The sequence below is a fragment of the Rhodococcus wratislaviensis genome (assembly GCF_900455735.1).
Lineage (GTDB): Bacteria > Actinomycetota > Actinomycetes > Mycobacteriales > Mycobacteriaceae > Rhodococcus_F > Rhodococcus_F wratislaviensis.
Genome location: NZ_UAUI01000013.1, coordinates 1 through 57671, shown reverse-complemented (window position 1 = coordinate 57671; position 57671 = coordinate 1). Strand labels below are relative to the sequence as shown.

The window sequence follows — 57671 nt, the reverse complement described above, 5'->3', positions numbered from 1 at the left end:
GATCGCGGACCGCACCAGCGTCTTCAGGGGCCCGAGGTTGCGCTGGAACTCGGCGAACACGTCCACGGCGCGCACACCGTCCCCCGACTCGATCCCCGCGTCGAGATCGGTGACCAAAGCGATGGTGGCGTAGCACATCTCGAGTTCCCGGGCGAGGACCGCCTCGGGGTGGCCCGTCATGTTGACGAGGGTCCAGCCCTGCCGGGCGAACCACACGCTCTCCGCCCTGGTCGAGAACCGTGGCCCCTCGACCACCACCAGCACACCGCCCTCCACGGTGCCCGGCCGGGCGGCGGCCTTGCGTAGGTCGGAGCAGTACGGGTCGGCGAACTGGACGTGCACGCCGCCCCCGTCGAAGTACGTCTGCGTGCGGCCGCTGGTGCGATCGACCAGTTGGTCGGGCACGACCATCGAGCCCGGTCCCAGGTCGGGGGTGAGGCTGCCGGCGGCGCAGGGTGCGAACACCTGCCGCACGCCCAGCGTGCGCAGCGCCCACAGGTTCGCGCGGTACGGGATGGTGTGGGGCGCGAATTCGTGCCGGGAGCCGTGGCGGGGGAGGAACGCCACCTGCCTGCCCTCCACGTCGCCGACCGTGATCGGAGCGCTGGGGTTGCCGTACGGAGTGTCGATCGTGACTTCCGCGGCGTCCTCGTCGAAGAACGAGTAGAAGCCGCTCCCGCCGATCACGGCGACGTCCGCGCGGGCCGGTTCGCGTGCACTCATTGCGGTCATGCAGTCAATCCTCCGTCGTTATGCTGGGCGCGAGTGCGACTTTCGCCGAAGGAGATGACGTCATCGGATCCCCGCAGCGCGCCGAGGAGCGCAATTTCCCGTACCGCGACGTCGTGGGCGCCGCGCTCGCACTGATCCTGGTGGTGGTCGCGTTCGTCGTCCCGCGCCTGGGAAACGAGACGATCACCCCCATCGTCCACCGCACCGCGGAGAGTGTGCGGGACTTCGCGGACGCCGCGCCGCTGTTCGGATTCCGCGACGTGCACGTCGGGTGGGGGACGCCGATCGCCATCGCGGTCGCGGCGGCGGTCGTGTTGTGGGGGCCTGGCCTGGCGCAGACGCTGGCGTGGCGTCGTCTCACGGTGGGAGTGTGGCTCGGGTCCGCACTGTGGGCGATGGCGCTCGCGCTGGTCGACGGCTGGCAGCGCGGGTTCGCCGGGCGCCTGACCTCCACCGACGAGTATCTCCACGAGGTTCCTCGCGTCACGGACATCCCCGCGACGCTGCGCGGCTTCGCGGACCGGATCCTGGACCTGCAGCCCGATTCGTGGACCACCCACGTGTCCGGGCATCCGCCCGGTGCGCTCCTGACGTTCGTCTGGCTCGACCGGATCGGGCTCGACGGCGGTGCCTGGGCGTCCGCGCTGTGCGTCGCGGTCGGGTCCAGCGCCGGTGCCGCCGTGATCGTCGCGATCCGTGCGCTCGGTGACGAGGCCATGGCTCGGCGCGCGGCCCCCTTCCTCGTCCTCGCACCCGCCGCGATCTGGGTGGCGGTGTCGGCGGACGCACTGTTCGCCGGCGTGGTCGCGTGGGGGATCGCCCTGCTGGCCCTGTCCGCGACCCGGACCGTCCCGATCCCCGCGCTCGTCGCCGTGGCGGCGGGCGTGCTGCTCGGCTTCGGTGTCTACCTCAGCTACGGGCTCACACTGATGGCGATTCCGGCGGTCGCCGTCCTGGTGATCGCGCGCACGGCCCGCCCGTTGGTCGGCGCTCTCGCCGGCGCGCTCGCGGTGGCGGCTGTGTTCACGCTGTACGGATTCTGGTGGTTCGACGGCTACCAGCTGGTGCAGGAACGGTATTACCAGGGCATCGCGTCGGATCGCCCCTTCGCCTACTGGGGCTGGGCCAACTTCGCGTCGCTCGTCTGCGCGGTGGGGTTGGCGGTGCCCGCCGCGCTGCCCCGGGCGTTCGCCTGGTCCCGGGTGCGGGCGCGGTCGCCGGTTCCCGTCCTCGTGCTCTCGGCGCTGCTGGCGGTGGTGATCGCGGACCTGAGCGCGTTGAGCAAGGCGGAGACCGAGCGGATCTGGTTGCCGTTCGAAGTGTGGCTTCTCGCCGCCCCCGCCCTCCTGCCGCGCGGAAGCCACCGGTTCTGGCTCGCGGTGCAGGCCGCCGGTGCGCTGGCCGTCAACCATCTGCTGTTCACGAACTGGTGACGGCCGGCGCATCCGAGGTGCCGTTCGGGGGCAGACGGTCACTTGGTCGCGATCGTGATGGTGGCGATTCCGACCAGCAACCCCGGCTTCACGGCGTCGGTCTTGAACGTCTCGTTCAGCAGTCCGGCCGCGTCTTCCGAGATCTTGACCTCGGTTCCCTGCAGGATCGCCGTGTCGTTCGGTCCTGTCTGCAGCGGCTTCAACGTGCGGCCGTTGAGATCGAACAACACCGCATCGGTGGCCGCCGACGCACCGTTGACGCTGACGTCGCCGGTGAGCAGCGACGTTCCCGGGTCGATCGCGAAATCGGTGAGTTCGACGACGGTGCCGGGCGCCGCCAACGACAATCCGCTGCCGTCGTGCATGATCTCGCCCTGTACGTAGGGATCGACCGTGCCCGGCTCCCAGTACTTCACGTTGCCGCCGGTGATCGGGAAGCTGACCGATCCGTCGGCGAGCGCCGCCGTACCCACCACTCCGGGGGTGAGTCCGAGCGTCGTCAGGGCTCCGGTGAAGCCGGAATCCAATGCGACGGCGGTACTCACCCCGGTCAGGTTGTCCACCTGGGCGACGGGTGCGGGTTGCGAGGATGCTGCTGCGCTCACATTCGACGCCGCATTCGAATCGTTGCTCGAGCACGCCGCGAGCGGGGTCAGTGCCAGGGCGCCGATGGCCGCTGCTACGAGTGCTTTTCGATAGTTCGACATGATGATCAAACAACCTTTCCGGAGGAAGGGGGGTGGGTGGATGTTCACTAGGTATTCGGTGCGACTCCGCCGGCGGATGGGAGCTCTTACGCCCATTCCATCCGCACGAAGTACCGATTGGCGTGCTGCAGAACATCGATGACGCTCAGTCCGGCAGCGCGTGCGACCCCGGACATCGCCGCGACACCCACACTCGCCCAAGCGAACCACTCTCCAGCCAAATGATCCGTCTCCCAGCGCAGCAACTCGTGACGGACCCCCGGCGTGGTCGGCGGATCCACCTCGGCGATCACAATTCCGTGAGGTTGCAACAGTTCTCGTGCGCGACGGAGAACCCGCACAGGTTCGCCGCCGATGCCGATGTTGCCGTCGGCGAGCAGCACCCGGTCCCAGTGCCCGGACCGCGGAAGCGGCGCGAAGATGTCCCGGTGCAGCGCGAGGCCGCCGCGTCGGATCGTGAGTTGTACTGCGGCGAAGGATGAATCGACACCCAGCGCCGCGAAGCCGGCCGAGATGAGTGCCGCGGTGAGGCGGCCCGGTCCGCAGCCGAGGTCCACGGTGGCGCCGTGACAACCGGTGAGCATCACCCGGTCCGCGATCCGATCGGAGAGCGAGGATGCGTCCCCGCCCATCCACCGGCCCACCGGCAGCGGGCGACGCGTTCCCCGTGCGTCGCGCACCCAGCAGGGGAGTCCCGCCGACGCACGCCGCATCAGGAGGTCCGTGGATACGTCCGTTCTCCTCATGAGCCGCTCACGGTGTCACCAGCCTTGCGGGACAACGCGAGCCGGGTGGCGTACGCGATGGCGGACACTGCGAAGAATGCGGCGGTGAGCAGCAGCCAGCGGTCGAGGAACGGTTCTTGCGTCAGCCCCGTCGCCGCGAGATACGCGTCGGCGCCCTGCTCGATGATTCCCGGCAGGAACAGCAGCAGCGTGAGCCCGGACGCGAGCGCCGGTACCCGAAGGTAGTTCAGTGCCGAAACCGACGGCGGTCGGGCAGTTCTCCTGCCCCGCATCGCGTTCAGCCCGGACGCCAAGGATCGGTCCGCGAGCGCGTACAGCGGGAACAGCACGAGGTCGTGGGCGATCACTGCGCCGAGGAACCATACGGCGATGGACTTCCACCACACGTCCTGATTCCACAGATTCTGCGGACCCACCACCGCCACCGCATATCCGGCGAGGGCGAAGCTGAACAGCACGGCCAGCAGATGCAGCGGGTTAGCGCCGTAGAAGCGGGCGAATCGGCGCATCTCACGCCTCCCGGAATTCGATGGCCTGCACCCATTTGGTGTTGTGGACGCCGGGCAGGGCGGGAACGATGATCCGGGCGGGGTAGCCGTGGTCGAGGGACAGGTCCGCGCCGTTGACCGCCAGGGCGAGCAGGGCGTCGGCGTCGCGCACCTGATCCGACGTGAGCACCGCCTGGTTGAACGCCCCGGACCGTTCCAGCGACGTCACCTTCGCCGACGCGAACGCCGTCACCCCGGCGGCGTCCGCGAGGTCACGCAGTCGCACGCCCGTCCACGTCTCGGTGGTGGACCATCCCTCGACGCACGCGATCGGAAGAGAGGCGGTGTGCGACGGCATGGCGCGCAGTTGACTTCGGCTCAGCTGCACGGGTGCCGCACCACCCGTCACCGAGAGACGCCAGGTGTCGCCGATCTGCTCCAGGGTGATCTGCGCGGCCGCAGCGGTGCGGTTGATCTGAAAGTCGTTGGGGCCGTCGCCGTACGAGCGACCGCGGGGGAGGAGCAGCGCGGCATTGCGCAGGAACCCGCCGGTGGTCTGCCCGACCGACAGGACGGCGACCAGCGCGGCGCCGCCACCGACCAGGGCGAGGGCGCCGCGGCGGCTGATGGTGGGCGGGGCGGGGTCTTCGGCCACGAGGCCGTTCTCGTCCGGCGGTTCGGGGTGCGTGTCCGCGCGGGAGGTGCGCAGCATGTCCCGGAACGACCGGGAACGCAGCGACCTCACCATCAACGGCACCTTCAGGATCGTGTGCGTCACGAACCCGGCGATGAAGACCCACGCGCCCCAGTAGTGGGCCGTGTAGAAGTCGAAGCCGAAGATGTAGTCGTACTGGATGTTCAGGACCCCGGTGATGATCTCGAACAGCGCGCCGCCGACCAGGGCGATCAGTGACAGACGTTCGAGCGCCTGCGCCGGCGACCGCACCGGCGGAAACACGAAGAGTTTCGGGATCACCGACCACAGCTTGGCGAGCACGATCGGCACCAGGATCAGTCCGAGCCCGACGTGCAGCCCCTGCGTGAGCCGGTACAACCACGACGGCCGGGTGGGCCACGCGAAGTACGGAAGGTGCAGCCACCCGACGTCGCCGGGACGGGCCTGCCCGAACTGAGGCCCGTACGCGATGTACGAGAGCAGTCCCGTGACGATGACGACCGGAAGCCCGATCAGCAGTACGAGGCCGAATACCGAGGTCAGCCACGGTCCGCGCAGTGGACTGCGTAATCGTGGGCCGCGAGAGTGGTCGGTCATGGTGTATCAATCCCTCCGGCTCGATCATCTCGAGCCTCAGAGGTAATTCGGTGCCGCCGCCGTGCAGGACTGCTGCGCCCGTGAGTACTTATTAACCGCCCGACGTTGAGAAGTACTCACGGGTGCGAACCGTGCCGGATCTTTTCGCGGGGCTGGTCGTACCGGACCATCTCGTATCCGATCATCGCGAGCAGGACCGCGGTGAGCACGCCGAGAGTGGCGAGGGCCGGGATGTGCCAGACGACGGGGATCAGCGCGATCAGCACGACCGCCGTCACGACGCGCGGCACGGTGACCGACCTCGTCGCGTACGCCTTGAACGCGACCAGCGCGAGGAGGTACAGCGCCGCGCCGCCGAACAGTGCGATCAGCGGCCAGCCGTACAGCGGGTCGGTGAGCCGATGATGGTTGCCGTCGCCGACGTACGACAGGATCTTCTTCAGGCCGAGTGACAGCATCACGACCCCGATCACCATCGGCAGGTGCAGGAAGCTGTAGCAGTTGCGGGCGATCTTGATCTGACGCGCACCTGTGGCCTCCTCGAAGGCGTGCTCGACGGCCAGTGATGTGACGTCGAAGTACGACCACCACAGCAGCCCCGACACCGCGAGTCCCAGCAACGAGGCGACGATGATCGCCCAGGAGATCGGCAGGCTCGCGACGCCGATGCCGATCGAGACGATCGACTCGCCGAGCGCGACGATGATGATGAGGCCGTGTCGTTCGGCGAAGTGGCTGATCGACCGCAGCCGCCAGTCGGTGCCACCGATCAGGGTGCCGATGTAGTCGCCGGCGAGGGCGAGGATCCACATCACGGTCTGCGCCGTGCCGGTGAGCTGCGATGCGATGAGCAGGAACGCGGTGCCGGTCACCATGCTCGGCGCGAAGCGCAGCACCTGACCGCGCAGCTGGGGGTCGGTGCGGCTGATCACCCAGAACATCACCAGGTGCAGTAGGCGGACGACGAAGTAGCCGAGGGCGAAGATGACGGGGCCGTCGAGTCCGCCTGCCAGGTCGTCGAACGCCTCGGGGATCGTCAGGGCGGTGATGAACATGGCGCCCATCGCACCGAACATCACCACCCGCACGATGCCCTCGTCGGCGCGTACGAGGTTGCAGAGCCAGGCGTACCCCACCCAGCTCCACCACAGGACGGCCATCACCAGTGCGCCGCGCAGCAGGTTCACCCCGGTGGGGTCCTCGGCCATCAGATCGGTGACGCGGGTGAGGGCGAACACGAAGACGAGGTCGAAGAACAGTTCGAGCGGCGACACCGACGCTCGTTCTTCGACGAGGCGGGGACGCAAACGATGGGCAAAGGTCACGGGGAGAATGCTGCCACCGGACGGCGACGCGGGAAAGTCCTACGAACTGCGACGATCCGTGGGGTCGGGCTCAGCCTTTCGTTCGGGGGTGCCGACGGGGGTGCGGGGGATCCGCCCGGTCCGCCGGCTGCCGCGGCCGGGAACGTCTTCGCATGCAGGTCGTCATCGAAAATCATCCGAACAGGGTGAAAGCCCGTGAGACGGTCTCGAACCGGATTATGCTCGGAAGATGGCCGGAATTCTCGTGGGAGATCCCGGATTACTGTGACCGAGACCTGATCCCGGTGCCATCCGCGGACCTGGTCGGCATGCACGAAGAGAGGTTTTCCGGTGAACGATATCGACCCGGAGGATAGCGGGCCCATCGATTATCTCGTGGTGGAGTTCCCGGCCGACCGAAGACCGGACGGATCGGCATTGGCGATACTCCGCGACCTCGTCGAGCAGGGCACCGTGCGAGTGCTCGACCTGGTCTTCCTTCGCAGGGAAGCGGACGGTTCCGTCGTGGCGATCGACGTCGTCGACGTCGGACTCGAGGGCGACATAGATGCGTCGCTCTTCGCCGAGGCCTCGACCGGCCTGCTCGACCTGGCGGACATCGCCGACGCCGGATCCGTGCTCGAGCCGGGTGCTTCGGCTGCGGTACTGGTCTACGAGAACACTTGGGCCGCACCGCTCGCAACCGCCCTGCGTCACAGCGGAGCGCAACTCGTGGCGTCGGGCCGTATCCCTGTGCAGGGCATCCTGGCGTCACTCGACGCGCTCGAAGCCGGAAACTGAAACCGAGGACAACATCATGCCCGGACTCCTCCGCGGGATCGCCCGCACCGCCGTCATCGCCGGAACCGCCACGTCCGTGTCGAATCGAGTGTCTCGACGCCAGGGTCAGCGGTGGGCGGCGAAAGAGCAACCGCAACAGCAGCCACAGCAGCAACCGCAGCAGCAACCGCAGGCACCGCAGAACGAGGCCCCGGCCTACTCCCAGGAACCCCCGCCGCAGGCCGCCCCCACCCCCTCCGCGGGAGGAGGGAGCGTCGACCGGATCGCCGCTCTGAAGGATCTCGGAGAACTCAGAGCGCAAGGTGTGCTCACCGAAGCCGAATTCAACGCCGAGAAGGCGAAGATCCTGGCGTCCTAGGACGACCCCGGCAGTCGCCTACTTCATCCACGGCATGAAGGTCGCGAAACCGGCGGCGACCACCCGCTGATACGACGACCCGATGACGCGGGCCAGCACGTCGAGGGCCTTCGCCTCCCAGCCGATGATCACCCGGGCTTTCCCCTTCCGGACTCCGTCGAGGATCGTCGTCGCCGCCATCTCCGGCGAGTGCAGGGCCAGCCGCTTGTCGAAGAAGTCCGCGAAGGTCTGTGCGTCCTCGTCCTCGGCGACAGTGGCGTTGCGGGCCACGGCGGTCTTGATGCCTCCGGGATGCACGCACGTCACCTCGACGGGGTGCTTGGCGATCAGCATCTCCTGACGCAGCGACTCGGTGAAGCCGCGCACAGCGAATTTCGCGGCGTTGTAGGCGCTCTGGCCCGGCACGGCGATCAGCCCGAACAGGCTCGAGATGTTGACGACGTGCCCGTCGCCGGACGCGATCAGATGTGGCAGAAAGGCTTTGGTCCCGTTGACGACGCCCCAGAAGTCGACGTCCATGATCCGCTCGATGTCCTTGAACTCGGACTTCTCGACGTTGCCGTTGTAGCCGATGCCGGCGTTGTTGTAGACCTGGTGGACCGTGCCGAACGTTGCGACGACGGAGTCTGCGTATTCCAGCATCTCTTCCCGTTCGGCGACGTCGATTCGGTCGGACCTGACCTCCGCGCCCAGCGCCTTGGCCTGGCGGACGGTGTCGGCGAGTCCGACGGTATCGACGTCGGAGAGGGCGAGCTTCGCACCCCTGTTCGCGAGATCGAGGGCGAGGGCCCGGCCGATGCCGGATCCTGCTCCGGTGACGACGGCGACTTTTCCTTCGAACGTGCTCATGTGGATGCAACCTTTGCTGTGTCGGGGTGAATCGTCTGCATGTGACGGCGCAGTGCCGCGCCGAGGTCGGTGACCGCCTCGCGTGCCTCGGCGAGGAGGCTGACCTGGAGGTGGAAGTCGTGCCAGAGGTCGTCGAACCGGCGATGGTGGAGGACGCCCGCCGCAGCGGCGACGGCTGCTTCGATCTTCTCCGCGTCGACGGAGGTCGGATCGTCGCCGGCCGTGTGCATGACGATCGGCGGCAGACCCGTCATGTCGCCGTACACCGGGGAGATGCCGGGCGATCTCGGATCGTGCTGTCCGGCATAGCGCGGGGCCCATTCGGCCGTCATGGACGGCAGGATGAGGGGATCGCGCAGCACCGGTCGCGACCGGTCGGCGTCGATCGCGAGGTCGGCCCACGGGCAGATCAGGCCGAGCGCGGCCGGGGCGGGGAGGCCGCGATCACGCAATGCCGTCGCCAGCGCCAGCGTCAGTCCGCCGCCGGCGGAATCCCCCGCGACGACGGTGGTGTCCGCGTCGAGGCCGTCGTCGAGTAGCCGGGAGTAGACCGCGACCATTTCCTCGAGGGCAATCGGGTAGCGGGATTCCGGCGAGCGTGAGTAGTCGGGGATCACCGCCGTCGTCCCGGCGGCTGCGGCGAGGTGCGCGACCAGGCCGCGGTACCCCTTCGCGCTTCCGAGGGCGTATCCGCCGCCGTGGAGGTAGATCAGCGTCCCCCCGGTGGTGTGCGCCGGCCGCACCCGCACGACGGGGACGCCGGCGACCGCGTCGCGCTCGAACCGGGTGCCACGCGGTGGGCGGGCGGCGGCCGTCACCATCTCGACCATGAGGCGCTTCGCCCCGACGGGCACGCGGTGGGACGCGAACAGTGGGCGTGCGCTGCGCAGGCAGGCCCGGATGGCACCCCGGCTGACGGTACTCATGCCGGCGCGCCGAACTGCAGAATTCCGTCGTGAACGGGGTCGTCGAGGAGCATCGTGGAGTCCTTCTCGTAGTGCATGAGAACCTTCCACGGCTCCGTGGACCCCTGGCGAGGCATGACGTCCTTGCCGCGCTGCACGTACCCGGACTGCAACTGGTCGAGCATGCCGATGTCCATCGCGGAGTTCTCGAGGTCGCGGGGCGTCGCGACGGTGTGACCGCCCTCGTCCATGTACCGGAGCAGCCGGCACAGGTAGGCGCCCGCGATGTCGGACTTCAGGGTCCACGGCGCGTTGGTGTAGCCGAAAACCCAGGCCAGGTTGGGGATTCCCTCGACGAGCACGCCCTTGTAGGTCATCTGACCGTGCAGCGGACGGGACTGCCCGTCCACGGACAGTTCCATTCCGCCGAGCATCTGGATCTTCAGGCCGGTGGCGGTGACGACGACGTCCGCCTCCAGTTCCCGTCCCGACTTCAGCAGGATGCCCTTCTCGGTGAACGTGTCGATGTGATCGGTGACGATCGATGCGTCTCCCGACGAGAGCGCGGTGAAGAGGTCCGCGTCCGGCACTGCGCAGAGGCGTTCGTCCCACGGCATGTAGTTCGGCGTGAAGTGGCTCATGTCGAATTCGGGGCCGAGGCGTCGTCGCACCTGCCAGAGCAGGAATCGGCGCATCTGCCGCGGCCACCGCCGGCACGCCAGGTAGAGCCCGCGCTGGAGGGCGATGTTGCGCTTGCGTCCGAACGAATACACCCACTCGGCGGGCAGGAATCGGCCCAGCACCTCGGAGATCTTGTCGAGGGCGGGGATCGAGAAGATGTACGACGGCGAGCGTTGCAGCATGGTCACGTGCTCTGCATCGCCGGCCATCGACGGGACCAGGGTGACGGCGGTGGCGCCGCTGCCGATCACGACGACCTTCTTACCGGTGTAGTCGAGGTCCTCCGGCCACTGCTGTGGGTGGACGCACCGGCCCCGGAATCGGTCCGTGCCCGGGAAGTCCGGCAGGTGGCCGGCGTCGTAGTCGTAGTAGCCGGTGCAGCTGACCAGGTACCCGCAGGTGTAGGTGCGGATGTCGCCGGTCGCCTCGTGCAGGGCGGTCACCGTCCAGCGTTCCTCGGCCGTCGACCAGTCCGCCCCGACGATCTTCAGCCCGTAACGGATCTTGTCCTCGATGCCGAACTCCCGCGCGGTGTCCGCGATGTACCGGCGGATCGACGCACCGTCCGCGAGCACCTTCGAGTCACGCCACGGCCGGAACTTGTAGCCGAACGTGAACATGTCGGAGTCCGAACGAATACCGGGGTAGCGGAACAGATCCCACGTACCGCCCAGCCGCTCGCGGCGCTCCAGCACCGCGATGGTCTTGTGGGGGAACTCGGCCGTCACCTGGCAGGCCGTTCCGATGCCGGACAGTCCGGCACCGATGATCAGAACGTCGAAATGTGTCGTGCTCATGGCTTCCTCGCGCTTCTGCCTGCTGGGTTCGCAGGATGGGGTACAAACAGAATGACTGTGTGCCACGTCACAGGTCTTGACACTTTCGGACATGCTTTTAGCATTTCCCGACATCGTTCCCGGCGAGAGGAGAGTTGACCCCGTGGGAAGTCTGATCCGGGCCACGAACCTCTGGGGGTACGGCGACCTGATGCGGGAGCTGGGCGCCGACCCGGAGTCGTCCCTCGCGCGCTTCCACATCCCACCGGGAGTCGAGCACGAGGTGGACGCGTTCGTGTCGTTCGAGGCGGTCGTGCACGTGCTGGAGGCCGGTGCTACCGATCTGGACTGCCCGGACTTCGGGCTCCGGCTCTCGCACTGGCAGGGCCTGGACATCCTCGGGCCCGTCGCCGTGATCGCTCGGAACGCGCAGACCGTGCACGGCGCATTCGAGGCGATCGCCCGCTACTTCTACGTGCACTCGCCCGCCCTGAAGCTGACCGTCGAGCCGCGCACCGGAGGTGACGTCCGGTTCGTCTACGAGATGACGGAACCGTCGCTGCCCTATCTGCCGCAGGGATACGAGCTGGCCATGGCCAATGGTGTCCGCATCCTTCGGCTGCTCGCCGGCCCGGATGCGCGTCCCTCGCTGATCTCGTTCGTGCACGACCAACTCGGGTCGGACGCCGCCTACCGTGGTGCGCTGGACTGCCCCGTCCTGTTCGGGCAGACGTGGTGCGGGTTCGAACTGCCCCGAGCCCTGGCGGACCGGCGGATCGACAGCGCAGATCCGGAGACCCGGCGCATCGCCACCAAATACCTGGAAACGCATTACCTACCGAGCACCGCGGCGCTGTCCGAACGCGTGGCCGAGTTGGCCCGGCGTCTGCTGCCCACCGGCCACTGCAGCGCCGAGGCGATCGCCGACCAACTGTCGATGCATCCGCGCACGCTGCAACGGCGGCTGGCCGAGGAGGGTGTGCGATGCCAGGATCTCATCGAACGGGAACGTCGCGCCCAGGCGGCGAGATACCTCGCCGAACCGGGATTTCATCTCGGCCAGATCGCGGGACTGCTCGGCTACACCGAACAGAGCACCCTCAACCGTTCCTGCAGGCGGTGGTTCGGGAAGACGCCGAGGCAGTACCGGGCCGACCTGCACCCGTGAGTGCTTATTAACCGCGGGCGGTTGACAAGTACTCACGGGCGTAGCCTTAACCGACGTTTACATAGTCGCGGAAGGCACTCATGGATACCACCCTGTCCACCGTCCGGCGCCGGCCGAAGGATCGCAAGGAGCAGATCCTCGAATCCGCACGTGCGCTGATCGTCGAGCTCGGGTACCGGAATGTGTCGATGGCGCAGATCGCCGACCGGGTCGGGATCACCGCCGGCGCACTGTACCGCCACTTCTCCAACAAGTCGGTGTTGCTGGGGGCGGTCATCGGGCAGAGTTTCGACGACGTCACCCCGACGTTCGGTTCGCGGGTGACGCTGGCGGGCGCCTTGGCGGTGAGCTGCGAACATGCGGCAGCTCACCGGGACGTCGGCGCGCTGTGGTGGCGCGAAGCACGCAACCTCCCGGACGATCTGCGGGACGGGCTGCGCGACCGTCTGCGGGCAGTGAATCGTCAGTACGCGGATCTCGTCGAAGTGGAGAGGCCACACCTGGGGAATGGGCAGGCCGAGGAAGTGGCGTGGGGGGTGCAGGCCGTGCTTGCGAGCCCCAGCTCGCACGCGTCGCGGATTTCCGGTCCCGAGTTCGCGGCGCTCCTCACGTCGGCGTGTGAGGCCCTGTGTGCAGTCGAACTCGCGCCGCCGACGCCGTTGCCCAAGCGGGCATCGGCGCGACTCGAGCCGGTCTCCAAGCGTGAGAGCCTGCTCGGCCACGCCATCGTCCTGTTCGGGGAGAACGGGTACGAGGCGACGGGGCTGGACGACATCGGTGCGGCCGCCGGGGTGTCGGGCCCCAACCTGTACAGCTATTTCGACAGCAAGGCGGAGATCCTGGAGGCGGCCATCGAGCGCGGCACCAGCGCTCTCTGGCTGCTGTTGCACTCGGTGCTGCGGGAGAACGAACTGCCGGAGCGCGCGCTCGAAGATCTCGTTCGCGGCTACGCGGAATTAGCTTTGGACAGAACGATTTTGACGTCTCTTCTGCAAACCGAACAGGTGACCCTGTCCGACATCGCTCGCGCCCGGCAGCGCGAATACGTCGCGGAGTGGACCGCGTTGCTCCGCGCCTGCCGCCCGGACCTGGAGGAGACGCCCGCGAGGGTTCTGGTGCACACCGCGCTGAGTGTCGTGCACACCCTCGCGCGCATCGAGCACCTCCGCGCGAATGCGTCCTTCCCGGCCGACCTCGTGGCGATGACCCTGGCAGTGCTCTTCTCGCACTGATCGTCCGCGCACCCCTCTCGGCATCAGTCGATCGAGGATTCCCCCTTCCCAATGAAGTAAATGCCGGTTAAGGTGACTGGCATCACTTCACGATGAGAGGACGGAAATGGTCAACGATGTCCACGTGGCCGGGGTAGGAATGATCCCCTTCACGAAACCGGGAAAGAGCGGCAACTACGCCGACATGGGGGAGGCTGCGGCGAGGGCTGCGCTCGCCGATGCGGGAATCGACTACGCGCTCGTCCAGCAGGCGTATGTCGGCTATGTATACGGTGACTCAACCTCGGGTCAGGCCGCGCTGTATGGCCTGGGTCAGTCGGGGATCCCGATCGTCAACGTCAACAACAACTGTTCGACGGGATCGTCGGCGTTGTGGCTGGCGCGGCAGGCGGTGGCCAGTGGCACCGTCGACTGCGCCCTCGCGCTCGGATTCGAGCAGATGGTGCCCGGCGCCCTGGGTTCGGTCTTCACCGATCGTCCGGGGCCGATGGTGCGGCAGGAAGCGATCCGGGACGAGGTGCAGGGCGTCGATCCGCAGGCACCGATGGCGGCGCAGTTCTTCGGCGGAGCCGGTCAGGCGTACGTGGACGAGTTCGGGATCGATCCGGCGATCTTCGCCGAGATCTCGGTGAAGGCCCGCAAGCACGCCGCGAACAATCCCAACGCGGTGTTCCGCAACCTGGTGACCGTCGAGGAGGTGCTCGCGTCCCCGAAGATCTACGGGCCGCTCACCCGGTTGCAGTGCTGCCCGCCGACGTGCGGCGCCGCCGCCGCGGTGGTCTGCACCCCCGAATTCGCCCGCAAGCACGGACTGAACGCCGACGTGGTGATCCGCGCGCAGAGCCTGACCACCGACACCCCGAGCACGTTCGAGTCCAAGGACATGCGCAAGGTCATCGGATACGACATGGCCGCGGCGGCCGCGCACAACGTGTACGAGACCGCCGGCGTCGGCCCGGAGGACATCCGCGTCGTCGAACTCCACGACTGCTTCACCACCAACGAGTTCCTCACCTACGAGGCGCTCGGACTCACCCCGGCCGGGACTGCGGAGAAGTTCATCCGCGACGGCGACAACACCTACGGCGGACGAGTCGTCACCAACCCGTCGGGTGGGCTGCTGTCCAAGGGCCATCCGCTGGGCGCGACGGGCCTGGCCCAGTGCGCCGAATTGGTGTGGCAGCTGCGTGGCCAGGCCGGAGCCCGTCAGGTCGAGGGCGTGAATCTCGCGCTGCAGCACAACCTCGGCCTCGGCGGCGCCTGCGTCGTCACGCTCTACCAGAAGGTGGACGCGCGATGAGCCTCGACCGCTCCGTCATCGGCCGCGAATTCCCCGCGGTGTCCCTGCTGATCACGCGCAGCCGGCTGCAGAACTTCGCGAAGGCCACCGGGCAGCACGACCCCGTCTACCTCGACCCCGACGCCGCCAAGCAGGCCGGTCACCGCGACCTGCCGGTGCCGCCGACGTTCGTGTTCGGCATCGAACTCGAGGCCCCGAACCCCTTCGCGTTCCTCGAGGACCTGGACGTCGATCTGCGCACCGTCCTCCACGGCGAGCAGCAGTTCGACTACCACCGGATGGCCTACGCCGGTGACGAATTGACCGCCGCGAGCCGGATCACCGACATCTACGAGAAGAAAGGTGGCCTGCTGGAATTCATCGTCCGCGAGACCACCGTGACCAACCAGGACGGTGCCCGCGTCGCGGTGATGCGCGGCGTCACCGTCGTGCAGAACCGGCCCGGAAAGGACGCGTCATGACCGTCTTCACACCCGAGGTCGGCGCCGGCGTGCAGCCTCTGCGCATCGACCCGATCTCCCGCACGACGCTCGCCCTGTTCGCCGGTGCGTCGGGTGATCACAACCCGATTCACATCGATCTCGACGTGGCGAAGAGCGCCGGGCTCGACGACGTTTTCGCGCACGGCATGCTGTCGATGGCGTATCTCGGCCGCCTGCTCACCGATCTCGTTCCGCAGCAGCAGCTTCGCTCCTACAAGGTGCGCTTCGCGTCCATCACCCCGGTGCACGGTCAGCCCACCTGCACAGGCACCGTCACCTCGATCGACGAGGTCGGCGGCGAACGCCTCGCCACCGTCGAACTGAAGGTCGCGCTCGCCGACGGCACCGTCACCCTCCTCGGCGACGCCGTCATCGCACTCGACTGACCACACGAACACACCACTCTCGAAAAGGAACACCGAATCATCATGGGAAAGCTCGAAGGAAAGACCGCCATCGTCAGCGGATCCGGACGCGGCATCGGACGCTCCATCGCTCTCACCCTCGCGCGTGAAGGCGCCAACGTCGTCGTCAACGACCTCGACACCGCGCCCGCACAGGCGGTCGTCGACGAGATCACCGCCGCCGGTGGCAACGCCGTCATCTGCGCGGGCAACGTCACCGCCCCCGACTTCGGCGAGCGCTTCGTCGGCACCGCCACCGGCGAGTTCGGCGGGCTCGACATCATCATCAACAACGCCGGCTACACCTGGGACACGGTCATCCAGAAGATGGGCGACGACCAATGGGACGCCATCCTCGACGTGCACCTCAAGGCGCCGTTCCGGATCCTGCGGGCCGCGCAGCCGGTGATCAGCAAGGCAGCCAAGGCGGAGAAGGAAGCCGGGACCCCGGTGCACCGCAAGGTCGTCAACATCTCCTCCATCGCCGGTCTCTACGGCAACGCCGGCCAGGTCAACTACTCGTCGGCGAAGTCCGGGATCATCGGCATGACCCGCACCCTGGCCAAGGAGTGGGGCCGCTACAACGTGAACGTCAACGCGGTCGCGTTCGGTTTCATCGAGACCAGGCTCACCGAGGTCGCCGCCGACGGCGACGCGACCATCGACATCGAGGGCCGTGAGATCAAGGTCGGGGTCAACCCGCATCTGCTCACGGCGATGAAGGCGATGATTCCGCTCGGCCGCCCCGGCACCCCCGACGAGGCCGCGGGCTCCGTCGTGATGCTGACCTACCCCGAGTCCGACTACGTCAGCGGCCAGATCATGGTCACCGGCGGCGGATACGAAGGATAGGACGACGCGGATGCCCTCCACCACCTACACCTCGTCCTGGCGCGACTCCGACACCACCGCGCTCGGCGAGCTTGCCGACAAGTTCTTCGCGAGAGAGCTCACACCCCACCGCGACAAGTTCGAGCAGCAGCACTACGTCGACCGTGACGTCTGGACCAAGGCCGGCGAACTCGGGCTGCTGTGCTGCTCCATCCCCGAGGAATACGGGGGTGGTGGAGGGACGTTCGCTCACGACCTCGCCGTCGTCGAGGCCCAGGCCCGCGCCCTGGACACCGGCTTCGGCAACACCGTCCACAGCGGTATCGTCGCGCATTACATCCTCGCGTACGGCACCGAGGAACAGCGTCGCCGCTGGCTTCCCGGCATGGCCACCGGGCAGACCATTACCGCGGTCGCCATGACCGAGCCGGGTGCCGGTTCGGACCTGAAGAACATCAAAACGACGGCCCTCCGCGACGGCGACCACTACGTGATCAACGGCGCGAAGACGTTCATCTCCAACGGATCACAGGCGGATCTGATCGTCGTGGTCGCCAAGACCGATCCCGCGGCAGGCGCGAAGGGGGTGTCACTGATCGTCGTCGAGACCGCCGACTGCCCCGGATTCACCCGCGGACGCATCCTCGACAAGGTCGGTCAGCACGGCGCGGACACATCGGAGCTGTCGTTCGAGGACGTCCGGGTGCCCGTTGCGAATGTGCTCGGTGGCGAGGAAGGTCGCGGGTTCGGCCAGTTGATGACGCAACTGGCGCAGGAGCGGCTCCTGATCGGAGTGACCGCGGTCGCGACGATGGAGGCTGCTGTCGCGGAGACCGTGTCCTACACCAAGTCCCGGAGCGCGTTCGGCCAGACGATCTTCGACTTCCAGAACACGAAGTTCGTTCTCGCGGAATGTGACACGGTCGCGCATGCGGCGCGGGTGTTCATCGATTCGTGTATCGAGCGCCACATGAGCGGAAACCTCGACACGACCACGGCCGCGATGGCGAAGTGGTGGCTCACCGAACAGCAGTGTCAGGTGATCGACCGGTGTGTGCAGCTCTTCGGCGGTTACGGCTACATGCGCGAATACCCGATCGCCCGCATGTACGCCGACGCCCGGGTCCAGAAGATCTACGGCGGATCCAACGAAATCATGAAGGACCTCATCGCTCGATCGCTCTGAACACACGACAACTCGGTACGGAGGCAGGAATGAGCTCGTCCCCGGTCATCAGGTGCGGCGCCGCAGTACGTACGCACGCGGCGGTGAGAACGCGAGCGGCCCGGCTGGCCGCCGCACTCGCGCAGAAAGGACTTGCACACGGCGATCGCTACGCCATCGTCATGCGCAACGAGATCGCATTCGTCGAGGCCACTCTCGCGGGTGCCGCGATCGGCGCAGTCCCGGTCCCGGTCAATTGGCACTGGACCGGGGACGACCTCGAATACCTGCTCGCCGACAGCGGCAGCAAGGTGGTCCTGGTCCACACCGATCTGCTGCCCGCGGTGGAGGCGGTGCTGCCTGTGGGCGTCACGGTGGTCGAGGTCGCGGTGCCGCCGGAGGTGGCGGACGTCTACGGCTTCCCCGCCCCGCAGCTGACCGGCCGGCATCCGGACGTCGAGGGGTTGATACGCGACAGCGAACCGATCACCTCACCCGTCACGGATCCACCGCTCGGTGTCATCTACACGTCGGGAACGACCGGCAGGCCCAAGGGAATCCTGAGACAACCGGTCGCGGACGAGAACTCGGCGCGACTCGCGGACATGGTGGTCGAGGGGTTCGCGTTCGACCCGTCCATGTCCACGCTCGTCCCGGCTCCGCTGTATCACACCGCACCCAACACGCACGCGGTGTTCGCGGTGGCCCTGGGAATGGACCTCGACATCATGCCCCGATTCGATGCCGAGGATCTGCTCCGGCTCGTTCAGGATCGGCGGATCGAGCACGTCCAGATGGTGCCGACCATGTTCGTTCGACTGCTCAAACTACCTCCGCACGTGCGCAACCGGTACGACCTGTCGTCGTTGAAATCCATCGTCCACGCGGCCGCACCCTGCCCGCAGGAAGTCAAGCGCGCCCTCATCGACTGGCTCGGGCCGATCGTGCACGAGTACTACGGTGGCTCCGAGACGGGTGCCGCAGTCGCGTGCACCAGCGAAGAATGGCTGCACCACCCCGGCACCGTCGGCCGGCCGTTCGGCGACGTCGACGTGAAGATCCTCGGAGACGAGGGCGAGGAGTTGCCGGCCGGCGTCGTCGGCGACATCTACATCAAGCCGTTCACAGTGTGGCCGGATTTCACGTACCTCGGGAACGACGCCAAGCGCCGGGACATGGAGCGTGACGGCTTCCTGTCCGTCGGTGACCTCGGCTACCTCGACGCCGACGGCTATCTGTACCTGAGCGATCGCCGCAACGACATGGTGATCTCGGGCGGGGTCAACATCTACCCGGCGGAGGTCGAGGCCTGCATCATCGGCATCGACGGTGTGCACGACGTCGCCGTATTCGGCATCCCCGACCAGGAATTCGGCGAGGCCCTCGCCGCCCACATCGAACTCGCACCGGGAGCGACACTCGGTGACGAGGACGTCCGAGCGCACGTCGACCGCCACCTCGCGAAGTACAAGATCCCCAAGGTCATCGTCTTCGACGAGACGCTGCCGAGGGAAGACACCGGAAAGTTGTTCAAGCGCAGGCTGAAGGAGCCGTACTGGAAGGCCAGGGTCGATGCCTGAGCGGCTCGAGGTATTCGGGAAAGTACTCGTCGAACTGCGCGGCGACGGGGTCGGCATCGTCACGCTCAACCGTCCGGAGAAGTTGAACGCCCTCACCGCCGACTTCCTCGCCGACCTGGAGAGGGCTCTGCGCGAGTTGGGTGGCGCCGCCGACTGCCGGGCGGTCGTGCTCCACGGCGCGGGCAGAGCGTTCTGTGCCGGCATGGACCTGAACATCGGACTCGCCCGAGACGGGGCGGACCCGACCCGGGCCGCCTACGCCGCAATGCGTCAGGCAGTGTCGGTCGTCGCGGCCATGCGCGAGATCCCGCAACCCGTCGTCGCCGCGGTCCGGGGGCATGCGGTCGGGGCAGGCTTCGCCCTGGCCGCAGCAGCGGACATCCGCATCTGCGCCGAGGACTCCCGATTCGACGCCGTCTTCGTCAAACTCGGCATGAGTGCCGGCGATCTGGGCCTGTCGTTCCTGCTTCCCCGCCTGATCGGACCCGGCCGTACCGCGGAACTCTTCTACACCGGTGGTGCCCTGTCCGGCGTCGAGGCGGAGCGGTGGGGCCTCGTACAACACGTCGTCGACGATCCGCTGCACGAGGCCGTCGAGCTCGCATCGACCATCGCCGCGATGCCGCCGATGGGAGTGCAGATCACCAAGGAACTCCTCGACACCAGCATCGGCGCGAGCGGGTTCCGCGAACATCTGGAACTCGAATTGCGCTCGCAAGTCATCGGCCTGACCACCCTCGATCACGCCGACGCCGTCCGCGCCTTCTCCGCACGACCCCGGGCCGCGCACGAAAACCGCCCCTGACCTCCCCGCGACCCCCGCACTCGAAGGATCGAGAATGTATCTCACCCAACCGCTTCACCGCAGCCTGCAGCAGCGGCCCCACGAGGTCGCCACCATCTGCGACGGCCGCATCGTCACGCACGCCGAGACCTTCGACCGCGTCGGCAGGCTTGCCGGTGCGTTGCGGGGAGTGGGCGTGGCCGGCGACGACCGCGTCGCTGTTCTCGCCCTGAACTCGGATCGCTACTTCCAGATCATCATGGCCGTGGCGTGGGCCGACGCCGTCATCGTCCCCGTCAACACCCGCTGGAGCGTGAAGGAGATCGCGTACTCGCTCGAAGAGGCGGGTGTCCGGGTGATCTTCGTCGACGACGCATTCAGTGCACTCGCCGACCAGCTCCGCGAACAGTGGCCACGACTCGAGACGGTGATCCATTGCGGCGACGGCACCACTCCGGACGGGATGCTCGCGTACGAGGAATTGATCGCGGGGGCGACCGCGGTCCCGGATGCGCACCGACGCGGTGACGCGCTCGCCGGAATCTTCTACACCGGTGGAACCACGGGATTTCCCAAGGGCGTGATGCTCAGTCATCGCAACCTGTTCGTGTCGGCCACCGCGTGCGCGGCGACGGGCGCATGGTCGGCGGAGGGCACAGTGCTGCACGTCGCCCCGATGTTTCACCTGGCCGATCTCGCGTCGATGATCGCTCATTCGCTGCTGGGGGGAACACACATCATGCTCCCGGTGTTCGACCCCGATGCGATGCTGGCCACGATCGCCGAACACCGGGTCACCGACACGTTGCTGGTCCCCACCATGATTCAGATGATCGCCGATCACCCGCAGCTCGCCGACTTCGACCTGTCGAGCCTGCGGAACGTCATGTACGGCGCATCGCCGATCTCCGAGGCGCTTCTCGGGCGAGCCCGGGCCGCGTTCCCGTCCGCCGCGTTCGTGCAGGGCTACGGCATGACCGAACTGTCGCCGGTCGCGACGCTGCTCCTCGACAAGGACCACGACGACCCGGTACGGCGCCGATCCGCGGGGCGCGCCGCCCCGCACGCCCTCGTCAAGGTCGTCGGCCCGGACGGAAACGAAGTCCCACGAGGAGAATTCGGTGAGATCGTCGTCACCGGAGACCACGTGATGCTCGGCTATTGGAACAAGCCCGCCGAAACGGCCGACGCCGTGCGGGACGGGTGGATGCACACCGGAGACGGCGGCTACATGGACGAGGACGGTTACGTGTTCGTCGCGGACCGGATCAAGGACATGATCATTTCCGGCGGCGAGAACGTGTACTCCATCGAGGTCGAGAACGTCGTCGCGAAGCACCCCGCAGTCACCCAGTGCGCCGTGATCGCCGTACCCGACGATCAATGGGGCGAACGCGTCCACGCCGTCGTCGCCCTGCTTCCCGGCGCCACCCTGACCCTCGACGAACTGCGCGAGCACAGCAAGAAGGACATCGCCGGCTACAAGGTCCCCCGCAGTCTCACCGTCGTCGACACCTTCCCGATGTCCGGCGCCGGGAAGATCCTCAAGCGCGAACTCCGGAAGCAGTACGTGTGATGGGGGACTTCATCCGGCGTGAAGACCCTGCACCCGGCATCGCCCGAATCGTGCTGGCACGCCCGCAAATGCGGAACGCACAGAGCCCCGAACTGCTCTATGAACTCGATGCGGCATTCGCTCACGCGACCGCCGACAGCGACGTCAAGGTCATCGTCCTCGCCTCCGACGGACCCGACTTCTCGTCCGGCCACGACCTGAAGGCCGGGTTCACCCTGCCCTGTGCGCCGGTCGCGACGCTGCAGTCGGGGCTCGACGCGGGCGGTGCCGAGGGACACTACGCCTTCGAATGCGAGGCGTATCTGGGTCTGTGCAAGCGGTGGCGCGACATTCCGAAACCGACCATCGCCCAGGCTCAGGGGCGGACGATCGCCGGCGGCCTGATGTTGCTGTGGCCCATGGACATCATCGTCGCCGCCGACGACGCGACGTTCTCCGACCCGGTCACCGCGTTCGGTGTCAACGGCATCGAATACTTCACCCACGCCTGGGAACTCGGAGCTCGTAAGGCGAAGGAGATCCTGTTCACCGGCCGGGCGATGACAGCGGCCGAAGCGCGCGACGTGGGCATGGTCAATCATGTCGTCGACGCCTCCGAGCTGGACGCCTTCACCCTCGAGCTCGCCGCCACCGTCGCCGCGCGTCCCGCGTTCGGGTTACGGCTGGCCAAGGAGAGCATCAACCGCAGCCTCGACGCGCAAGGCCAGTCCACCGCCCTCGATTCTGCACTCGCGCTTCACAATCTCGGCCACGCCCACAACCTCGCCCAGCACGGTCAGATCGTGCACCCGGCCGGCGCGGACGTCATCCGCGCGGCCGCTCAACGAAGGGAACTCACACCATGACCGGCCCACTCACCGGACTCCGCGTCGTCGAATTCGCCGGAATCGGCCCCGGCCCGCACGCCTGCATGCTCCTTGCCGACCTCGGCGCCGACGTCGTCCGTGTCGAACGCAGGACGGGCGCGAATCCCGGCATCGCGATCGAGGCCGACGCGACCCTGCGGAACCGTCGCACGGTGGAGGCCGACCTGAAGCGTCCGGAAGATCGCGACGGAATTCTCGAGTTGATCGAGCACGCCGACGTCCTCGTGGAGGGATTCCGGCCCGGTGTCACCGAACGGCTCGGTCTCGGACCGGACGAGTGCCTGTCCGTCAATCCCCGATTGATCTACGGGCGAATGACCGGCTGGGGGCAGAGCGGTCCGTTCGCCGACCGCGCCGGCCACGACATCAACTACATCTCCCTCACCGGTGTCCTCGACAACATCGGCCGCGCCGGCGACCGGCCGGTGCCGCCGCTGAACCTCGTCGGTGACTTCGGCGGGGGTTCGATGTTCCTCGTCTTCGGTGTGCTGGCCGCACTGTGGGAGCGGGAAGTATCCGGTCGCGGGCAGGTCGTCGACGCGGCCATGGTGGATGGTGCCGGTGTCCTCGCGCAGATGATGTGGTCGATGCGGGGCAACGGGACCTGGGCCACCGGTCGCGGGGAGAACCTGCTCGACGGGTCCTATCCCTTCTACGACACCTACGTCTGCGCGGACGGGAAGCACGTCGCGGTCGGCGCGATCGAACCGCAGTTCTACGCCGAGCTCATCGAGGGGTTGCAGCTCGACCCGGGTCGCCTGCCCGGCCAATGGGAACGCACCCGGTGGACGGCACTGCGCGCGGAGTTCGAGATCGCGTTCAAGTCACGCACCCGCGACGAGTGGGCCCGGGTCTTCGCGACCACCGACGCGTGCGTGACCCCGGTCCTGACCTACGACGAAGCCCTCGAACATCCCCACATGGTCGCGCGGAACACCTTCGGCGCCGTCGACGGGGTCGATCAGCCGATGCCCGCGCCCCGGTTCTCGCGCACGCCGGCGGCGGCACCCTCCGCACCCGAACCGAGACCGTTGGCGGAGCAGATTCGGCGTTGGGTGACGACGCGATGACGTCCGTCCTCGGCCGCCGGTAACCCGCCGGCATCCGCACAGACAGTGGTCACCTGCGCGCGCAATTGCGGCGGAAGGTGACCAATGTCCGCGCAGCTGTGGATGGCGGCGGGGGGATTCCATTGTGTGTTACCGGCTGGTATACATACTCGACTCGGTTGGAATGTTATCTGGATCACGTCAGGGGATGCCTGTGTTCGGTGGGAGAGGGATCGCGCGCTTGATGGGTGCGCTGCTGCTCGTGGGGCTGGCGGCCGGGGGACTGTCGGCGCCGGCGGCGGCGCAACCCGCGGCGAGTGCACCGGTCCAGTGGCTGTGCAGCCCCGAGACGGACACGGACCCCTGCGATCTGCCCGATGACACGACCGATCTGCTGACCGGAGAAGTCACCCCGGCCACACCGGTGTCCGAATCGGACAAGCCCGTCGACTGCTTCTACGTCTATCCCACCGTGAGCGACCAGGTCGCGCTCAACGCCGACCTCACTCCCCAACCCGAAGTGCAGTCCATCGCCAGCTTCCAGGCCGCCCGGTTCGGGAGCCAGTGCCGGATCTTCGCCCCGACCTACCGTCAGATGACCCTGACACCGGGAATCGGGGGCTACCTCGCCGGGGCGGCGCCGCTCGCCCACACCGCGTACGGCGACGTCCTCGCGGCGTGGAACGACTACCTCGCCAACGACAACGACGGCCGCGGCGTGATCTTCATCGGCCACTCACAGGGCACGATGATGCTGCGCAAACTCATCCGCGAGCAGATCGACCCGAATCCGGCGCTCCGCGACAAGTTGGTGGGCGCATTTCTCATGGGCGCCAATGTCGAAACTGCCCCCGGCAGCGCCACCGGCGGCGACTTCCAGAACATTCCCCTGTGCACCGAGCAGGGGGAAGCAGGCTGTGTCGTCGCCTACTCCACCGCTGTCGCGGATCCGACCGCGTCGCTGTTCGGTAACAGCGCGCTCGACATTCTGTCGCCTGGGATGGGGCTGCCGAGCGGCCCGCAGTACCAGGTCGCGTGCACCGACCCCGCGGTGCTGAGCGGCAACTCCGAGCCGGTCGGCCTGACCGTGCCGAGTGCGCCGTTTGCGTTCGGCATCATCTCGGTTCTCCTGGACTACACCGCGTTCCCGAAGGGCAGTCCCACGTCCACGTCGACGTGGACCACGAGCGCCGAGCGGGCGGTCGGGAATTGCACCGACGTGAACGGCTACCGCACCTACCAGTTCCGCATCACGGATCCACGTGGACAGCGGGTCAACGAGTTGCCGCTGTTCGGTGGCCATCTCGTCGACATCAACCTCGGGTACGACCGCCTCGTCTCGATCGCGGAGCAGCAGACCCGTGAGTACTTGTTAACGTCGGGCGGTTAACAAGTACTCACGGGCGGCGGAGCCGCACGGGCTATTTGACGCCACCGGCGGTCAGGCCGGACACGATGCGGCGCTGGAGCAGCAGCACGATGATGACGAGCGGGATGGTCACGACCGTTCCCGCCGCCATCACGGACGTGAACGGCTCCTCGTGCGGCTTGCTTCCCGCGAACTGTGCGATGGCGACGGTGGCCGGCTGGGTCACGTCGTTGGACAGCTGGCTGGAGATCAGGTATTCGTTCCACGACGCGATGAAGGCGAGAATCGCGGTGGTGAACAGTCCCGGTGCGGCCAAGGGCAGCAGCACCATTCGGAATGCCTGCCGCCTGCTGGCCCCGTCGATCCGGGCCGCCTCCTCGAGTTCCCACGGGAGTTCCTTGAAGAACGCCGTGAGGGTGTAGATGGTGAGGGGTAGCACGAACGAGATGTTCGGGATGATCAGCGCCTGGTACGTGCCGAACCAGCCCATCGACGTGAACAGCTGGAACAGCGGTGTCAGGACGGCGACACCCGGGAACATCGACGCCGCCAGGATGATTCCCAGGACGACGTGCTTTCCCCGGAACTGCAACCGCGCCAGCGCGTACGCGGTGCCGACACCGACGACCAGACCGATCGCGGTGGTGACGGCGCCGATGATCGTGCTGTTGACGAGCGCCCGGGCGAAGTGGTTGCCCGCCTCCGTCGAGAACACGCTCGCGAAGTTCTCCAGCGTGACGTGGGTGGGCCACGGTGTGGTGTCGAACGTGTAGTCGGAGTGGCGGAAGGCGGTGACCACCATCCAGTAGACGGGGGCCAGACCCCAGACGACGATCACCCCCAGGCCCAGATAGGTGCGGATGGATGCGAGCGACGGTCCCCGGCGCCGGCGTGCCACCGTGGCACGGGGAATCCCCGGTGTGACGACTGCTGTGGACATGGATCAGGCCTTTCGCTGCTGCTCTTGGGTGTCGATCACGTTGACGCCCATCACCTTCACCAGTACGTAGGCGACGGCGAAGATGAACAGGAACGTGATCGTGGAGAGGGCGGACGCGCTGTTGAATCCCTGGCGCATCTGGTCGATCACCAGGATCGACAGTGTGGTGGTGGCCGTGCCGTCGCCGCCACCGCCGCCGGTGAGGATCGCCGGGAGGTCGTAGATCCGCAGGACGTCGAGCACCCGGAAGAGGACCGCCACCAGAATGGCCGGCTTGATGAGGGGCAACGTGATCGACCGGAACCGCTGCCACGCGTTGGCGCCGTCCATCCGCGCCGCCTCGTACACCTCGGCGGGCACCATCTGCAGTCCGGCGAGGATCAGCAACGCCACGAACGGCGTGGTCTTCCAGGCGTCGGCGATCACGACGGCGAACCGGGCAGGCCAGGTGTCACCGGTCCACAGGATCTCCGTGCCGAGCAGTTTGTTGGCGATGCCGTCGTAGGCGAAGACGAAGTACCACAGCTTCGCGGTGACGGCGGTCGGGATGGCCCACGCCACGAGGATGCTGGTGCGCAGCAGCGCCCGACCGCGGAACGCCCGGTTCATGATGGTGGCGAACCACAGTCCCAGCGCGACCTCGATGGCGACGGTGACGACGGTGAAGAACACGGTGACCCACATCGACTGCCAGAACAGCGATCCCAGCGTGCCGCCCGGGCAGGACACGGACGCTCCGGTCGTGTCGGTGCACCGCTGGAACAGCCAGTGCGTGTAGTTCGACAGTCCCGCGAAACCCTGGTCGACGAACTTGCCGGTGGCGGGGTCGATCGCCGGGTCCTTGAACAGCGACATCACCATCGCGCTGACCACCGGGTACAGGACGACGATGCCCAGCAGGATCATGGTCGGCAGGATCAGGAACATCGCCGCCTTGCTGCGCCCCTTCCGTGGGCGCGCAGGCTCCGATTCGCCGGACCTCGCGTCGCCCCGACGTGGGGGAGCGGGCGTCTCGACTGAGAGTTCGTGAACGGTCATCGGCTGTCTCCTCTAGGACCCGGCCGCGGCGATCGCGGACTGGATGTCGGCGGCGGCCTGGTCCACCGTCTTCTCGCCTTTGATCGCGGCGTAGGCGTTGTTCTGCACGGCCCGGGTGACCGCGGGATAGAACGGGGTGACCGGCCGGGTCACGGCGTTCTCGATCGACGTCTTCAACGTGGGGAGGTACGGGTACTGCTCGATCAGTTCCGGGTCGTCGTAGACGTCGGCGCGGACGGGGGCGAGCGATCCCTGCGACAGGAAGAACGCCTGTGACTTCTTCTCCAGGAAGAACTTCAGGAAGTCCGAGGCGGTCGCCTTGTGCTCGGAGTACACGTTGATCGCGGCGCTGTGCCCGCCGAGTGTCGAGTGACCGGGTCCGCTCTTGCCCGGCAGCGGCGCCACCGCGAACTTGCCCGACACCGCGGAACTGCCCTGACCTTCCATCAGGCTGTACGCGTACGGCCAGTTGCGCATGAACAGCAGGTCGCCGCTCTGGAACGCCTGCCGTGCCTGCTCCTCCTGGAACGTGACGGACTCGCGGGGGATGGCACCCGAACGGTAGGCGTCGACGAGCGACTGCAGGCCCGCCTTGGCTTCCGGGGTGTTCATCGTCGGGGTCACGCCGTCCGGTCCGAGGATCGACCCGCCCGCCGTGTTGATGGCCTCGGACGCGTTGACGGTCAGCCCCTCGTACTTGGCGTACTGTCCTGCGTAGCAGCCTATTCCGGCGTGCTGCGCCGTCCCGCACGCGCCGATGAGCTCGTCCCAGGTGGCGGGCGGATGTTCCACCAGGTCGGTGCGGTAGTAGAGCAGCGCGCCGTCGCTGGTCTGCGGGGCCGCGTACAGGACGTCCCCGTACGTGGCCCCCGCGACCGTCGCGGGGAGCAGGCCGGACGTGTCGATCGCCATCGGGCCCTCGAGCGGTTGCAGCCATCCGCGGGCCGCGAACTCGGCGGTCCACACGACGTCGACGACGGCGACGTCGTACCCGGAGTCGCGGGACTGGAAGTGCTGCACCAGGTCCTCGTGCTGCTGGTCGGCCTGGTCGGACTGTTCCTTGAACGTCACTTCCTCGCCGGGGTGGGTGGCGTTCCACTCGTCGATCAGCGGCCGGACGACGTTGGAGTTGTCCTTGCCCTGCACGTAGGTGATGGGCCCGCGGCCGTCGAGGTTCTGCTTCTCCGCCTGCGCGGCGGCGTCGATGCCCTGATCCGCGCAGGACGACGCGGCGAACAGGACCCCGACGGCCACCGCGCATGCGGCGACGCGCTTCATCGCGATTCACCCGTGCCGGGTTCCGACAGCCACACCGCGGCGTCTGCCGGGAGTGCTCCGCCGGTGATGCCGGCGACGGAACCGAGCACCACGGTCAGTCCTTCGGGGAGTGCGATCGGTTCGGTGCCGGTGTTCACCCAGCACTGCGCTGCGCCGCGTGCGAACGCGAGCACGTCGCGTGGGGTGTCGAGCCACTCGACGGCGTGCGGGGTGTCGAAGTGCTCGCGTCGCAGTTCCAGCGCCTCGCGGTACAGGGTGAGGAACGACTCGGGGTGGCCTGCCTGCGCTTCCGCGGTGTGCGGCGCCCAGTGCCCGGGCTGCGGAAGCCAGGTGTCCTCCTCCGCGTCGAACGGGGAGAAGCCGTACGGCACTGCGTCGTTCGACCACGGGATCGGAACCCGGCAGCCGTCCCGGCCGCAGTCGGTGAAGCCGGTCTGGAACCACGTCGGATCCTGCCGGGCCTCGTCGGGGAGGTCCTCGACCTCTTCCAGTCCGAGTTCCTCACCCTGGTAGATATAGGCCGTGCCCGGCAACGCCAGCTGCAACAGCGCCGCCGCCCGGGCACGGCGCCTGCCCAGTTCGTGGTTCGGCTCCTCGAGCGCCCAGCGTGCGCGCTCCCAATCGGTTTCGACCAAGTGGTCGGGCTGTGAGCGGGAGTAGCGGGTGACGGTGCGGGGCACGTCGTGGTTGGAGAGCACCCACGTGGCGGGTGCGCCGACGGTGGCCGCCTGCTCGAGCGCGTCGTCGATCACGGCCCGGATGCTCGCGGAACGCCAAGGGGCGCGCAGGAAGTCGAATTGGAACGCGGTGTGCAGCTCGTCGGGGCGCAGGTAGCGGGCGAGGCGGTCGTTGCCGGGCACCCAGGCCTCGGCGACGAAGACGCGGTCGGCGTAGGCGTTGGCGACGGCCCGCCAGCCCCGGTACACCTCGTGGACGGCATCCTGATCCCACGCGGGGTGGGGGTCGGTGTGCTGCGAACCGGGAAGGCGCTCACCGGCATCGGGGAGTGCGGGATCCTTGGCGAGGCCGTGGGCGACGTCGATCCGGAAGCCGTCGACACCCTTGTCGAACCAGAAGCGCAGGATGTCCTCGAACTCCGCACGGACCTCGGGGTGCTCCCAGTTGAGGTCGGGCTGGGCGGGAGCGAACAGGTGCAGGTACCACTCACCGGTGTCCAGGCGACTCCACGCGGGACCGCCGAACGCGCTCTGCCAGTCGTTGGGCGGCTCGTCGCCTGCCGGGCCGCGGCCGGGGCGGAAGATGTAGCGGTCGCGTGCTCCGGGCTCGTCGCGGAGGGCGGCCTCGAACCAGCGGTGCTCGCTGGAGGTGTGGTTGGGCACGATGTCGAGGATCACGCGGATCCCCAATTCGTGGGCCTCGGCGATGAACGCCTCACCTTCTGCGAGCGTGCCGTACGACGGCTCGATGTCGCGGAAGTCGGCCACGTCGTAGCCGGCGTCGGCCATCGGCGACGGGTACCAGGGGTTGATCCATACGGCGTCGACGCCGAGGTCGGCGAGGTAGGGCAGCTTGGAACGCAGGCCGGTGAGGTCGCCGATGCCGTCACCGTTCCCGTCGGCGAAGCTGCGGATGTAGACCTGGTAGACGACGGCCGTCTTCCACCAGGCTTCGGGGTGCCGGCTCGCGACGGTGGTTGCGGTCGACTCCACGGACTGGGTCATCGAATCTCCTCGGTGGGGGGATGGGATGGGGGAATGTGATGCGTAAACGTTTGCGTAAATAGCGTGAGGCACGTCACAGGTGGCTGTCAACTCGAGCAGGGTGATTTATTTTTCGCACTACAGCGGCTTGGATTCCGTGAGGAATCTACGCAAATATTTTCGTAGCTCGCTTACTGTGGGAACGTGATCCCCAAGCAGTCCGTCAACATGGCCGACGTCGCGCGCCGCACCGGAGTCTCGATCGCCACCGTCTCGCGCGCGTTGCGCGGCGAACGCGGCGTCTCCGAAGCGACGCGACTGCGCATTCAGCGGGCCGCCGACGAGTTGGCGTACGTCGTCTCACCCGAGGCGTCGAAGCTGTCGGGCGGCGCGACGGGCCGGGTGGCCGTCGTGGTGCCGTGGATCGATGCCTGGTTCTATTCGCGGATTCTCGCCGGCATCGAACACGAACTCCGCGCCGCGGACCTCGACGTGATGCTGTACTGCCTCGAGGAGTCGGCCCAGCGCGAATCGTTCTTCGAGCGGCTTCCGTTGCGCCGCAAGGTCGATGCGGTCATCGCCGTGGCGTTTCCGCTGACCGGTCCGGAGCGGGCGCGGCTCGAGGAGATGGACGTGACCGTGGTCGTCATCGGCGCGCACGCCGGCGAGTTTCCATCCGTCCGGATCGACGACGAACTGGCCGCTCGCCAGGCTGTCGGGCACCTGATCAGGATCGGTCACACCCGGATCGGGATGATCCGCACCGTGGACCCGGAAGGTCAGTCCTGGGAAGGCGACATCGCCCGGGTGGCGGGCTTCCACGCCGCACTCGCGGGCGCCGGGCTCGCCGACGACTGCACCGTCACCGTGCCCTGGGGAATCGAGGGCGGCGAGCGCGGCATGGAACTGCTGCTCAGCCGCGCCGAGGTGCCCACCGCGGTGTTCTGTCATTCCGACGAGGTCGCCGTCGGGGCGTTGCGCACGCTGCGACGTGCGGGGATTCCCGTTCCGGCCGGGATGTCGGTGATCGGGATCGATGATCACCCGACGGCCGAGCTGGCCGACCTGACCACGGTCCGGCAGCCGGTGGGGGAACAGGGGGCGGCGGCCGGCCGGGTGGTCGTGGAACTGCTCGGCGGCCGGGAACCTGCGGAGCGGGCGGTCGTGCTCCCGACCCACCTGGTGGTCAGGGGCTCGACCGCCCGCCCTCCGGAACTCTGACGTCAGCGCACGAGGCGCTCGCCCGCCGCGTCGGTGGCGAAGATGTGCGCGTGTGCCTCGTCGACGCGGACGTGCACGACCTGGCCCTTCTCGGGTGGGTTGCGCCAGTCGACCCGGGCGACCAGGTTCTCGGTCCGGCCATTGACGGTGGTGCGGCCGAAGACGAATGCCTCCGAGCCGAGTTCCTCGACGACGTCGATCTCGAGTTTCAGTCCGCCGGAGTCGGCGATCTCGACGTGCTCCGGCCGGATCCCGAAGATCACCTCGGAGCCCGCCGCGGTGAGGACGTCGCGGGGGACGGGGACCAGCTGGTCGCCGATCTGCACCCCGCCATCGGTGACGGGCACGGTGAACAGGTTCATCGACGGTGAACCCATGAAGCCGGCGACGAAGACGTTCGCGGGCCGACGGTAGAGCTCACGCGGGGACGCGCACTGCTGCAGCACCCCGCCCTTGAGGACGGCGACCCGGTCGCCCATCGTCATGGCCTCGACCTGGTCGTGGGTGACGTAGACGGTGGTGGTGCCGAGGCGGCGCTGGAGCTGGGCGATCTGGGTGCGGGTCTGCACCCGCAGCTTCGCGTCGAGGTTCGACAGCGGCTCGTCCATCAGGAACACCTGTGGTTGCCGGACGATGGCGCGGCCCATGGCCACTCGCTGACGCTGACCGCCGGAGAGCGCCTTGGGTTTGCGGTCGAGGTAGGCGCCGAGGTCGAGCATGTCGGCGGCCTCCCCGACACGCTTGCGGATCTCGGCCTTGTCGGTGCCTGCGAGTTTGAGGGCGAAGCCCATGTTCTCGGCGACGGTCATGTGCGGGTAGAGCGCGTAGTTCTGGAAGACCATCGCGATGTCGCGGTCCTTGGGCTCGGCGTGCGTGACGTCGCGGCCGCCGATCAGTATCTGGCCGCCGTCGACGTCCTCGAGTCCCGCGAGCATCCGCAGGGACGTGGACTTGCCGCAGCCGGACGGGCCGACGAGGACGAGGAACTCGCCGTCCTCGATGTGCAGGTCGAGTTGGTCGACCGCGGGGACGTCCGAGCCGGGAAAGAGCCTGGTCGCGCGGTCATAGGTGATTGTTGCCATGAGAAATGAATCCCTCCACCGGCAGGAACGTGCCGGACGATCCGAGTGTTAGGGGTGTGCCGGTAGACACCGACGAGGAAGAACTATGGCCTAGATCACAGTGCTTGTCCACTTGGAGACGAACCGGCTTTGTTCTTGAAAAGACGGAAGTATGTATTGATGAAAATCCAAAGGTCCTCTACTGTCAGCGTGACACCCCTCACTCGCAGATTTGAAGAGGACACGAGACATGGCTCTGACAATTGGCATCGACGTGGGTGGCACGAAGATCGCAGCCGGCGTGGTCGACACCGACGGAGTCATCCACCGGATGGTGCGTCGTGACACCCCGTCCCACGATGCGCGCCACGTCGAGAACGTCATCGCCGAACTCGTCCGCGAACTGGCGGATACCCACCCGGTGCAGGCTGTCGGCATCGGCGCGGCCGGCTTCGTCGCCGCAGACCTCAGCACCGTGCTCTTCGCCCCGAATCTGGCCTGGCGCAACGAGCCTCTGGGTGAGGTGGTCGAAGCGGCGTGCGGACTGCCGACGGTGGTGGAGAACGATGCCAACGCCGCGGCATGGGGCGAGGCGCGCTTCGGGGCCGGGCGGACGGGGCAGACCGTCGTCGTGCTCACGGTCGGAACCGGGATCGGCGGCGGCATCGTCGTCGACGGCGTTCTTCATCGCGGCAAGTTCGGTGTGGCCGCGGAATTCGGGCATCTCAACGTCGAACCGCACGGTCGCCGATGCGGCTGCGGCAACCACGGCTGCTGGGAGCGTTACGCCAGTGGGCGGGCACTCGTCCGCGAAGCGCAGGATCTCGCGAACGTCTCGCCGGGTTTCGCTGCAGACCTCCTTGCCCGCGCCGGCGGAAGGGCGGACGCCATCACGGGCCTGCACATCACCGCGGCCGCGCAGGACGGTGACCCCGCCGCGCTCGAGTGTTTCCGGGTGATCGGTTCCTGGCTGGGACACGGCATGGCGGATATCGCCGCGTTCTTCGACCCCGACCTGTTCATCATCGGCGGGGGAGTGTGCGAGGCGGGCGAACTGCTGCGCGGTCCCGCCGCCGCCGCGTTCGAGAACCGTCTCACCGGACGCGCACACCGACCGGTCGCCGAGGTGCGACTGGCTGAACTCGGCGCGAACGTCGGCATCGTCGGCGCCGCCGATCTGGCCCGGGAACGAGTTCTCGGGCTCGCACACAACGGCTCACGAGTATCTGGAGGAGTGCAATGTCCAATCGGTTGAGTCTTCCCATTCCGGTCGCCGAGGTGTGGGACTGGCAGAGGGACGCCGCGTGCCGCGGCTACGAGTCGTCCACGTTCTTCCACCCCGACCGCGAACGTGGCCGGGCCCGCGAGATGCGGGACTTCCGCGCCAAGATGATCTGCCGCGGATGCCCCGTGCTGGTGCAGTGCCGGGAGCACGCGCTCAGTGTCGGTGAACCGTACGGCATCTGGGGTGGGCTCTCCGCGAACGAGCGTGAAGAGTTGCTCGCCACTCACCACGGCCGGGTGGACGAGGCGGTCGCGGAATCCTTCGGCTTCGATCTGGCGCGCCAGGCCTGAGCGCGAGCGGTCAGCTTCCCGCCGGGAGCATGATCACTCTGCTGTTGTCGGTGTCCGCGACGTAGACGTCGCCTCTGCCGGACACGGCGATACCCTCCGGCTGGTCCAGCCCGGAGAACGGGAGAACCTCCTGCTCGTCCGAACCGGCGGCCAGCCGCAGAATGCGATTGTGGTTCTGATCGATGGCGTACACGGTTCCCTCGTCGTCGACCGCGACACCACCGACGCTCTGGACGTCGGTGAAGGGCAGGAAGCTCTGGGCATGGGTGGCGGCGTTCCACGCGAGCACCTTGTTGGGCGTGCCGACGTAGAGATCCCCGTGTTCACTGACGGCGACGGCGAACGGGCCGATCACCGTGAGCGGCACCGCGACGGGAGCCGCGGTGACGTCGTGGAGGGCCATCACCCGGTTGTTCAGCGTATCGGCGACATACAGCGTGGCGTCCGGTCCGAGCGCGATTCCGAACGGCTGGTCGAGACCGTCGAACGGCATCGGCACCTGGGTGCCGCCGTGCAGCATTGTCACGGTGTTGGTCACGAGATCGGAGACGTACACGTCGCCGGACGCACTGACCGCGACTCCCTGGGGAACCTCGAGGCCGGTGAAGGGAAGGACGGTCTGCTCGTACGTCCCGGCGCTCACTCTCAGAACCTGTTTGGCCGCGCTGTCCGCGATGTACAGGTCCCCGGTCCCCGAGACCGCGAGCCCGGCCGGACCCTGGAGACCGGTCAGCGGGAGCACGACCTGCGCGCTCGCCGACTCCGCACCCGGCCAGGCGATATAAGCGACACCGGCGACCACGAGGACGCCCGCCAGCAGCGCGGCGAGCAGCCAGCGCTTCCGCCGCCCCGCGACCGTTGTCGGTTTCGTCGGCTCGGCACCCTGATCGGTGTCGGGGCGGGTCACGGCCGGACTGCTCGTCCGGGTGGTTGCGGCGGGATCGACCAGGTCAGCAGGCCGGGTGACCGGTCCGGGATCGGTCCACCCGATCGCGCGGACGGCATCGCTGAACTCACGACACGTCGAGTAGCGCTCGTCGCGGTCCTTGGCCATGGCGCGCGCGACGACCGCATCGACACCGGCGGGCAGCCCGGGGCGCACCACGCTCGGTCGGGGAATCGGCCCGTTCAGATGTCCGTGCATCACCGAGGAGGCGGTGTTACCGGGATACGGCGGTTCGTTGGTGAGCAGGTGGAAGAAGGTGCAGCCCAACGCGTAGATGTCGACGCGGTGGTCGAGTTTCTCGCCCTCGATCTGCTCGGGCGCGGCGTAGTGCAGGGTCGCCACCAACATCCCGGTGCGGGTCAGCTGATGCGTTTCGTCCAGGGCCTTGGCGGTGCCGAAATCGGTGAGCAGCACCCGTTCGGGGTCGCCCGGCGCGAGCAGTATATTCGCCGGCTTCACGTCACGGTGCAAGATCCCGGCCTGGTGGGCGTGGTCGAGCGCCTTCCCCGTCTCGCTGACGATGTGCACGGCGCGCTCGACATCGAGGGCACCGGAGCCGAGTGCTTTCCTGGCGTCGGTGCCGGGAACGTACTGCATCGCGATCCACAACCTGCCGCCTTCGCGGCCGCGGTCGTGGACGGTGACGATGTTGGGATGGTCGAGATGTGCGGCGTGGTCTGCCTCCGACTCGAAACGTGACCGGACGTAGTCGTCGTTCGTCCATGACGTGTCGAGCAGTTTGAGGGCGATCTTGCGCGGCAGGTTGGGATGCTGGGCGAGGTAGACGGTGCCCATGCCGCCTCGTCCCAGAACCCGCTCGATCACGTAGCCGGCAAACACCGTGCCCGGTTCGAACTCGCCGCTCACATCGGCTTCACCGCCTCCCGGGACCCTCCAACCATTGAACCCCGACGCCGGGTCAGTCCGGTAGCCGCCGCATCTCGATGACGGTCAGTCCCAGCGCGTCGAAGCGCGCCAGCATGCCCCGGAGTTCCGTCGGGCTGTCGACCGGGCCGTAGAGCGTGGTGTCACCGGTAGTGACGTCCGAGACGTCCAACTCGGGGAACGCGGCCAGCACCCGATCGGACAGGGCGCCGCTGATCAGGAACGCATACCTGACCTTGCCGGGCCAGTTCGATTCAGGACGCACCACGGCGGGCTCCTTCATTCGCATCGTCGTTCCAGAACTCGGTCAGCCGTAGATTTCAGGGTGACCGACGGAACGGCGACGCGCCTCACCCGCAAGTGGTGAACCGGCTCAGAGCAAGCCGTTGTGTTGTGCGGCGGCGATGGCGTCGCGGCGGGAGGTGACGCCGAGTTTGCGGTAGATCCCGCGCAGATGGGTCTTCACGGTGTTCACCGACACGCACAGATCTGCCGCGATCTGCTCGGCGGTGCGCCACGACGGAAGCTCCACGAGGAGTTCCAGTTCGCGGGGAGTCAACATGTCGGACGCAGCGCTCTCCGACCGCGGGAACGACGCCCGGAGCCGCTCTGCGAATGCTTCGAGGACACCGAACCGGCCGGTGCTCCGCACGAGGAGTTCTCGGATCTGGGGTCCGCAGTCGTGGAACGGGCGCACCACCGACTGCGGCTCCGCGAGACGCAAGGCCTCGGTGAGAGCGCTGTGGGCACGTGAATCATGTTTGCGGGCAAGCGCGATCGATGCGTCGACGAGCCACGCCGCGATCAGGTTGGTTCCCGCCGCACAGTCCAGTTCACCGTCGAGGACGGGTTGGATTGTCTTACGGGCCAAGTCGAGGCGGTGGAGATGCAGATGGACGATCGCCTCGACGACGGCTGTGTCGCCGGTGGGCCCGAGGAGGGCATGCGTTTCGGTCGCCAATTCGTGCGCCCACCCGATCTCGCCGGCAGCGAGATACGCGTACTGGATGGCAGGCAGCAACACCGCCCGGACCCCGGGCGGTACCGGCAACGAGGACGACACGGGGCTCTCCGCGTGCAGCGTCGTCACCGAACTGTGCCGGTGTCCGGACTCGTCGAGACCGAACAGGGTGGCGGCGCCGTCGGCGAACCCCGCGGTCCCGGTGTTCGCGCGACGCAGCGCCTCCGCGGATTCGGCGGCGGCGCGGGCGGCATCGGGGTCCATCCGGACATAGCGGCACCAGGAGTCGATGAGCTTCGTCGACTGGAATGCGGGATCGCTCGTTGCCGAATGCGTCCGGCCGATCGTGAGTGCCTCGTCGGCCAGCGCGGACGCCCGTACCACGTCGCCCCGCGACATCGCGACGGTGCCGAGGGTTCCCAGGCAGTACATGACGCCCAGCGGCGCATCGCCGAGTCGCGCGTGGGCCAGCGACTTCCCGAGCACGACCTCCGACTCGTCGGTCCGCCCGAGGAACAGCAACGCGCGCCCTTCCTGCAGCAGGACGAATGCATCGAGGTCGGGATCGCCGCTCGTCCCGACACCCACGCCGCGCAACCTGTTCAGGGCGGTCTCGATGTCGCCGGTGCCGATCGCGGTCTGCACGCGGAGCGATTCGCGGAGCAGCAGATGTAATCGGGACTCGGCGGCGCCGTCCACCAGCAACCCCGACCGCCTGCGGTCGAGAAGCTCGAGGGTGGACGTGGCCACCGGAATGTTGCCCGAAGCGAGTGCCGCGGCGGCGCGGATGAGCCGCGCCGACGGGTGGTCCTGCGAAGATCGGGGTGCCCGCGCGAGGAGCCGGTCGACGGCCTCCCCATGACCTCCGACGATCAGGGCCAGCGACGTCCGGGCGAGCAGCGCCACGATCTCGTCGTGATCACCGGAGTTCACCGCGTGTTCGAGTGCGAGCAGTGCGTCGCCGAATTCGTCGTGCCAGTGGGCGGCCGTCAATTCGAGATTCTCGACTTCGACGTGGCCGATCCGGCTGATCTCCGCCCGCAGATAACTCCGCAGCAGCGGATGGTAGCGATAGTGCGTGGGGCTGTCGGCGATTCGGCTGATCAGGAAATTGTGGTGCTCGAGCCAGTCGATGTTGCCGTGCGCATCCGCGCAGCCCGTGAGCTTCTCCGCGAGTTCGACCGTGAACGAGACAGGTACGGACGTGCGCAGGAGGAACTCGCGCATCTCGTCGGTCTGGCCGGCGAGGACCTCCTCGATGAGATAGTCGGCGACGGCCCGGCGGTCGCCCGTGAACTCCGCGATCAATCGGCTCGGATCCGGGTGTCCTTCCAAAGACATTCCTGCCAAGCGAATTCCGGCCGCCCAGCCCTCCGTCCGATCCATCAGGGCGTCGAGATCGCCCGGACTCAGCGCGACGTCGTGCTCGTCGAGCATCTCGGCGGCCTCGTCGGAGGTGAAGGCGAGATTCTTTGCCGTAAGGGTGAACAGCTTGCCGTCCAGGCGAAGTCGCTGCAAAGCGAGGGGCGGCTCGAACCGCCCGACGATGACCGTTCGCAGCATCGGAGGTTGCCAGCGCATGAACGACTCGAGGTCGGTGAGTACGTCGGTGTCGCGGAGGAGGTGGCCGTCGTCGATGATCATCCAGATGTTCTCGCCGAGTTCGTGCAACGCGGCCGACAAGTGCGCGCCGAGATCCGGTGACTCGGAATCGAGCCCGGCGCATGCCTTCTGCAGGCGAGGGTTTCCGGTGTCGGTGAGTGAGCGGAGGATCGCCCGGTGGACGACGTCGAGGTCGTTGTGCCGCTCCTCGATGGTGAGCCACGCAATGGTCGGAGCGTCGCCGGCGGCGAGTGTCTCCCGTGCCCAGTCGGCCACGGCCCGCGTCTTACCCGAGCCGGCCGGTGCACAGACGAGCGCCACCGGGAAGGGGTGGGCGTCGTCGGTGAGCGCCTCGGTGAGCATGGCGTGCAGGCGGGTCCGGGTAACCGTCCGACCCCCTGCACTCGTAGGTATTCGAGTGCTCAGATGAAATTCCCCGAGAGGTACTGCCGTCACGCCGACCCCCAATTCTCGCTGCACCGAGAAACGATCTTCGACAAACGCCAATCTCCGACGCGGTGGGCCGGTGCGACGATTTTAGCGAGAATGCGTTGTCTTGTGTGGGTGAACGTGTTTACCGCAGGGAATGCCACGCTTTCGTGATGTCGTTCGGACTACTGCTTCGTCATCGCGATCGTCATCCTGTGCTCGGGATCGGCCAGGTGACTGTGGTCGTCCTCCCCGATATCGATACGCGCCCACGCAATGTCTCCGGTGAAACCATTTCCGGTCGGCCCGTACTCGCGGGAGACGGGGGAGGCGACATCGATTCCGACGTCCACCGTTTCGTCCATCGAGAACATGAAGGGAAGTGTCCGTTCCACCTTCCCCGTGCCGATGGGGTGTCCGTCCGCGGAGAGGGTGACGGTGCCGCCTTTACCGAGGCCGCCGCCTTCGTACTCGAACTCCATGCGCACTTCGTGCTCTCCGGGGGATAACGGCTGGTCGGAGGTGGTGGTGTACTCGTTCATCCCGAGGACGTTGTAGGTGTATTTCAGGTATCCGTCCCTCGTATACACACTCCAGCCGCCGAACGCCCCGCCCTGGACGAGAATGACCCCGTTCGCGCCCGATTCCGGGATGGTTACTTTCGCGGTGACCGAGTGCGACTTGTTCTTGACGTTGATGACCGAGTTCTCACTGAGCCGCTTCATCCCCGGGTAGAACACCTGCGAGGTCCCCTGGATCAATGTGGGTCTGCCGACCAGTTCGTTGTTGAACCGCTCGGCCGACCGCGTATCCATGGGCAGCACCTTGAATCGCGCCGCCTGGATGAGGAACAGCCGCTGCAGCTCGGCCAGCTTGTCCGGGTGCTCGCCCGCGAGGTCGTGCGACTGCGTCCAGTCCTCTTCCACGTTGTAGAGCTCCCATACGTCGGCGTCGAGGCCGTGCGACGAGGAGAGCCACGGGTCCTTGTGTTTGGCGACGGCGGTCCAGCCCTTGTGGAAGATCGCGCGGTTGCCGAGCATCTCGAAGTACTGCGTTTCGTGCTGTTCCGGTGCGTCACCGTCGTCGAAGGAGTAGTTCATCGCCGTGCCCTCGAACGGGCGCTGCGTGACACCGTGCACCGTGCTCGGTTCGGGAATGCCCGCGGCCGCGAGCACCGTGGGTGCGACATCGATGACGTGCGCGAATTGGTCGCGAATCTCGCCGCGTGCCGCGATGCCGTTCGGCCAGCTCACGATCGTCCCGTTGCGGGTGCCGCCCCAATGCGAGGCCACCTGCTTGGTCCACTGGTACGGGGTGTCCATCGCGTGTGCCCAGCCGATGGCGTAGTGGTTGTAGGAGTCGGGAGTGCCGAGGTCGTCGATGTGCTCGATCATGTAGTCCTCGGTTTCGAGGTGATCCATGTGGTTGATGATGAAACTCTCGTTGGTGGTTCCCTTCGTCGTTCCTTCGGCGGACGCCCCGTTGTCGCCGATGATGATGTACACGAGGGTGTCGTCGAGGACTCCGAGATCGTCGAGAGAATCCAGCACCCGTCCGACGTGGTGGTCGGTGTAGGCGAGGAATCCGGCATAGACCTCCATCTGGCGGGCGAGTGCCGGACGGAGTTTCTCGCTCATCTCCTCCCACGCGGGGATGCCCGGGCTTCGAGCGGTGAGGGTGGCCTCGCGAGGGACCACCCCGAGTTCCTTCTGCCGGGCGAACGTCTCTTCGCGGAGCTTGTCCCAGCCCTGATCGAACTTGCCCCGGTACTTGTCCGCCCATTCCTTCGGCACGTGGTGTGGGGCGTGGGTGGCGCCGGGCGCGAAATAGGTGAAGAACGGCTTGTCGGGCGCGAGTGCCTTCTGCTGCTTGGTCCAGGCGATCGCCTTGTCCGCCATGTCCGCCATGAAGTGGTACCCCTCGTCGGGAGTGCCCCAGGGCTCGAGCGGGGAGGTGTTCTCGTAGATTGCCGGGTACCACTGGTTGGTCTCCCCGCCGATGAACCCGTAGAAGTACTCGAAGCCCCCGCCCGGGTGTGGCCAGTGGTCGAAGGGACCGACCGGTGAGGACTCCCAGACGGGGACCTCGTGGCACTTCCCGAACTGCGCCGTGCTGTAACCGTTGAGCTTGAGTATCTCGGCGAGCGGGGCGCAGTTGTTGGGCCTCAGCGAGCTGTAACCGGGTGCGCTCGTCGCAATCTCGGTGATGCCACCCATCCCGACCGTGTGGTGGTTGCGGCCGGACAGCAGAGCGGCACGCGTCGGTGAGCACAGTGCCGTCGTGTGGAAACGGGTGTACTTGAGCCCCTGGGCGGCGACGCGTTCGAAGTTCGGTGTCTCCACCGGACCGCCGAACGAGCTGGACGCGCCGAAGCCGGTGTCGTCGACGAGGATGACCAGCACGTTCGGGGAGCCGTCGGGTGGGAGCAGGCGGCGAATCGGTGGATAGCTCGTGTCCGGATCCGACGCGTCGTAGGTGACGGTTCCCGTGTACTCGAGGTCGGGAATCGGAAGGGTTCCGCGTTGGATGTCCGTCGAATCGGCTGCCATGGCTACCTCTCTGCGACTGCTGAGGGCGGTGGTCGGTGCCCGCCCCCGAAATTCGGATGCGGCTCTCGGCGACGCTAACCGCGCGCTGCTGTCGGCGGGATCACCCACGGAGGGTGATCCCGGCCAGCAGTCCGAGTGCAGTGCGGACCCAGGCGAGGAAGGTCCGTTCGTTCGCGAGAGTGAACCGGTAGTCCGGTTCCGTGTCGACTTCCGGTGTCAGGAGGACACTCCGACCGGACGGTCGCCGACGATCGAGATCCGCTCCATCACCCGCCGCGCCGGAAAGTAGTCACTCGCCGCGTAGTGCTGGCAGGCGCGGTTGTCCCAGAACGCCACCGTGTTCGGCTGCCATCGCAGGCGCACCTGGAATTCGGGACGGTGGACGTGCCGGTAGAGCATGCGCAGCAATTCGTCGGATTCGGTCGGGGACATCCCGACGATGCGTTGCGTGAAGCTCAGGTTCACGAAGAGGACGCGGCGCCCCGTCTCGGGTATCACGCGGACCACCGGATGCTGGACGGTGGGGAACTGGGGGCGCAGCCTCTCCACGGTCTCCGGCGGCATGTCCGGAAGAACAGGACCTTCCATTCGAGGAGTGCGCGACGCAGTTCCGACATCGTCTCGTCGGGCAGGCCACCGGTCAGCCGGATCCCGGACACCCCGGCGCCGATCGTCGGGGTCACCGGACTGCAGACCAGGCTCGGACAACAAAACCGGTCAAGCATTATTGACTATTCACTTAGTTGATCAAATCGCCTAGTATTTGGTTATCTCGTGGAAAACGATGTAGATCCACGAATTCACCGGACCGCACCGGCGCGTGGCCCGTGCCGACCGGTCTCCGACCGTCACCCTGGAGGAATGCACGCTCATGAACGATGTCGTCGAGTACCGAAAGCTCTTCATCGGTGGTGACTGGGTGACGCCGACCGGGACAGGAACTCTCGACGTGATCTCGCCCCACAGCGAGGAACGCGTCGGGCGGGTGCCCGCCGCCACGGTCGAGGATGTCGACCGCGCGGTCGCCGCTGCTCGTGCTGCTTTCGACACCGGGCCCTGGCCGCTGATGCCGCTGGCCGAGCGGATCGGGGTCGTGACCCGGATCAAGGAGGGGATCGCCGCCCGGGCCGGCGACTTCGCCGAACTGATCTCCCGCCAGAACGGAGCCCCGATGAGCTCCGCCGTGCGGACCCAGGTGCTCGGCGCCGTCGCCGCGTACGGTTCGGCCTGCACTGCTGCCACGGAATTCGGGTGGGAACAGGAGCGACGGGGCGTGACGGGCCCGATGGTGGTGCGTCACGAACCGGTGGGGGTGGTCGCCGCGGTCGTTCCGTGGAATGTCCCTCAACTCGTGATCGCCGCCAAGCTGGCCCCCGCGCTCCTCGCGGGGTGCACGGTCGTCCTCAAGCCCGCACCCGAGACGCCACTGGACGCGAACCTTCTCGCCGAGGTCTGCACGGAGGCAGGCCTTCCCCGCGGGGTGCTGAGTGTGCTGCCCGCCGATCGAGACGTGAGCGGTCATCTCGTCGCGCATCCCGAGGTCGACAAGGTGGCCTTCACGGGATCGGTCCTGGCGGGAAAGCAGATCATGGCTGCCGCTGCCGAGAACCTCACCCGCGTGACGCTCGAACTCGGAGGCAAATCCGCCGCAATTCTCCTCGAGGACGCCGACCTCGACACGGCGATCCCGCGCGTGGTCGCCGGCGCCTTCGTCAACAGCGGCCAGGCGTGCGTCGCCCTCACCCGCATCCTGGTTCCCGCAGCGCGATACGACGAGGTTGCCGACACACTGGCCGCCGCGATCGCGGCGCTGAGAGTCGGTGACCCGTCCGATCCCGCCACCGTCATCGGGCCGATGGTGAGCGCACGACAGCGGCAGCGGAACCTCGACTACATCCGTCTCGGCCAGGAGGAGGGCGCGAAAATCCTCACCGGCGGCGGTGTGCCCGCCGGCCTGTCCTCGGGCTGGTACGTCGAGCCCACTCTGCTCGGCAACGTCGACAACTCCATGCGCGTCGCGCGGGAGGAGATCTTCGGGCCGGTCGTCTGCCTGATCCCGTTCGACGACGAGGACGACGCCGTCCGCATCACCAACGACTCCGACCTCGGGCTCTCGGGCGCGGTGTGGGCCGGCGACGTGCAGCACGGCCTCGACGTCGCCCGCCGCGTCCGGACCGGCACGTTCTCGGTGAACTGCCAGCGCTTCGACGTCGCCGGACCGTTCGGCGGCTACAAGAACTCCGGCCTCGGCCGCGAGTTCGGACCCGAAGGGCTGGCCGCGTACCTGGAGACCAAGTCCATCTTCCTGCCCGCTCAATAGTCGAAGGAGAAAATCAGTGCAAGCCGCAGTTCTGCACCGGACGGGGGACGAGCAGTTGGACGTCACGCGCTCGATCACCGCGACGTCGTTCGGACCCGGACGGGTCCGCGTCCGTCTGCACAAGGCGGGTCTGTGCCATTCGGACCTGTCCGCGATGAGTGGTGTACTCCCGCACAAGGCTCCGTTCGTCCCCGGTCACGAGGGTGCCGGAGAAGTTGTCGAGGTCGGTGACGGCGTCGCCGACCTGGCGGTGGGTGACCGGGTCGTCATCTGCTGGATGCCGCCGTGCGACCGCTGCCCGTCCTGTACGTCGGGCGCGGCACATCTGTGCCTCAGTGGATACAAGAATCTCGCGACACCCAATTTCGAGATGGACGGGATCGCGCTGCCGGGGATGATGGGCGAGGGGACGTTCGCCGAAGAGGTCGTCGTCTCCGCCGCGGCCGCGATCACGATCCCGGACGACGTCCCTTACGAGATCGCTGCGCTCATCGGGTGCGGCGTCACCACGGGGATCGGTGCCGCGCTCAACACTGCCCGCGTGGAGCCGGGTTCGTCGGTGGTCGTGATCGGTCTCGGTGGTGTCGGGATCAGTATTCTGCAGGGCGCCCGCGTCGCCGGTGCCGCTCAGATCGTCGCGGTCGACCCCACCTCCAACCGGCGCGATTGGGCCCTGAAGTTCGGCGCGACGACTGCGGTTTCCCCGGAAGAACTGCAGGACACCGTGAAACGGCTCAGTGGTGGTGCCGGCGTCGACTACGCCTTCGAGGCGGTGGGCACGCCGGGCACGCTGCGCGCGGCCTACGATTGCACGCGCCGGGGTGGAACGGTCTGCCTCGTCGGCGCCGGCTCCCGGACCGAGCCTCTCGGCCTCACCATGGGTGAACTCGTACTGGACGAGAAGAAGTTGCTGCCGTCGTTCTTCGGCGGTGACGACGTCCGGCGCACCTACGCCAAGGTCGTCGAACTGTGGCGGGCGGGCCGAATCGATCTGCAGTCCATGATTACTCACCACGTTCCGCTGTCCGGGATCAACGAGGCCATCCGCCAGATGAGGACCGGTGAAGCGTTGCGCACCGTGATCGACATCCTCTAGGACGTGACAGCAGGCCCCGCACCCGGAGGTGCGGGGCCTGCTGTCGTCTCGCTACACGCCGAGGTCCTTCGCGATGATGGTCTTCATGACCTCGCTGGAACCGGCGTAGATCCGGTTGACGCGGGTATCGGCGTACAGCCGGGCGATCGGGTACTCACGCATGTAGCCGTAACCGCCGTGCAGTTGCAGGCACTTGTCGATGACGCGCCCGGCGACCTCGGTGCAGAACAGCTTGATCTTCGCCGCGTCGGCGACGGTCAACTCGCCGATCTCGTCGAGGTCCAGTGCGCGGTCGACCATGCTCTGAGCGGCTTGCACCTCCGTCGCACATTCGGCGAGAACGAACTTCGTGTTCTGGAACGCCGCCACCGGCGTGCCGAAGACCTGCCGTTCGAGCACGTAGGCCTTGGCGAACTCGATCGCGGCGCTCGCGTTCGCGTAAGCACCCACCGCTGCTCCGAGGCGCTCCCGCACCAGGTTGCGAGTCAGATAGGAGAATCCGGCGCCCTCCTCACCGAGGAGATTCTCGACGGGGACCACCACGTCGGTGAACGACAGCTCGGCGGTGTCCTGAGCGCGCAGGCCGATCTTCTCCAGCTTGCGTCCGACACCGAAGCCCTCCGATGCGGTGTCGACGCACAGGATCGACAGACCACCTCTGCGGTTGCCGGGGTCGGGCGGGGAGGTGCGGCACACCACCAGGATCAGATCCGCCTGTGCGCCACCGGTGATGAAGGTTTTCGCGCCGTTCAGCACGTAGTGCGTGCCGTCTTCGGACAGTGCGGCGGTCGTCTTGATTCCTGCCAGATCGGAACCGGCGCCGGGCTCGGTCATCGCGATGGCCGTCATCATCTCGCCGGAGACGAACCGGGGCAGCCATCGCTGCTTCTGCTCCTCGGTGCCGTATTCCAGCAGGTAGGGCTGCACGAGACAGGTGTGCACCACGTCGGCGCCGAAGCTGACGCCTGCGCGTGCCGCTTCCTCGCGGATCACTGCCTGGTATTTGAAGCTGGTCTCCCCGGCCCCGCCGTACTGCTCGGGGATCTCGATACCGAACACTCCGAGTTCACCGAGCCGCCGGTAGAGCGCACGAGGCACCTGGCCCTCGCTTTCCCATCCGGCATACGACGGCGCGACCTCCTTGGCGATGAACTCGCGGATAGTCTTGCGGAAGGTTTCGTGATCTTCGTCGAACACGGTTCGCTTCACGGTCGGTGTCCCTTCGGTCAGTACTCCGGCGAGAGAGGGCCGGACAGTACGTGGGGTAAGATTCCCTAACCAGATGATCGGGAAGAATTGCGATAGAGCACGCTCTTTTCGCGAATAAGTGAATCTTACCTCATATCGTTGCAAATCGGCACCGGGCGAGGGGATTCCGCAGGGACACGGAGGATGCCAGCATGGTCGTACGCAGACCCCACGACCGCAAGCAGCAGATTCTCGCCGCGGCCGGCGACCTGTTCCGGGAACGCGGCTATCACAACGTGTCCGTCGCCGACGTCGCCGCCGAGGTCGGGATCACCGCTCCCGCTCTCTACCGGCACTTCCGCAACAAGCCGGATCTGCTTCACAGCGCGGTCCAGGCCGGCCTCGACTCACTGTTCGCCACGGTGTCGGAATCCGCAGACCTGAAGGCGCTGCTGACCAATCTGTCCTCGTCGGTGTCGCGGCGACGCGGACTGTTCCTGCTGTGGCAGCGCGAGGCCAGGCACCTTCCGGCGCAGCAGCGCGAGCTCATGCGGGCGCAGGTCAAAGACGTCGCCGCCCGGGTGGCCGCGCTGATTCGCGCCGAGCGTCCCGAACTGCACGACGGCGACGAGTACCTCCTCGGGTGGAGCGTGATCGCGGTCTTCGGCAGTATCTCGGGGCACCGCGTTGCCCTCGGGAGACGACAGATGGAGGCGCTGCTGTACGCCCTCGCCGAGAGGGTCGTACTGGCCCGTGTGGGCGTCTCGGAGTCGCGGGACCAGCCGCAGGGCAGGCCAGTCTCGGTGACTCTTCCGCGTCGTGAACTGCTCCTGATCGAGGCGATCCGGCTCTTCGACGAGCGCGGATACCAGTCCGTGAACACCGAGGAGATCGGTGAGGCCGCCGGAACGACAGGTCCGAACGTCTACAACCACTTCGATGCCAAGGTCGACCTCCTCGTCGCCGCCGTGTCCCGGGGTGGGGAGCGACGGCGGCTCGGGGCGGCGCAGGCGATGACGGAGGCCGGTAGTCCGGACGAGGCCCTCATCGGGCTCTTGAAGGCGCACATCGACTTCGCGATCACCGAGCGCCACCTCCTCGGGGTGTTGATCAGCGAACTCGACCAGCTCCCCGACAAGTTCCGCAAGACGTGCGAGCAGAGCCAGCGCGAATATCTCGGCCTGTGGGTGCAGGTGCTGGACGAGGTGAAGCCCGGCCTCACACCGGCCGAGGCGAGGATTACAGTCAGTGCCGCACTGACCGTGGTGGAGAACGCGGTTCGAACCGGCAGGCTTCGGCGTCGTCCGGATCTTGCGGAACGGCTGGCCGAGATCGGTACCGCGGTCCTTCTGGGCAACTGACGGCAGCCCGCGAACGAGGAAGGCGGCGGTTCCGAGGAACCGCCGCCCTTCGCCCGTCGTGCGGAAACGTCTACGCTCCGAGGCTCTCCCGGAGGTCCGCCTTCCGGATCTTGCCCGTGGCGGTGGCCGGGAGTGCGTCGAGCACGTGGACCGCTCGGACGCGCTGATACGGGGCCACTTCCGCCGCAACGTGCCCGATGATCGAGTCGGTGATCTCCGCACTGCTGCGGACCCCTGGGCGCAGCACCACGAAGGCCACCGGAATCTCGCCCGCGGTCTCGCTCGGAGCCCCGACCACCGCGGCCTGCGCCACGGCCGGATGCGTACAAACGAGTTCCTCCAGCGGCTGTGGATAGACGTTGTATCCCTTGTAGATGATCAGATCCTTCGTGCGTCCCACGATGAACAGATGGCCGTAGTCGTCGATCCTGCCCATGTCTCCGGTGTGCAACCAGCCTCCGATGAACTGCCGTGCGGTCAATTCGGGTTCACCCTGGTAGCCGTCGGTGATCTGCGGGCCGCGAGCCCAGATCTGGCCTGCGCGGCCGACCGGAAGCACGGTCGACCCGTCGTCGTCCCGGATCTCGATTTCGGTGTCGAAGATCGGTACGCCGACGCTGCCGAGCGGAGTGTCCACCGCCGGGGAGGCGGCGTGCATCGTCACCGCCATCGTCGCTTCGCTCAGGCCGTACCCCTCGGTGACCATCGCGCGTGGAAACACCTCCCGCAGCGTGCGGATGGCTGTGGTGTCGAGCGGGGCGGCCCCGGACCCGATGTACCGCACCGACGTCAGGTCGTGCTCGCGGAGCGTGCGCGCCCTCAGGATCGCGTAGTACATCGTCGGCGATCCGGCGAGGTAGGTGACGCGGTGGCGATCCACGTCGTCGAGGAAGGTGTCCGGGTCGAAGCGACCCGACAGGATCGCGGTTCCCCCCATGAGAGTCGCGAAATTGTGGCTCACCAGGCCGAGGCCGTGGAAGAGCGGAGCCACCGCGATCGACACGCTCGCACCGGGCACGAGCATGTGCGGAGTCTGCGCGCCGGTGATCGGTGTCAACGTGATCGCACCGTCGTCCAGCGTGGCAGCGTGTCCGGTCCGCCAGCTCGTGGTCTGCACGACGTTCGCAACCAGATTCCGGTGCAGCACGCGCACCGCCTTCGACCGTCCGGTGGTACCACCGGTCAGCTGGAGGTGGGCGACGAGATCCGGATCCACGCGATAATTCGTCAGCGGTTCGGCATCCAGCAGTTCGGCGAGAGGCACCAGACCGGTGGTGGTCGCCTCGCTGCCGGCCGGGCCTGCCGCAGTGGCAGGGATGACGACCAGGGTCCGCTCGCACTCCGACTCCATCTGGGCGGCGAGCGCCGCGGCTGCGCAGGACGGGTGCGTGAACACCACTTTCGCGGCACACTCGTCGAGTTGACGCCGCAGTTCGGCGGCCGGTTGCGCGGGATTGATCGGTGCCACCGCCGCTCCGGAACACAGTGCGCCGTAATAGGCCACCACGTACCAGAGGGAGTTGGGCATATGGAGTGCGACCGCATCCCCGGGTTCGATGCCGCGGATCCGGAGGCTCCCGGCCACCCTCAGTGCTCGATCGTGCAATTCGGCGAAGGTGAGGGTGGTGTCGCCGTCCCGCAGCGCGACACGGTTCGGGTACGAGCGTGCTGCCCCGGCCAGGATGGCGTCGGCGCCGCACTCCGGATAGTCGAGACTGCGGGGGAGACCGGTCGGCCAGCTACCGGTCAGATCGGGGACCTGGACGTCACTCATATGTGGAAGGTCCTTCATGTCAAATCAATTCGAGGATCGTCGCGTTGGCCATGCCACCGCCCTCGCACATCGACTGCAGCCCGTAGCGGATGCCCTCGTCGCGCATGTGATGAACCAGGGTGGTCATGAGCCGGGCGCCGGAACCGCCGATGGGGTGACCCAACGCCATCGCGCCGCCGTTGGGGTTCAGACGTTCGTAGTCGGCGCCGGTCTCGCGCATCCAGGCCAGGGACACCGAGGCGAACGCCTCGTTGATCTCGAACGCGCCGATGTCGTCGACCGACAGCCCGGACTTCGCCAATGCCTTGGCGGTTGCCGGTATGGGACCCTTCAGCATCGTCACGGGGTCGGTGCCGGTGACCACCGCCGTGTGGATGCGGGCGATCGGGGTCCAGCCCTGTGCCTCGGCGAACTCGCTGGTGGTGATCAGCAGGGCCGCGGACCCGTCGGAGATCTGGGACGAATTCGCCGCGGTGATGATGCCGTCCTCGTCGAACGCCGGACGCAGCCGCGCCAGTGTCTCGAGCGTGCCGCCGCGCCGCACGCCTTCGTCGGTGTCGAAGACGTGCATCCTGCCCTCGGCGTCGGTGACGTCGACCGCGGTGATCTGGTCCTTGAAGCGACCCCCGTCGATCGCGGCCGCGGCCCGGGCGTGGGAATCGAGAGCATGCTGGTCCAACTCGGTGCGAGTGAGACCGTATTCGTCGGCGATCAGCTGCGCGCCCATGCCCTGGTTGAACCGCACCCCGTTGTAACGGTCCCAGACGAGCGGTCCGTGGGGCTCCCCGAAATCGCCCGCAGCGCGGGCGGATCCGAGGGGAACGGCGCTCATCATCTCGACGCCACCCGCGACCGCAACGTCGTACTGCCCGGAGATCACCCCCGCAGCGGCCTGATGCACGGCCTGCTGCGAAGACCCGCACTGACGGTCGACGGTGACGCCGGGAACGTGCTCGGGCCAGCCGGCGGCGAGCACGGCGGAACGGGCGATGCAGCCCGACTGCATGCCGAGCGTGCCGACGCAGCCCCAGACCACGTCGTCGACGAGGCCCGGATCGAGACGGACCCGGTCGGCGAGTGCGCCGAGCACATGAGCGGACAACGAGGCCGCGTGCATTCGGGACAGTGCGCCGCCCCGTTTGCCGACCGCGGTCCGGACGGCGTCGACAATGACTGCGTCGCGCATGGGAACTCCAGGTGTACTAGGGGATCAGGGATTGGGGTGGTGAACGTGCGGGCCCTACAGGCCCATGTCCTTGGCGATGATGGTCTTCATGACCTCGCTGGTTCCGCCGTAGATGCGGCTGACGCGAGTGTCTGCGTACAGACGGGCGATGGGGTATTCGAGCATGTAGCCGTAGCCGCCGTGCAGCTGCAGGCATTTGTCGATGACGCGTGCCGCGACTTCGGTGCAGAACAACTTGATCCGTGCGGCGTCGGCAGCGGTGAGCTCGCCGGAATCGTCCAGTTCGAGCCCTCGGTCCACGAGCACCTGGGCGGCTTCGACGTCCGTGGCGCACTCGGCGAGAACGAATTTGGTGTTCTGGAAGCTCGCGACCGGCTTGCCGAACACCTTCCGCTCGGTCACGTAGTCCTTCGCGAACCGGACCGCGGCGGCAGCGGACGAGACTCCGCCGACGCCGATGGACAGGCGCTCGCGCGGCAGGTTCTGCCCGAGATAGGAGAAACCGCGATCCTGCTCGCCGAGCAGATTCTCCACCGGAACCACCACATCGGTGAAGGACAGCTCGCTGGTGTCGCTGGCGCGCAAGCCCAGCTTCTCCAGCTTGCGACCGTATTCGAACCCGGGGCTGTCGGTCGGAACGACGAGCAGGCTCAAGCCGAAGCGGCGATCGTCCGCCGTGGGGGCCGAGGTGCGGGCCACGACCACACAGAGTTCCGAGTTGACCGCGCCGGTGATGAAGGTCTTGGCCCCGTTGAGGACGTAATGCGTGCCGTCCTCGGAGAGCTTGGCGGTGGTCTTGATCCCGGCGAGGTCGGAACCGGTACCCGGCTCCGTCATGGCGATGCACAGCATGGTCTCGCCGGACGCCACTCCGGGAAGCCAGCGCTTCTTCTGCACCTCGTCGGCCAACCGGAGCAGATACGGCAGCACGATGCCGATGCTGACGGTGTAGTGGCCGAATCCGACTGCAGCGCGGGCGGCTTCCTCCTGCATGATGGCTTGGAACTTGAAGCTTGCGTCGCCGGCGCCCCCGAATTCCTCCGGGATGCCGAATCCGGTGGCGCCGAGGTCGCCGAGTTTGGTGAACAATTCACGCGGAACGCGGTTCGCCGATTCCCAGTCCGCGTAGTGCGGAGTGATCTCCTTGGCGATGAACGTCCGGATGGTGTCCCGGAACGCCTCGTGTTCGTCGTTGTAGACCGTGCGTTTCATCTCTGATGTCCTTTCAGTTCGCGGTGACGACGGCGGACCCTTGGAGGGTGACCGTTCCGTCCGGCAGGGTCACGGTGAGATCGAGGTGGGCGAGACCGTTCTCGACCTTCACCACCGTCCCGGTGCAGGACGGGGTCGAGTTGACCGGTGTGATCGCCGAGAATCGGACGTTGTACGAACGGATGCGTTCCTGTGCAACGTAGTTCGTCAGCAATCGGCCCAGGTACGCCATCGACAGCATGCCGTGGGCGAACACGTCGGGAATTCCGACGGCGGTGCACGCGTCGATGTCGATGTGCACCGGATTGTGGTCACCCGACGCGCCCGCGTACAGGGCGAGCGTGGAGCGGGTGACCTTCGGTAGCTCGAGGGTGAGGGTGTCTCCGGAATTCATCTCAGCCGACTTTCTCGTACAGGGTGACGACGCCCGCGCCGCCGAGACCCAGGTTGTGCTGAAGTGCGAGGGTGGCGCCCTCGACCTGCCGGGGACCGGACTCGCCGCGCAACTGCCAGACGAGTTCGGTGCATTGTGCGAGGCCGGTGGCGCCCAGCGGGTGCCCCTTGGACAGCAGTCCGCCCGACGGGTTGACGACCACCCGGCCTCCGTAGGTGTTGTCGCCGTCGAGGATGAACTGCTCGGCGCCGCCCTCCTCGACGAGCCCGAGTGCCTCGTAGCAGAGCACCTCGTTGACGGTGAAGCAGTCGTGGAGTTCGACGACCGCGATGTCGTGCGGATCCACGCCCGACATCTCGTACACGTTCTGCGCTGCCGTCCTCGTGACGTCCGAGCCGACGACCTTGATCATGCTGCGGTCGTCGAACGTGCTGGGCAGGTCGGAGGTCATGGACTGGGCCGCGATGGCCACGTCGGCGCGCAGGCCGTGGGCACGGGCGAACTCTTCGCTGCAGAGGACGGCTGCGGCCGCACCGCAGGTGGGAGGGCATGCCTGGTATCGCGTGACGGGTCCGTAGAGAGTCGGTGCCGCGAGCACTTCCTCTTCGGTCAGCGGAGTCCGGAACACCGAGTACGGGTTGTTCGCGGAATGCCGGCGGGCCTTCACTTGGATCTTCGCGAACGTTTCCGCTTTCATGCCGTACTTGGCCATGTACTCCAGACCCGCCGCGCCGAAGTACTGCGCCGCGCGGGGCACGTCGGTGTCGATGCCGAACGTGTCCTCGAGCACCTCGTCGAAGCGGCCGAGCGGCCGCGGCCGGTCGGTCCACGCGCCCTTCAGCGCGCCCGGCTGCATCTGCTCGAAGCCGACCGCCAGCACACACTCGGCCGCGCCGCTCTCGACCGCCTGACGGGCGAGCCACAGCGCCGTCGACCCGGTGGCGCAGTTGTTGTTGACGTTGACGACCGGGATGCCGGTCTGCCCGAGCCGGTACAGGGCGCGCTGCCCGCACGTGGAGTCGCCGTACACGTAGCCGGCGTAGGCCTGCTGCACGCTCGCGTAGTCGACTCCGGCATCCCGCAGGGCGGCGTGCGCGGCCGCGGCGCCCATCACGTCGTAGTCGTCGCTCTGTCCGGGTTTCGTGAACGGGATCATGCCAACCCCGGCCACGATCGTCCTGCGGCTCATGCTTTCTCCAATTTCACGGGTTGTCGCTCAGACCCGGCCGGCGTCGACGACCAGGCACTGGCTGTTGACGTAGTCGGATTCGGGTGTGCAGAGGAGGTACACCGCTCCCGCGGCCTCCTTCGGGGTGCCGCCCCGGCCGAACGGGATCGTGGTGGCCATCGCCGCCATGCGGTCGGGGTTGACTCCGACGCGGATGTCGCGCCCGTCGATGTTCAGCGTCGTGTTCGTCTCGGCCGTGACCTCGGTCATGCGGGTGACGATGAACCCGTACGCGACGGCGTTGACGTTGACCTTGTAGCGGCCCCACTCCTTGGCGAGGGTCTTGGTGAGTCCGATGACGCCCGCTTTCGCGGAACCGTAGTTCGCCTGTCCCGCATTGCCGTAGAAGCCGGACGTCGAGGAGATGTTGACGACCTTGCGGTGGTAGTCGGTGGGGTTGGCCTTGATGTACGGCTGGGCGGCGCGCAGGATCCGGAACGGCGCCTTGAGGTTGACGTCGAGAATCGTGTCCCACTGTTCGTCGGTCATCTTCTGGATGACGGTGTCCCAGGTGTAGCCGGCGTTGTTGACGATGATGTCGAGGCCGCCGAACGATTCGACGGCGGTGTTCACGAACCGCTCGGCGAATCCGTCGTCGGATACCGATCCGACGCAGCTCACCGCCTGCCCGCCTGCTGCCTTGATGTCCTGCTCGGTCTGGGTGGCAGGTTCGGGGTCGAGGTCGTTGACCACGACGGCGGCGCCCTCGGAGGCGAGTTTGAGTGCGATTTCCCGGCCGATGCCGCGGCCGGAGCCGGAGACGAGGGCGACTTTTCCGTCCAGAGTTCCCATGTGTCGTACGTCCTGTTCGTGTAGTCGTCAGGCGAGGGCCGCCGCGTGACCGGCGTCGAGGCCGATCTCGGCGAGGACCTCGCGGGTGTGGGCGCCGACGTACGGCGCGGGTGTGGGCGCCGAAGCGGGCGTTCCCAGGTAGCGGGGTGCGGGGGAGGGTTGAACGGAACCGTCCCCGAAGGTTCCGAAGGTTCCGCGGCTCACGTTGTGCGGGTGTTCGGCTGCTTCGGTGAGGGTCAGGACGGGTGAAACACACGCGCCCTGGCCGTCGAACCTCGACTCCCACTCGGTTCGGGTCCGGGTCGAGAAGACCTGGGCAAGGCGTTCGGCCATCGTCGGCCACGCGTCGCGGTCGTGTTGCCGGGCGAAATGTAGGTCGTCGGCCAGCTCCAGCACCCGGAGCATCGCGGCGTAGAACTGCGGTTCGACGCAGCCGACGGCCACGAATCGTCCGTCCGCGCAACGGTATGTCCGATAGAACGGCGCCGCGCCGTCGAACATGTTCGACGCCCGCCGGTCCACCCACCGGTCGCGGGCGAGCAAACCGTGGATCAGGGCCAGCTGCACCGCTGTGCCGTCGGTCATCGCCGCATCGACCACCTGTCCGCGGCCGTCGATCCGGGACCGGAGCATCGCCGTCGTCATCCCCAGTGCGAGAAGCATTCCGCCGCCGCCCATGTCGCCGACCAGGTTCAACGGCACCGGGGGAACGTCACCCTCCGAGCCCATTGCGCCGAGGGCGCCGGTCAGGGCGATGTAGTTGATGTCGTGGCCCGGCTCCTGCGCCAGCGGCCCGTCCTGACCCCAGCCCGTCATCCGGCCGTACACCAGCTCGGGGTTCCGGGCCAGGCAGACGCCGGGTCCGAGGCCCAGGCGTTCGGTGACACCCGGCCGGAAACCTTCGATCACCGCATCAGCGGTGTCGATGATCTTCAGCACGGTCTCGACATCACGCGGATCCTTCAGGTTCAGGGCGACGGACCGCCGATTGCGATGCAGCACAGGGTGCCCGGATCGGGATCCGATCTCGGTGTGCCGGTCGATCCGGATCACGTCCGCACCCTGATCGGCGAGCAGCATCCCGCAGAACGGGCCCGGCCCGATTCCGCCGAGCTCGACGATCCGCAGTCCGGTGAGGGGTCCGCTCGCGGCGGACGTGGCGTCAGTGCTCATCAGAAGCGCTCCTTGACAGGGGGATCGGTACGGATTCAGCGTGAACCGGCGTCGACGTTCAGGCACTGGCCGCTGACATAGTCGGTCTCGGGCGCGCAGAGCACGTAGACCGCTCCGGCGGCTTCGGCGGGCGTGCCCGGCCGGCCGAGCGGGTTGGACGTCTTCACCCGATCCATCACCGCCTGACTGACACCCGCCTTGATCTTGCGGCCGCCGATCTCGACGAACGTGTCGTCGCCCGACACCGCCTCCGTCATCCGGGTGAGGATGAAACCGAATGCGACGGCGTTGACGTTGACCTTGTAGCGGCCCCACTCCTTGGCGAGGGTCTTGGTGAGTCCGATGACGCCCGCTTTCGCGGCGGCGTAGTTGGACTGTCCGGGATTGCCGAAGACACCCGCGGCCGAGGAGACGTTGACGACCTTGCGGTGGTAGTCGGTGGGGTTGGCCTTGATGTACGGCTGGGCGGCGCGCAGGATCCGGAACGGCGCCTTCAGATGGACGTCCAGGATCGTGTCCCACTGTTCGTCGGTCATCTTCTGGATGACGGTGTCCCAGGTGTAGCCGGCGTTGTTGACGATGATGTCGAGGCCGCCGAATGATTCGATTGCGGTGTTCACGAACCGTTCCGCGAATCCGTCCTCCGTCACCGATCCGACGCAGGCGACGGCCTGCCCGCCTGCTGCCTTGATGTCCTGCTCGGTCTGGGTGGCAGGTTCGGGGTCGAGGTCGTTGACCACGACGGCGGCGCCCTCGGAGGCGAGTTTGAGTGCGATTTCCCGGCCGATGCCGCGGCCGGAGCCGGAGACGAGGGCGACTTTTCCGTCCAGAGTTCCCATGATGTGTTGTTCCTCGAGGTTCGTGATGAATGAAATGTTCTGTGGCGTGGTGCCGTACCGCTACGCGGAGGCTCTCGGGTCGCGGATGACGGTGGTCGATCGCAGCTGCGCGATCGGCTCGCCGTGGCGGGTGACCTCGGTGGTGCGGACGAGGAACTGGAGCGCCCCGCCCTTCTTGGCGTAGCAGTTGGTGACTTCGGTCGAGAAGTGAAGGGTGTCACCGGCGTACGCGGCGGCGTGGTAGGTGAACGACTGCTCGCCGTGCAGAATCGTGCGGATGTCGATGCCGAGGTCCGTGTAGAAGGTCGACGGACTCGGCCGCTCCATGTCGAGGCAGAACAGGAAGGTGGGGGGCACCGGCAGGTCGCGGTGGCCGGCCTCCGCCGCGGCGCCCGGGTCGGTGTAGATCGGGTCGTCCTGCCCGGTGGCGCGGGCGAAGAAGGACAGTCGCCCGCGCTCGACCTCCACGGTGTGCTCGGGAATCCGGGTGCCGATGACGCCGGGATCGAGACTTGCCACGGCAACTCCTTGGGTATGAGGGGCGGCGCCTGCCGCCAGGATGGGGGTCCTGCGCCGAATCCACTCGGAACAAGCTCCAGCAACTGGTTAGCGCATATTCACTTTGCGATACATATAGGCATATGTCAAGGAAATCTGGGGTCGTATCCAGGTGATCGAGAATTTTCACGAGGCCGGGAATCGTCGGTCTCTCGGTCAGAGAAGTTCGAGGACCATCGCGTTGGCCATGCCGCCCGCCTCGCACATCGACTGCAGGCCGTACCGAATTCTGCTGTCGCGCATGTGGTGCACCAGTGTGGTCGCCAGCCGGGCGCCTGAGCCGCCGAGCGGGTGGCCGATCGCCATCGCGCCGCCCAGCGGATTGAGCTTCGCGTAGTCGGCACCGGTCTCCTGCAGCCAGGCCAGTGTGACCGACGAGAACGCCTCGTTGATCTCGAATGCTCCGATGTCATCGAGGGACAGCCCGGCCCGCGCGAGGACCTTGGCAGTGGCCGGGATCGGGCCGGTGGCCATGGTCACCGGATCGACTCCGGCGAGAGCCACCGTGTGGATGCGGGCCAGCGGGTTCCATCCGTGGCGCGCGGCAACCTCGCTGCTGGTCACGAGCAGTGCTGCGGCGCCGTCCGAAATCTGCGACGAATTGCCCGCCGTGATCCGGCCGTCCTCCTTGAACGGGGTGGGGAGTGCGCTCAGGCGTTCCAGCGTCGACGTGCGTCGGATGCCCTCGTCGGTGTCGAACACGAACGACGCCCCGTCCGGGCCGGTCACCTCGACCGGGGCGATCTGCCCCACGAACCGCCCCTCGTCGATGGCTGCCGCGGCACGCGCGTGCGAGTCCAGTGCATGCTGGTCGAGTCCCGACCTGCTCAGGGCGAATTTCTCGGCGATCATCTCGGCGCCGACGCCCTGGTTGAACTCGACGTGGTCGTACCGCTCCCGGACGAGTGGGCCGAACGGTGTGCCGCATCCCGTGGCATTACGTGCCGACCCCATCGGAACGCGGCTCATGCTCTCGACGCCCCCGGCGATGGCGATGTCGTACTGACCGCTGATCACGCCCGCCGCGGCGAAGTGGAGGGCCTGTTGCGACGACCCGCAGGCACGCTCGATCGACACACCGGGCACCGACTCCGGCCAGCCGGCCGCAAGGACCGCGAACCGGCCGACGCCGCCGGCCTGTTCGCCGACCTGGCTGACGCAACCCCACAGCACGTCGTCCACGGAAGTCGGATCCAGGTCGTTCCGATCGCTCAGGGCGCTAAGCACGTGCGCGGACAGGTCGACGGGGTGGATACCGGCGAGTGCTCCGCCCCGTCGGCCGACCGGTGTGCGGACGGCGTCGACGATGACAGCGTCGTACATGTGATTCCTCCTCGTTGGCAGGTCGCGGACGTTCCCGCCGACCGCTCCCTTTAAGTGAATATGCGATAACAGATCTGCCGATGTCCTCCTCGTCTCGCTCCCTGCCCTGGGATAGGGCTGGTCCTGGTCGCGAGGCAGGGGATCAGTGGCCGCTCTCAGGTTATAGCAGATTCACATTTTTCGAGATAAGGCTTGATAGATAGCCAATTCGATGATTGACTT

General features: G+C 67.2%; 51 protein-coding genes and 2 pseudogenes (1 of these 53 running past the window's edge). 22 read left to right on the top strand and 31 right to left on the bottom strand.

Translation table 11 applies throughout. From position 1 onward, the window contains the following. A protein-coding gene (locus DTA22_RS18975; protein ID WP_112300568.1) for an S-methyl-5'-thioadenosine phosphorylase crosses the window boundary here: on the bottom strand, positions 1–732 show its 5' portion. Its footprint begins 75 nt before the window's first position; 732 of the gene's 807 nt are visible here — the first part of the coding sequence; its start codon is at positions 730–732; the stop codon falls past the left edge of the window. 20 nt (positions 733–752) lie between these two features. Between DTA22_RS18975 and DTA22_RS18970 the strand changes: the two genes are divergently transcribed. After that, entirely contained in the window at positions 753–2165 is a 1413-nt protein-coding gene (locus DTA22_RS18970) for a hypothetical protein (protein ID WP_112300567.1), read from the top strand. Positions 2166–2203: 38 nt separating this feature from the next. On the opposite strand, the gene DTA22_RS18965 is transcribed toward DTA22_RS18970, so the two are convergent. The 5 genes from DTA22_RS18965 to DTA22_RS18945 all read right to left on the bottom strand — a co-directional run bounded on the left by DTA22_RS18965 (position 2204) and on the right by DTA22_RS18945 (position 6704). Beyond that, positions 2204–2872 (bottom strand): hypothetical protein, encoded by a 669-nt coding sequence (locus DTA22_RS18965; RefSeq protein WP_037229322.1) that lies wholly within the window; start codon positions 2870–2872, stop codon positions 2204–2206. 86 nt (positions 2873–2958) lie between these two features. After that, on the bottom strand, positions 2959–3618 hold the full coding sequence (locus DTA22_RS18960; protein ID WP_174233826.1) for a methyltransferase domain-containing protein: 660 nt from the start codon (positions 3616–3618) through the stop codon (positions 2959–2961). Beyond that, complete coding sequence (locus DTA22_RS18955; RefSeq protein WP_112300566.1) at positions 3615–4127, bottom strand: hypothetical protein; 513 nt, start codon at positions 4125–4127, stop codon at positions 3615–3617. Before DTA22_RS18955 ends, DTA22_RS18960 begins: the two co-directional genes overlap by 4 nt. 1 nt (position 4128) lies before the next feature. After that, positions 4129–5379, bottom strand: coding sequence for a molybdopterin-dependent oxidoreductase (locus DTA22_RS18950; RefSeq protein ID WP_112300565.1), 1251 nt, complete (start codon positions 5377–5379; stop codon positions 4129–4131). A 116-nt stretch (positions 5380–5495) separates the two neighbouring features. Beyond that, positions 5496–6704 (bottom strand): low temperature requirement protein A, encoded by a 1209-nt coding sequence (locus DTA22_RS18945; RefSeq protein WP_037229142.1) that lies wholly within the window; start codon positions 6702–6704, stop codon positions 5496–5498. A 330-nt stretch (positions 6705–7034) separates the two neighbouring features. On the opposite strand from DTA22_RS18945, the gene DTA22_RS18940 reads away from it, so the two are divergent. Further along, complete coding sequence (locus DTA22_RS18940) at positions 7035–7484, top strand: DUF6325 family protein (protein WP_037229139.1); 450 nt, start codon at positions 7035–7037, stop codon at positions 7482–7484. 16 nt (positions 7485–7500) lie between these two features. Next, on the top strand, positions 7501–7842 hold the full coding sequence (locus DTA22_RS18935) for an SHOCT domain-containing protein (protein ID WP_112300564.1): 342 nt from the start codon (positions 7501–7503) through the stop codon (positions 7840–7842). Between the two features lie 18 nt (positions 7843–7860). On the opposite strand, the gene DTA22_RS18930 is transcribed toward DTA22_RS18935, so the two are convergent. Genes DTA22_RS18930 through DTA22_RS18920 form a run of 3 tightly spaced genes read right to left on the bottom strand, consistent with a single transcriptional unit; the run spans position 7861 to position 11074 of the window. Then, positions 7861–8691, bottom strand: a complete 831-nt coding sequence (locus DTA22_RS18930; RefSeq protein ID WP_037229134.1) for an SDR family NAD(P)-dependent oxidoreductase — start codon at positions 8689–8691, stop codon at positions 7861–7863. Continuing rightward, positions 8688–9617: an alpha/beta hydrolase fold domain-containing protein gene (locus DTA22_RS18925; protein WP_181910950.1), complete on the bottom strand. Its 930-nt coding sequence runs from the start codon at positions 9615–9617 to the stop codon at positions 8688–8690. The genes DTA22_RS18930 and DTA22_RS18925 overlap by 4 nt, the downstream gene beginning before the upstream one ends. Beyond that, positions 9614–11074: a flavin-containing monooxygenase gene (locus DTA22_RS18920; protein ID WP_112300563.1), complete on the bottom strand. Its 1461-nt coding sequence runs from the start codon at positions 11072–11074 to the stop codon at positions 9614–9616. Before DTA22_RS18920 ends, DTA22_RS18925 begins: the two co-directional genes overlap by 4 nt. Before the next feature lie 190 nt (positions 11075–11264). On the opposite strand from DTA22_RS18920, the gene DTA22_RS18915 reads away from it, so the two are divergent. The 13 genes from DTA22_RS18915 (at position 11265) to DTA22_RS18855 (ending at position 24880) form a co-directional block, all read left to right on the top strand. After that, entirely contained in the window at positions 11265–12221 is a 957-nt protein-coding gene (locus tag DTA22_RS18915; RefSeq protein ID WP_409372714.1) for an AraC family transcriptional regulator, read from the top strand. Positions 12222–12301: 80 nt separating this feature from the next. Beyond that, positions 12302–13453: a TetR/AcrR family transcriptional regulator gene (locus DTA22_RS18910; RefSeq protein WP_112300561.1), complete on the top strand. Its 1152-nt coding sequence runs from the start codon at positions 12302–12304 to the stop codon at positions 13451–13453. Positions 13454–13559: 106 nt separating this feature from the next. Next, positions 13560–14753: a lipid-transfer protein gene (locus DTA22_RS18905; protein WP_037229125.1), complete on the top strand. Its 1194-nt coding sequence runs from the start codon at positions 13560–13562 to the stop codon at positions 14751–14753. Beyond that, a complete protein-coding gene (locus tag DTA22_RS18900; protein ID WP_112300560.1) occupies positions 14750–15214 on the top strand; it encodes a MaoC family dehydratase N-terminal domain-containing protein in 465 nt (154 codons plus the stop codon). The genes DTA22_RS18905 and DTA22_RS18900 overlap by 4 nt, the downstream gene beginning before the upstream one ends. Then, positions 15211–15621 carry a MaoC/PaaZ C-terminal domain-containing protein gene (locus DTA22_RS18895; RefSeq protein WP_037229112.1) on the top strand — a complete coding sequence of 137 codons (411 nt, stop codon included), beginning with the start codon at positions 15211–15213 and terminating at the stop codon, positions 15619–15621. Before DTA22_RS18900 ends, DTA22_RS18895 begins: the two co-directional genes overlap by 4 nt. Positions 15622–15663: 42 nt before the next feature. Continuing rightward, positions 15664–16491, top strand: a complete 828-nt coding sequence (locus DTA22_RS18890; protein WP_012689569.1) for an SDR family NAD(P)-dependent oxidoreductase — start codon at positions 15664–15666, stop codon at positions 16489–16491. Positions 16492–16501: 10 nt separating this feature from the next. Next, on the top strand, positions 16502–17656 hold the full coding sequence (locus tag DTA22_RS18885; protein WP_112300559.1) for an acyl-CoA dehydrogenase family protein: 1155 nt from the start codon (positions 16502–16504) through the stop codon (positions 17654–17656). A gap of 29 nt (positions 17657–17685) precedes the next feature. Beyond that, the gene (locus tag DTA22_RS18880) at positions 17686–19215 is read left to right on the top strand and encodes an AMP-binding protein (RefSeq protein WP_112300558.1); all 1530 of its coding nucleotides are present in this window, start codon (positions 17686–17688) and stop codon (positions 19213–19215) included. Next, positions 19208–20020: an enoyl-CoA hydratase/isomerase family protein gene (locus DTA22_RS18875; RefSeq protein WP_037229103.1), complete on the top strand. Its 813-nt coding sequence runs from the start codon at positions 19208–19210 to the stop codon at positions 20018–20020. The genes DTA22_RS18880 and DTA22_RS18875 overlap by 8 nt, the downstream gene beginning before the upstream one ends. Positions 20021–20054: 34 nt before the next feature. Further along, a complete protein-coding gene (locus tag DTA22_RS18870; RefSeq protein ID WP_112300557.1) occupies positions 20055–21575 on the top strand; it encodes a long-chain-fatty-acid--CoA ligase in 1521 nt (506 codons plus the stop codon). Then, complete coding sequence (locus DTA22_RS18865; RefSeq protein WP_112300556.1) at positions 21575–22420, top strand: enoyl-CoA hydratase; 846 nt, start codon at positions 21575–21577, stop codon at positions 22418–22420. Before DTA22_RS18870 ends, DTA22_RS18865 begins: the two co-directional genes overlap by 1 nt. After that, complete coding sequence (locus tag DTA22_RS18860; RefSeq protein ID WP_112300555.1) at positions 22417–23511, top strand: CaiB/BaiF CoA transferase family protein; 1095 nt, start codon at positions 22417–22419, stop codon at positions 23509–23511. Before DTA22_RS18865 ends, DTA22_RS18860 begins: the two co-directional genes overlap by 4 nt. 223 nt (positions 23512–23734) lie before the next feature. Further along, a complete protein-coding gene (locus DTA22_RS18855) occupies positions 23735–24880 on the top strand; it encodes a DUF3089 domain-containing protein (protein WP_245973374.1) in 1146 nt (381 codons plus the stop codon). 31 nt (positions 24881–24911) lie between these two features. Here the strand turns inward: DTA22_RS18855 and DTA22_RS18850 are convergent, their stop codons facing one another. The 4 genes from DTA22_RS18850 to DTA22_RS18835 are packed head-to-tail and all read right to left on the bottom strand — an operon-like array spanning position 24912 to position 29797. After that, positions 24912–25799 carry a carbohydrate ABC transporter permease gene (locus DTA22_RS18850; RefSeq protein WP_037229092.1) on the bottom strand — a complete coding sequence of 296 codons (888 nt, stop codon included), beginning with the start codon at positions 25797–25799 and terminating at the stop codon, positions 24912–24914. A 3-nt stretch (positions 25800–25802) separates the two neighbouring features. Next, positions 25803–26837 (bottom strand): carbohydrate ABC transporter permease, encoded by a 1035-nt coding sequence (locus DTA22_RS18845; RefSeq protein WP_112300553.1) that lies wholly within the window; start codon positions 26835–26837, stop codon positions 25803–25805. A gap of 12 nt (positions 26838–26849) precedes the next feature. After that, complete coding sequence (locus DTA22_RS18840) at positions 26850–28115, bottom strand: ABC transporter substrate-binding protein (protein WP_112300552.1); 1266 nt, start codon at positions 28113–28115, stop codon at positions 26850–26852. After that, the gene (locus DTA22_RS18835; protein WP_112300551.1) at positions 28112–29797 is read right to left on the bottom strand and encodes a glycoside hydrolase family 13 protein; all 1686 of its coding nucleotides are present in this window, start codon (positions 29795–29797) and stop codon (positions 28112–28114) included. The genes DTA22_RS18840 and DTA22_RS18835 overlap by 4 nt, the downstream gene beginning before the upstream one ends. Positions 29798–29980: 183 nt before the next feature. On the opposite strand from DTA22_RS18835, the gene DTA22_RS18830 reads away from it, so the two are divergent. After that, positions 29981–30997 carry a LacI family DNA-binding transcriptional regulator gene (locus tag DTA22_RS18830; protein WP_112300550.1) on the top strand — a complete coding sequence of 339 codons (1017 nt, stop codon included), beginning with the start codon at positions 29981–29983 and terminating at the stop codon, positions 30995–30997. Positions 30998–30999: 2 nt separating this feature from the next. Here the strand turns inward: DTA22_RS18830 and DTA22_RS18825 are convergent, their stop codons facing one another. Further along, positions 31000–32079: an ABC transporter ATP-binding protein gene (locus DTA22_RS18825; protein WP_112300549.1), complete on the bottom strand. Its 1080-nt coding sequence runs from the start codon at positions 32077–32079 to the stop codon at positions 31000–31002. A gap of 229 nt (positions 32080–32308) precedes the next feature. Between DTA22_RS18825 and DTA22_RS18820 the strand changes: the two genes are divergently transcribed. Next, complete coding sequence (locus DTA22_RS18820; protein ID WP_112300548.1) at positions 32309–33313, top strand: ROK family glucokinase; 1005 nt, start codon at positions 32309–32311, stop codon at positions 33311–33313. Further along, positions 33298–33633 (top strand): WhiB family transcriptional regulator, encoded by a 336-nt coding sequence (locus DTA22_RS18815; protein ID WP_025431714.1) that lies wholly within the window; start codon positions 33298–33300, stop codon positions 33631–33633. Before DTA22_RS18820 ends, DTA22_RS18815 begins: the two co-directional genes overlap by 16 nt. A 10-nt stretch (positions 33634–33643) precedes the next feature. Here the strand turns inward: DTA22_RS18815 and DTA22_RS18810 are convergent, their stop codons facing one another. The 6 genes and pseudogenes from DTA22_RS18810 to DTA22_RS18785 form a co-directional block, all read right to left on the bottom strand. After that, complete coding sequence (locus DTA22_RS18810) at positions 33644–35446, bottom strand: serine/threonine-protein kinase PknD (RefSeq protein WP_112300547.1); 1803 nt, start codon at positions 35444–35446, stop codon at positions 33644–33646. A 52-nt stretch (positions 35447–35498) separates the two neighbouring features. Further along, a complete protein-coding gene (locus tag DTA22_RS18805; protein ID WP_081792274.1) occupies positions 35499–35747 on the bottom strand; it encodes a hypothetical protein in 249 nt (82 codons plus the stop codon). A gap of 90 nt (positions 35748–35837) precedes the next feature. Continuing rightward, complete coding sequence (locus tag DTA22_RS18800) at positions 35838–38390, bottom strand: LuxR C-terminal-related transcriptional regulator (RefSeq protein ID WP_112300546.1); 2553 nt, start codon at positions 38388–38390, stop codon at positions 35838–35840. 251 nt (positions 38391–38641) lie between these two features. Continuing rightward, positions 38642–41005, bottom strand: a complete 2364-nt coding sequence (locus DTA22_RS18795; RefSeq protein WP_112300545.1) for a sulfatase-like hydrolase/transferase — start codon at positions 41003–41005, stop codon at positions 38642–38644. A 118-nt stretch (positions 41006–41123) separates the two neighbouring features. Continuing rightward, positions 41124–41210 (bottom strand): annotated as a pseudogene (locus DTA22_RS18790) (YidH family protein); the annotation flags it as partial. A gap of 11 nt (positions 41211–41221) precedes the next feature. Then, a pseudogene (locus DTA22_RS18785) lies at positions 41222–41694 on the bottom strand (TauD/TfdA dioxygenase family protein); the annotation flags it as partial. Positions 41695–41876: 182 nt separating this feature from the next. On the opposite strand from DTA22_RS18785, the gene DTA22_RS18780 reads away from it, so the two are divergent. Next, a complete protein-coding gene (locus DTA22_RS18780) occupies positions 41877–43325 on the top strand; it encodes an aldehyde dehydrogenase (RefSeq protein ID WP_112300588.1) in 1449 nt (482 codons plus the stop codon). 16 nt (positions 43326–43341) lie between these two features. After that, positions 43342–44421 carry a zinc-binding dehydrogenase gene (locus DTA22_RS18775; protein ID WP_112300544.1) on the top strand — a complete coding sequence of 360 codons (1080 nt, stop codon included), beginning with the start codon at positions 43342–43344 and terminating at the stop codon, positions 44419–44421. Positions 44422–44472: 51 nt separating this feature from the next. Here the strand turns inward: DTA22_RS18775 and DTA22_RS18770 are convergent, their stop codons facing one another. Beyond that, the gene (locus tag DTA22_RS18770) at positions 44473–45630 is read right to left on the bottom strand and encodes an acyl-CoA dehydrogenase family protein (protein WP_112300543.1); all 1158 of its coding nucleotides are present in this window, start codon (positions 45628–45630) and stop codon (positions 44473–44475) included. A gap of 191 nt (positions 45631–45821) precedes the next feature. On the opposite strand from DTA22_RS18770, the gene DTA22_RS18765 reads away from it, so the two are divergent. Next, positions 45822–46970 carry a TetR/AcrR family transcriptional regulator gene (locus tag DTA22_RS18765; RefSeq protein WP_112300542.1) on the top strand — a complete coding sequence of 383 codons (1149 nt, stop codon included), beginning with the start codon at positions 45822–45824 and terminating at the stop codon, positions 46968–46970. A 70-nt stretch (positions 46971–47040) separates the two neighbouring features. Here the strand turns inward: DTA22_RS18765 and DTA22_RS18760 are convergent, their stop codons facing one another. The 10 genes from DTA22_RS18760 to DTA22_RS18715 all read right to left on the bottom strand — a co-directional run bounded on the left by DTA22_RS18760 (position 47041) and on the right by DTA22_RS18715 (position 57449). Further along, positions 47041–48744, bottom strand: coding sequence for a class I adenylate-forming enzyme family protein (locus DTA22_RS18760; protein WP_245973373.1), 1704 nt, complete (start codon positions 48742–48744; stop codon positions 47041–47043). Positions 48745–48763: 19 nt separating this feature from the next. Continuing rightward, positions 48764–49930: a thiolase family protein gene (locus DTA22_RS18755; RefSeq protein WP_112300541.1), complete on the bottom strand. Its 1167-nt coding sequence runs from the start codon at positions 49928–49930 to the stop codon at positions 48764–48766. A 54-nt stretch (positions 49931–49984) separates the two neighbouring features. Beyond that, entirely contained in the window at positions 49985–51142 is a 1158-nt protein-coding gene (locus tag DTA22_RS18750; protein ID WP_112300540.1) for an acyl-CoA dehydrogenase family protein, read from the bottom strand. A 13-nt stretch (positions 51143–51155) separates the two neighbouring features. Next, positions 51156–51536, bottom strand: a complete 381-nt coding sequence (locus DTA22_RS18745) for a MaoC/PaaZ C-terminal domain-containing protein (protein ID WP_112300539.1) — start codon at positions 51534–51536, stop codon at positions 51156–51158. Between the two features lies 1 nt (position 51537). Beyond that, on the bottom strand, positions 51538–52725 hold the full coding sequence (locus DTA22_RS18740; RefSeq protein ID WP_112300538.1) for a lipid-transfer protein: 1188 nt from the start codon (positions 52723–52725) through the stop codon (positions 51538–51540). Positions 52726–52752: 27 nt separating this feature from the next. Further along, positions 52753–53556 carry an SDR family NAD(P)-dependent oxidoreductase gene (locus tag DTA22_RS18735; RefSeq protein WP_112300537.1) on the bottom strand — a complete coding sequence of 268 codons (804 nt, stop codon included), beginning with the start codon at positions 53554–53556 and terminating at the stop codon, positions 52753–52755. A gap of 27 nt (positions 53557–53583) precedes the next feature. Then, positions 53584–54729, bottom strand: coding sequence for a CaiB/BaiF CoA transferase family protein (locus DTA22_RS18730; RefSeq protein ID WP_112300536.1), 1146 nt, complete (start codon positions 54727–54729; stop codon positions 53584–53586). A gap of 35 nt (positions 54730–54764) precedes the next feature. Further along, positions 54765–55568, bottom strand: a complete 804-nt coding sequence (locus DTA22_RS18725) for an SDR family NAD(P)-dependent oxidoreductase (RefSeq protein ID WP_112300535.1) — start codon at positions 55566–55568, stop codon at positions 54765–54767. Positions 55569–55628: 60 nt separating this feature from the next. Further along, positions 55629–56087 (bottom strand): MaoC family dehydratase N-terminal domain-containing protein, encoded by a 459-nt coding sequence (locus DTA22_RS18720; RefSeq protein ID WP_112300534.1) that lies wholly within the window; start codon positions 56085–56087, stop codon positions 55629–55631. A gap of 195 nt (positions 56088–56282) precedes the next feature. Continuing rightward, positions 56283–57449, bottom strand: coding sequence for a thiolase family protein (locus DTA22_RS18715; RefSeq protein ID WP_112300533.1), 1167 nt, complete (start codon positions 57447–57449; stop codon positions 56283–56285). Positions 57450–57671 lie beyond the last annotated feature (222 nt).

Bases quoted from the DNA above. Each gene is read 5' to 3' on its own strand.
- DTA22_RS18765 (WP_112300542.1), top strand. From the start codon at position 45,822: ATGGTCGTACGCAGACCCCACGACCGCAAGCAGCAGATTCTCGCCGCG.
- DTA22_RS18740 (WP_112300538.1), bottom strand. From the start codon at position 52,725: ATGAGCCGCAGGACGATCGTGGCCGGGGTTGGCATGATCCCGTTCACG.
- DTA22_RS18880 (WP_112300558.1), top strand. From the start codon at position 17,686: ATGAGCTCGTCCCCGGTCATCAGGTGCGGCGCCGCAGTACGTACGCAC.
- DTA22_RS18950 (WP_112300565.1), bottom strand. From the start codon at position 5,379: ATGACCGACCACTCTCGCGGCCCACGATTACGCAGTCCACTGCGCGGA.
- DTA22_RS18900 (WP_112300560.1), top strand. From the start codon at position 14,750: ATGAGCCTCGACCGCTCCGTCATCGGCCGCGAATTCCCCGCGGTGTCC.
- DTA22_RS18935 (WP_112300564.1), top strand. From the start codon at position 7,501: ATGCCCGGACTCCTCCGCGGGATCGCCCGCACCGCCGTCATCGCCGGA.
- DTA22_RS18860 (WP_112300555.1), top strand. From the start codon at position 22,417: ATGACCGGCCCACTCACCGGACTCCGCGTCGTCGAATTCGCCGGAATC.
- DTA22_RS18850 (WP_037229092.1), bottom strand. From the start codon at position 25,799: ATGTCCACAGCAGTCGTCACACCGGGGATTCCCCGTGCCACGGTGGCA.
- DTA22_RS18835 (WP_112300551.1), bottom strand. From the start codon at position 29,797: ATGACCCAGTCCGTGGAGTCGACCGCAACCACCGTCGCGAGCCGGCAC.
- DTA22_RS18825 (WP_112300549.1), bottom strand. From the start codon at position 32,079: ATGGCAACAATCACCTATGACCGCGCGACCAGGCTCTTTCCCGGCTCG.
- DTA22_RS18965 (WP_037229322.1), bottom strand. From the start codon at position 2,872: ATGTCGAACTATCGAAAAGCACTCGTAGCAGCGGCCATCGGCGCCCTG.
- DTA22_RS18725 (WP_112300535.1), bottom strand. From the start codon at position 55,568: ATGGGAACTCTGGACGGAAAAGTCGCCCTCGTCTCCGGCTCCGGCCGC.
- DTA22_RS18760 (WP_245973373.1), bottom strand. From the start codon at position 48,744: ATGAGTGACGTCCAGGTCCCCGATCTGACCGGTAGCTGGCCGACCGGT.
- DTA22_RS18905 (WP_037229125.1), top strand. From the start codon at position 13,560: ATGGTCAACGATGTCCACGTGGCCGGGGTAGGAATGATCCCCTTCACG.
- DTA22_RS18890 (WP_012689569.1), top strand. From the start codon at position 15,664: ATGGGAAAGCTCGAAGGAAAGACCGCCATCGTCAGCGGATCCGGACGC.
- DTA22_RS18960 (WP_174233826.1), bottom strand. From the start codon at position 3,618: ATGAGGAGAACGGACGTATCCACGGACCTCCTGATGCGGCGTGCGTCG.
- DTA22_RS18820 (WP_112300548.1), top strand. From the start codon at position 32,309: ATGGCTCTGACAATTGGCATCGACGTGGGTGGCACGAAGATCGCAGCC.
- DTA22_RS18895 (WP_037229112.1), top strand. From the start codon at position 15,211: ATGACCGTCTTCACACCCGAGGTCGGCGCCGGCGTGCAGCCTCTGCGC.
- DTA22_RS18920 (WP_112300563.1), bottom strand. From the start codon at position 11,074: ATGAGCACGACACATTTCGACGTTCTGATCATCGGTGCCGGACTGTCC.
- DTA22_RS18780 (WP_112300588.1), top strand. From the start codon at position 41,877: ATGAACGATGTCGTCGAGTACCGAAAGCTCTTCATCGGTGGTGACTGG.
- DTA22_RS18855 (WP_245973374.1), top strand. From the start codon at position 23,735: ATGGGTGCGCTGCTGCTCGTGGGGCTGGCGGCCGGGGGACTGTCGGCG.
- DTA22_RS18885 (WP_112300559.1), top strand. From the start codon at position 16,502: ATGCCCTCCACCACCTACACCTCGTCCTGGCGCGACTCCGACACCACC.
- DTA22_RS18910 (WP_112300561.1), top strand. From the start codon at position 12,302: ATGGATACCACCCTGTCCACCGTCCGGCGCCGGCCGAAGGATCGCAAG.
- DTA22_RS18915 (WP_409372714.1), top strand. From the start codon at position 11,265: ATGCGGGAGCTGGGCGCCGACCCGGAGTCGTCCCTCGCGCGCTTCCAC.
- DTA22_RS18865 (WP_112300556.1), top strand. From the start codon at position 21,575: ATGGGGGACTTCATCCGGCGTGAAGACCCTGCACCCGGCATCGCCCGA.
- DTA22_RS18795 (WP_112300545.1), bottom strand. From the start codon at position 41,005: ATGGCAGCCGATTCGACGGACATCCAACGCGGAACCCTTCCGATTCCC.
- DTA22_RS18800 (WP_112300546.1), bottom strand. From the start codon at position 38,390: ATGCTCACCGAGGCGCTCACCGACGACGCCCACCCCTTCCCGGTGGCG.
- DTA22_RS18870 (WP_112300557.1), top strand. From the start codon at position 20,055: ATGTATCTCACCCAACCGCTTCACCGCAGCCTGCAGCAGCGGCCCCAC.
- DTA22_RS18755 (WP_112300541.1), bottom strand. From the start codon at position 49,930: ATGCGCGACGCAGTCATTGTCGACGCCGTCCGGACCGCGGTCGGCAAA.
- DTA22_RS18955 (WP_112300566.1), bottom strand. From the start codon at position 4,127: ATGCGCCGATTCGCCCGCTTCTACGGCGCTAACCCGCTGCATCTGCTG.
- DTA22_RS18970 (WP_112300567.1), top strand. From the start codon at position 753: ATGCTGGGCGCGAGTGCGACTTTCGCCGAAGGAGATGACGTCATCGGA.
- DTA22_RS18930 (WP_037229134.1), bottom strand. From the start codon at position 8,691: ATGAGCACGTTCGAAGGAAAAGTCGCCGTCGTCACCGGAGCAGGATCC.
- DTA22_RS18925 (WP_181910950.1), bottom strand. From the start codon at position 9,617: ATGAGTACCGTCAGCCGGGGTGCCATCCGGGCCTGCCTGCGCAGCGCA.
- DTA22_RS18875 (WP_037229103.1), top strand. From the start codon at position 19,208: ATGCCTGAGCGGCTCGAGGTATTCGGGAAAGTACTCGTCGAACTGCGC.
- DTA22_RS18745 (WP_112300539.1), bottom strand. From the start codon at position 51,536: ATGAATTCCGGAGACACCCTCACCCTCGAGCTACCGAAGGTCACCCGC.
- DTA22_RS18730 (WP_112300536.1), bottom strand. From the start codon at position 54,729: ATGAGCACTGACGCCACGTCCGCCGCGAGCGGACCCCTCACCGGACTG.
- DTA22_RS18845 (WP_112300553.1), bottom strand. From the start codon at position 26,837: ATGACCGTTCACGAACTCTCAGTCGAGACGCCCGCTCCCCCACGTCGG.
- DTA22_RS18840 (WP_112300552.1), bottom strand. From the start codon at position 28,115: ATGAAGCGCGTCGCCGCATGCGCGGTGGCCGTCGGGGTCCTGTTCGCC.
- DTA22_RS18715 (WP_112300533.1), bottom strand. From the start codon at position 57,449: ATGTACGACGCTGTCATCGTCGACGCCGTCCGCACACCGGTCGGCCGA.
- DTA22_RS18750 (WP_112300540.1), bottom strand. From the start codon at position 51,142: ATGAAACGCACGGTCTACAACGACGAACACGAGGCGTTCCGGGACACC.
- DTA22_RS18815 (WP_025431714.1), top strand. From the start codon at position 33,298: ATGTCCAATCGGTTGAGTCTTCCCATTCCGGTCGCCGAGGTGTGGGAC.
- DTA22_RS18735 (WP_112300537.1), bottom strand. From the start codon at position 53,556: ATGGGAACTCTGGACGGAAAAGTCGCCCTCGTCTCCGGCTCCGGCCGC.
- DTA22_RS18805 (WP_081792274.1), bottom strand. From the start codon at position 35,747: ATGAAGGAGCCCGCCGTGGTGCGTCCTGAATCGAACTGGCCCGGCAAG.